At 65.0% G+C, this 57,671-nt stretch carries 51 protein-coding genes and 1 riboswitch (2 of these 52 only partly in view); of the genes, 15 read left to right on the top strand and 36 right to left on the bottom strand.

Annotated features, from left to right (window positions below):
* The 6 genes from hfq to MF6396_RS05825 form a co-directional block, all read right to left on the bottom strand.
* A protein-coding gene (hfq, locus tag MF6396_RS05850; RefSeq protein ID WP_043863535.1) for an RNA chaperone Hfq crosses the window boundary here: on the bottom strand, window positions 1–254 show its 5' portion. Its footprint begins 7 nt before the window's first position; 254 of the gene's 261 nt are visible here — the first part of the coding sequence; its start codon is at window positions 252–254; its stop codon lies off the left edge, out of view.
* Window positions 255–349: 95 nt separating this feature from the next.
* Window positions 350–1,324 (bottom strand): tRNA (adenosine(37)-N6)-dimethylallyltransferase MiaA, encoded by a 975-nt coding sequence (gene miaA, locus MF6396_RS05845; protein WP_043863536.1) that lies wholly within the window; start codon window positions 1,322–1,324, stop codon window positions 350–352.
* A 1-nt stretch (window position 1,325) separates the two neighbouring features.
* Window positions 1,326–3,233, bottom strand: a complete 1,908-nt coding sequence (gene mutL / locus MF6396_RS05840) for a DNA mismatch repair endonuclease MutL (protein WP_078479878.1) — start codon at window positions 3,231–3,233, stop codon at window positions 1,326–1,328.
* Window positions 3,230–4,654 (bottom strand): N-acetylmuramoyl-L-alanine amidase, encoded by a 1,425-nt coding sequence (locus tag MF6396_RS05835; protein WP_196932996.1) that lies wholly within the window; start codon window positions 4,652–4,654, stop codon window positions 3,230–3,232. The genes mutL and MF6396_RS05835 overlap by 4 nt, the downstream gene beginning before the upstream one ends.
* Before the next feature lie 3 nt (window positions 4,655–4,657).
* Window positions 4,658–5,128 carry a tRNA (adenosine(37)-N6)-threonylcarbamoyltransferase complex ATPase subunit type 1 TsaE gene (gene tsaE, locus MF6396_RS05830; protein WP_078479877.1) on the bottom strand — a complete coding sequence of 157 codons (471 nt, stop codon included), beginning with the start codon at window positions 5,126–5,128 and terminating at the stop codon, window positions 4,658–4,660.
* Complete coding sequence (locus MF6396_RS05825; RefSeq protein WP_078479876.1) at window positions 5,116–5,976, bottom strand: NAD(P)H-hydrate dehydratase; 861 nt, start codon at window positions 5,974–5,976, stop codon at window positions 5,116–5,118. Before MF6396_RS05825 ends, tsaE begins: the two co-directional genes overlap by 13 nt.
* A 64-nt stretch (window positions 5,977–6,040) precedes the next feature.
* Here MF6396_RS05825 and queG point away from each other — a divergent pair, with 64 nt between their 5' ends.
* Window positions 6,041–7,108 (top strand): tRNA epoxyqueuosine(34) reductase QueG, encoded by a 1,068-nt coding sequence (gene queG, locus MF6396_RS05820; RefSeq protein WP_043863541.1) that lies wholly within the window; start codon window positions 6,041–6,043, stop codon window positions 7,106–7,108.
* An 87-nt stretch (window positions 7,109–7,195) separates the two neighbouring features.
* On the opposite strand, the gene MF6396_RS05815 is transcribed toward queG, so the two are convergent.
* Window positions 7,196–7,810, bottom strand: coding sequence for a trimeric intracellular cation channel family protein (locus MF6396_RS05815; RefSeq protein WP_173925102.1), 615 nt, complete (start codon window positions 7,808–7,810; stop codon window positions 7,196–7,198).
* 90 nt (window positions 7,811–7,900) lie between these two features.
* A complete protein-coding gene (orn, locus tag MF6396_RS05810) occupies window positions 7,901–8,443 on the bottom strand; it encodes an oligoribonuclease (RefSeq protein ID WP_078479875.1) in 543 nt (180 codons plus the stop codon).
* A 100-nt stretch (window positions 8,444–8,543) separates the two neighbouring features.
* On the opposite strand from orn, the gene rsgA reads away from it, so the two are divergent.
* Complete coding sequence (gene rsgA / locus MF6396_RS05805) at window positions 8,544–9,575, top strand: small ribosomal subunit biogenesis GTPase RsgA (RefSeq protein WP_043863544.1); 1,032 nt, start codon at window positions 8,544–8,546, stop codon at window positions 9,573–9,575.
* Window positions 9,576–9,578: 3 nt separating this feature from the next.
* On the opposite strand, the gene MF6396_RS05800 is transcribed toward rsgA, so the two are convergent.
* Window positions 9,579–9,866 (bottom strand): DUF3077 domain-containing protein, encoded by a 288-nt coding sequence (locus MF6396_RS05800; protein ID WP_043863545.1) that lies wholly within the window; start codon window positions 9,864–9,866, stop codon window positions 9,579–9,581.
* A gap of 681 nt (window positions 9,867–10,547) precedes the next feature.
* Between MF6396_RS05800 and MF6396_RS05795 the strand changes: the two genes are divergently transcribed.
* Window positions 10,548–11,027 (top strand): toll/interleukin-1 receptor domain-containing protein, encoded by a 480-nt coding sequence (locus MF6396_RS05795; protein WP_078479874.1) that lies wholly within the window; start codon window positions 10,548–10,550, stop codon window positions 11,025–11,027.
* 67 nt (window positions 11,028–11,094) lie between these two features.
* Here MF6396_RS05795 and motB read toward each other — a convergent pair whose 3' ends face one another.
* On the bottom strand, window positions 11,095–12,111 hold the full coding sequence (gene motB / locus MF6396_RS05790) for a flagellar motor protein MotB (RefSeq protein WP_043863547.1): 1,017 nt from the start codon (window positions 12,109–12,111) through the stop codon (window positions 11,095–11,097).
* A gap of 3 nt (window positions 12,112–12,114) precedes the next feature.
* Window positions 12,115–12,966, bottom strand: a complete 852-nt coding sequence (gene motA / locus MF6396_RS05785; RefSeq protein ID WP_043863548.1) for a flagellar motor stator protein MotA — start codon at window positions 12,964–12,966, stop codon at window positions 12,115–12,117.
* A gap of 148 nt (window positions 12,967–13,114) precedes the next feature.
* Between motA and MF6396_RS05780 the strand changes: the two genes are divergently transcribed.
* Genes MF6396_RS05780 through asd form a run of 3 tightly spaced genes read left to right on the top strand, consistent with a single transcriptional unit; the run spans window position 13,115 to window position 16,364 of the window.
* Window positions 13,115–14,635 carry an HDOD domain-containing protein gene (locus MF6396_RS05780; RefSeq protein ID WP_078479873.1) on the top strand — a complete coding sequence of 507 codons (1,521 nt, stop codon included), beginning with the start codon at window positions 13,115–13,117 and terminating at the stop codon, window positions 14,633–14,635.
* A 46-nt stretch (window positions 14,636–14,681) separates the two neighbouring features.
* On the top strand, window positions 14,682–15,488 hold the full coding sequence (locus MF6396_RS28905) for a rhodanese-like domain-containing protein (RefSeq protein ID WP_043863550.1): 807 nt from the start codon (window positions 14,682–14,684) through the stop codon (window positions 15,486–15,488).
* Between the two features lie 9 nt (window positions 15,489–15,497).
* The gene (gene asd, locus MF6396_RS28900) at window positions 15,498–16,364 is read left to right on the top strand and encodes an archaetidylserine decarboxylase (protein WP_078479872.1); all 867 of its coding nucleotides are present in this window, start codon (window positions 15,498–15,500) and stop codon (window positions 16,362–16,364) included.
* A 153-nt stretch (window positions 16,365–16,517) separates the two neighbouring features.
* Here the strand turns inward: asd and serB are convergent, their stop codons facing one another.
* Window positions 16,518–17,732: a phosphoserine phosphatase SerB gene (gene serB / locus MF6396_RS05765; protein ID WP_043863552.1), complete on the bottom strand. Its 1,215-nt coding sequence runs from the start codon at window positions 17,730–17,732 to the stop codon at window positions 16,518–16,520.
* Between the two features lie 135 nt (window positions 17,733–17,867).
* On the opposite strand from serB, the gene MF6396_RS05760 reads away from it, so the two are divergent.
* The gene (locus tag MF6396_RS05760) at window positions 17,868–19,361 is read left to right on the top strand and encodes a HAMP domain-containing protein (RefSeq protein ID WP_058541603.1); all 1,494 of its coding nucleotides are present in this window, start codon (window positions 17,868–17,870) and stop codon (window positions 19,359–19,361) included.
* 17 nt (window positions 19,362–19,378) lie between these two features.
* Here the strand turns inward: MF6396_RS05760 and MF6396_RS05755 are convergent, their stop codons facing one another.
* The 9 genes from MF6396_RS05755 to MF6396_RS05715 form a co-directional block, all read right to left on the bottom strand.
* Entirely contained in the window at window positions 19,379–20,089 is a 711-nt protein-coding gene (locus MF6396_RS05755; RefSeq protein WP_043863554.1) for a PqiC family protein, read from the bottom strand.
* Window positions 20,090–20,261: 172 nt separating this feature from the next.
* Window positions 20,262–22,526, bottom strand: a complete 2,265-nt coding sequence (parC, locus tag MF6396_RS05750) for a DNA topoisomerase IV subunit A (RefSeq protein WP_054915737.1) — start codon at window positions 22,524–22,526, stop codon at window positions 20,262–20,264.
* A gap of 10 nt (window positions 22,527–22,536) precedes the next feature.
* Entirely contained in the window at window positions 22,537–23,055 is a 519-nt protein-coding gene (locus MF6396_RS05745) for a retropepsin-like aspartic protease family protein (RefSeq protein WP_078479871.1), read from the bottom strand.
* A complete protein-coding gene (locus tag MF6396_RS05740; RefSeq protein ID WP_078479870.1) occupies window positions 23,052–24,038 on the bottom strand; it encodes an esterase-like activity of phytase family protein in 987 nt (328 codons plus the stop codon). The genes MF6396_RS05745 and MF6396_RS05740 overlap by 4 nt, the downstream gene beginning before the upstream one ends.
* Entirely contained in the window at window positions 24,035–25,939 is a 1,905-nt protein-coding gene (gene parE, locus MF6396_RS05735; RefSeq protein ID WP_043863558.1) for a DNA topoisomerase IV subunit B, read from the bottom strand. Before parE ends, MF6396_RS05740 begins: the two co-directional genes overlap by 4 nt.
* Before the next feature lie 36 nt (window positions 25,940–25,975).
* Window positions 25,976–26,584 (bottom strand): YqiA/YcfP family alpha/beta fold hydrolase, encoded by a 609-nt coding sequence (locus tag MF6396_RS05730; RefSeq protein ID WP_078479869.1) that lies wholly within the window; start codon window positions 26,582–26,584, stop codon window positions 25,976–25,978.
* 147 nt (window positions 26,585–26,731) lie between these two features.
* Complete coding sequence (cpdA, locus tag MF6396_RS05725) at window positions 26,732–27,547, bottom strand: 3',5'-cyclic-AMP phosphodiesterase (RefSeq protein WP_054915740.1); 816 nt, start codon at window positions 27,545–27,547, stop codon at window positions 26,732–26,734.
* Window positions 27,548–27,632: 85 nt separating this feature from the next.
* On the bottom strand, window positions 27,633–28,085 hold the full coding sequence (locus MF6396_RS05720; protein WP_043863561.1) for a DUF1249 domain-containing protein: 453 nt from the start codon (window positions 28,083–28,085) through the stop codon (window positions 27,633–27,635).
* A complete protein-coding gene (locus MF6396_RS05715) occupies window positions 28,076–28,693 on the bottom strand; it encodes an NUDIX domain-containing protein (protein ID WP_078479868.1) in 618 nt (205 codons plus the stop codon). Before MF6396_RS05715 ends, MF6396_RS05720 begins: the two co-directional genes overlap by 10 nt.
* A gap of 182 nt (window positions 28,694–28,875) precedes the next feature.
* Here MF6396_RS05715 and MF6396_RS05710 point away from each other — a divergent pair, with 182 nt between their 5' ends.
* The gene (locus MF6396_RS05710; RefSeq protein WP_043863563.1) at window positions 28,876–29,622 is read left to right on the top strand and encodes an RsiV family protein; all 747 of its coding nucleotides are present in this window, start codon (window positions 28,876–28,878) and stop codon (window positions 29,620–29,622) included.
* Here the strand turns inward: MF6396_RS05710 and cytX are convergent.
* Window positions 29,591–30,874 carry a putative hydroxymethylpyrimidine transporter CytX gene (cytX, locus tag MF6396_RS05705; protein WP_078479867.1) on the bottom strand — a complete coding sequence of 428 codons (1,284 nt, stop codon included), beginning with the start codon at window positions 30,872–30,874 and terminating at the stop codon, window positions 29,591–29,593. The genes MF6396_RS05710 and cytX overlap by 32 nt on opposite strands.
* A 118-nt stretch (window positions 30,875–30,992) precedes the next feature.
* A complete protein-coding gene (gene thiC / locus MF6396_RS05700) occupies window positions 30,993–32,873 on the bottom strand; it encodes a phosphomethylpyrimidine synthase ThiC (RefSeq protein ID WP_078479866.1) in 1,881 nt (626 codons plus the stop codon).
* Window positions 32,874–33,019: 146 nt separating this feature from the next.
* Window positions 33,020–33,125: riboswitch (TPP riboswitch) on the bottom strand.
* Window positions 33,126–33,267: 142 nt separating this feature from the next.
* Here thiC and MF6396_RS05695 point away from each other — a divergent pair.
* Complete coding sequence (locus MF6396_RS05695; protein ID WP_043863566.1) at window positions 33,268–34,698, top strand: TolC family outer membrane protein; 1,431 nt, start codon at window positions 33,268–33,270, stop codon at window positions 34,696–34,698.
* 78 nt (window positions 34,699–34,776) lie between these two features.
* Here the strand turns inward: MF6396_RS05695 and waaA are convergent, their stop codons facing one another.
* On the bottom strand, window positions 34,777–36,051 hold the full coding sequence (gene waaA, locus MF6396_RS05690; RefSeq protein ID WP_078479865.1) for a lipid IV(A) 3-deoxy-D-manno-octulosonic acid transferase: 1,275 nt from the start codon (window positions 36,049–36,051) through the stop codon (window positions 34,777–34,779).
* A 14-nt stretch (window positions 36,052–36,065) separates the two neighbouring features.
* Window positions 36,066–36,956, bottom strand: a complete 891-nt coding sequence (locus tag MF6396_RS05685) for a LysR family transcriptional regulator (protein ID WP_078479864.1) — start codon at window positions 36,954–36,956, stop codon at window positions 36,066–36,068.
* Window positions 36,957–37,041: 85 nt separating this feature from the next.
* On the opposite strand from MF6396_RS05685, the gene MF6396_RS05680 reads away from it, so the two are divergent.
* From MF6396_RS05680 to MF6396_RS05665, 4 genes are all read left to right on the top strand, one after another.
* Window positions 37,042–37,374, top strand: a complete 333-nt coding sequence (locus MF6396_RS05680; protein WP_043863569.1) for a DMT family transporter — start codon at window positions 37,042–37,044, stop codon at window positions 37,372–37,374.
* A gap of 68 nt (window positions 37,375–37,442) precedes the next feature.
* On the top strand, window positions 37,443–38,618 hold the full coding sequence (locus tag MF6396_RS05675; protein WP_078479863.1) for an NAD(P)/FAD-dependent oxidoreductase: 1,176 nt from the start codon (window positions 37,443–37,445) through the stop codon (window positions 38,616–38,618).
* Window positions 38,615–39,427, top strand: a complete 813-nt coding sequence (locus MF6396_RS05670; protein WP_078479862.1) for an aldo/keto reductase — start codon at window positions 38,615–38,617, stop codon at window positions 39,425–39,427. The genes MF6396_RS05675 and MF6396_RS05670 overlap by 4 nt, the downstream gene beginning before the upstream one ends.
* A 40-nt stretch (window positions 39,428–39,467) precedes the next feature.
* Window positions 39,468–40,421: a hypothetical protein gene (locus MF6396_RS05665; RefSeq protein WP_043863572.1), complete on the top strand. Its 954-nt coding sequence runs from the start codon at window positions 39,468–39,470 to the stop codon at window positions 40,419–40,421.
* Window positions 40,422–40,457: 36 nt separating this feature from the next.
* On the opposite strand, the gene hldE is transcribed toward MF6396_RS05665, so the two are convergent.
* Together hldE and msbA are read right to left on the bottom strand one after the other, a co-directional pair.
* Entirely contained in the window at window positions 40,458–41,879 is a 1,422-nt protein-coding gene (gene hldE / locus MF6396_RS05660) for a bifunctional D-glycero-beta-D-manno-heptose-7-phosphate kinase/D-glycero-beta-D-manno-heptose 1-phosphate adenylyltransferase HldE (RefSeq protein ID WP_078479861.1), read from the bottom strand.
* Window positions 41,880–42,001: 122 nt separating this feature from the next.
* On the bottom strand, window positions 42,002–43,810 hold the full coding sequence (gene msbA, locus MF6396_RS05655; protein ID WP_058541611.1) for a lipid A export permease/ATP-binding protein MsbA: 1,809 nt from the start codon (window positions 43,808–43,810) through the stop codon (window positions 42,002–42,004).
* 152 nt (window positions 43,811–43,962) lie between these two features.
* Between msbA and MF6396_RS05650 the strand changes: the two genes are divergently transcribed.
* Window positions 43,963–44,568 carry a toluene tolerance protein gene (locus MF6396_RS05650; RefSeq protein WP_078479860.1) on the top strand — a complete coding sequence of 202 codons (606 nt, stop codon included), beginning with the start codon at window positions 43,963–43,965 and terminating at the stop codon, window positions 44,566–44,568.
* Here MF6396_RS05650 and MF6396_RS05645 read toward each other — a convergent pair.
* The 9 genes from MF6396_RS05645 to putP all read right to left on the bottom strand — a co-directional run bounded on the left by MF6396_RS05645 (window position 44,554) and on the right by putP (window position 55,400).
* Window positions 44,554–45,666: a glycosyltransferase gene (locus tag MF6396_RS05645; RefSeq protein ID WP_058541613.1), complete on the bottom strand. Its 1,113-nt coding sequence runs from the start codon at window positions 45,664–45,666 to the stop codon at window positions 44,554–44,556. The genes MF6396_RS05650 and MF6396_RS05645 overlap by 15 nt on opposite strands.
* 48 nt (window positions 45,667–45,714) lie before the next feature.
* Window positions 45,715–46,488 carry a glycosyltransferase family 2 protein gene (locus tag MF6396_RS05640; RefSeq protein ID WP_058541614.1) on the bottom strand — a complete coding sequence of 258 codons (774 nt, stop codon included), beginning with the start codon at window positions 46,486–46,488 and terminating at the stop codon, window positions 45,715–45,717.
* Between the two features lie 71 nt (window positions 46,489–46,559).
* A complete protein-coding gene (locus MF6396_RS05635; protein WP_058541615.1) occupies window positions 46,560–47,516 on the bottom strand; it encodes a glycosyltransferase family protein in 957 nt (318 codons plus the stop codon).
* A gap of 49 nt (window positions 47,517–47,565) precedes the next feature.
* A complete protein-coding gene (locus MF6396_RS05630; protein WP_078479859.1) occupies window positions 47,566–48,975 on the bottom strand; it encodes a PIG-L deacetylase family protein in 1,410 nt (469 codons plus the stop codon).
* On the bottom strand, window positions 48,972–49,868 hold the full coding sequence (locus MF6396_RS05625) for an antimicrobial resistance protein Mig-14 (protein ID WP_078479858.1): 897 nt from the start codon (window positions 49,866–49,868) through the stop codon (window positions 48,972–48,974). The genes MF6396_RS05630 and MF6396_RS05625 overlap by 4 nt, the downstream gene beginning before the upstream one ends.
* Window positions 49,868–50,998, bottom strand: a complete 1,131-nt coding sequence (locus MF6396_RS05620; protein ID WP_054915750.1) for a glycosyltransferase — start codon at window positions 50,996–50,998, stop codon at window positions 49,868–49,870. The genes MF6396_RS05625 and MF6396_RS05620 overlap by 1 nt, the downstream gene beginning before the upstream one ends.
* Window positions 50,982–52,739: a carbamoyltransferase family protein gene (locus MF6396_RS05615; RefSeq protein WP_043863582.1), complete on the bottom strand. Its 1,758-nt coding sequence runs from the start codon at window positions 52,737–52,739 to the stop codon at window positions 50,982–50,984. The genes MF6396_RS05620 and MF6396_RS05615 overlap by 17 nt, the downstream gene beginning before the upstream one ends.
* 211 nt (window positions 52,740–52,950) lie before the next feature.
* Window positions 52,951–53,787 (bottom strand): 23S rRNA (adenine(2030)-N(6))-methyltransferase RlmJ, encoded by an 837-nt coding sequence (locus MF6396_RS05610; protein WP_043863583.1) that lies wholly within the window; start codon window positions 53,785–53,787, stop codon window positions 52,951–52,953.
* A gap of 128 nt (window positions 53,788–53,915) precedes the next feature.
* A complete protein-coding gene (gene putP, locus MF6396_RS05605; protein ID WP_043863584.1) occupies window positions 53,916–55,400 on the bottom strand; it encodes a sodium/proline symporter PutP in 1,485 nt (494 codons plus the stop codon).
* Between the two features lie 351 nt (window positions 55,401–55,751).
* Between putP and putA the strand changes: the two genes are divergently transcribed.
* Window positions 55,752–57,671 carry the beginning of a trifunctional transcriptional regulator/proline dehydrogenase/L-glutamate gamma-semialdehyde dehydrogenase gene (gene putA, locus MF6396_RS05600; protein WP_078479857.1) on the top strand. 2,034 nt of this gene lie beyond the right edge of the window, so the window shows 1,920 of its 3,954 coding nt (coding positions 1–1,920); the start codon lies at window positions 55,752–55,754; its stop codon lies beyond the right edge, outside the window.

The raw sequence follows: 57,671 nt of genomic DNA, 5'->3' as shown, positions 1-57,671 counted from the left end.
TTACCTGGCTCAGCGTCGCCCTGTTCGGCGTCGGCTGCGCTTGGCAGACGAATCGGACGAACCGGCACCACTGTCGAGATCGCGTGCTTGTAGACCATCTGGCTGACGGTGTTCTTCAGCAGAATCACGAACTGGTCGAACGACTCGATCGTGCCCTGCAGCTTGATGCCGTTGACCAGATAGATCGAAACGCCGACCTTCTCTTTTCTCAAAGTATTCAAGTAAGGGTCTTGTAGCGAATGCCCTTTTGACATATGCCGCACTCCTGTAAGGATCAATAGTAAAAAATCAAAGAAATATGATGGCTCAGGCCGCCCCACCCCCAAGAGTAGACGGCAATTGCAGGGACTCAGCCCAATATGGAGACCGATCCCAGGTATTTCAAGGTGCGTGGCAGATTGTCGCAAGCCAGGCTGTCCAACCAGTGCAGATCGGCCCAACTGCGCAACCAGGTAAACTGCCGCTTCGCCAATTGGCGAGTGGCAATGATGCCGCGCTCCTGCATTTCAGCTGCACTCAACTTGCCATCAAGGTGATCCCAGACCTGGCGATAACCGACTGCCCGTATAGACGGCAGCCCTGCATGCAAGTCACTTCTGGCACGCAGTGATCGGACCTCGTCGACGAAGCCCTGTTCCAGCATTTGCCCAAATCGTAGCGCAATTCGCTCGTGCAGCACCTTTCGATCCTGCGGGGCGATTGCCAGGCTGGCGACAGTATAGGGCAATTGTTCCTGGCCCGAAGCGCCTGCGACGCTACTTTGCGCCGATTGACGCTCGCGATGTGACGTCATCGTCATGCCGCTGACCCGGTACACCTCCAGCGCCCGTACCAACCGCTGCGGATCGTTGGGGTGAATGCGCGCCGCCGATTCGGGGTCGACCGCCGCCAGCTGGGCGTGCAAGGCCTGCCAGCCCAGCTGTGCAGCCTCGGCTTCAAGCTCGGCACGCACCTGCGCATCGGCCGCAGGCATATCGGCCAGGCCTTCGAGCAGCGCCTTGAAATACAGCATGGTGCCGCCCACCAGCAGCGGGATATTGCCGCGCGCGGTGATCTCGGCCATGGCCTGCAGCGCATCGCGGCGAAAATCGGCTGCCGAATAGCTCTGGGCCGGGTCGAGGATGTCGATCAGCCGGTGCGGGTGCTCGGCCAGCAACGCCTTGGACGGCTTGGCGGTGCCGATGTCCATGCCGCGGTAGACCAGCGCCGAATCGACGCTGATCAGCTCGCACGGCAGCACCTTGGTCAGCTCGATGGCAAGGTCGGTCTTGCCGGCGGCGGTGGGGCCCATCAGGAAGATGGCCGGGGGATTGCGAACTGCCATATCAGCGACCGCGCAGGAACAGTTTGTCCAGATCGTCCAGGCCCATCTGGGTCCAGGTCGGTCGGCCATGGTTGCATTGACCGCTGCGCTCGGTGTTTTCCATGTCGCGCAGCAGGCCGTTCATTTCCGGCAGGGCCAGGCGCCGGTTGGCGCGAATCGCGCCATGACAGGCCATGGTGCCGAGCAGCTCGTTCAGGTGTGCCTGGATACGGTCACTGGTGCCGTATTCCATCAGGTCGGCCAGCACGTCCTGCACCAGGCGATTGGCCTCGGCCTGCTTGAGCAACGCAGGGATCTGCCGGATCGCCAGGCTTTCCGGGCCCAGGCGCTGCAGTTCGAAGCCCAGGCGCTGGAACCACGCCGCGTGTTCTTCTGCGCAATCGGCTTCGCGCTGGCTCAGGGCCACGGACTCGGGCACCAGCAGCGGCTGGCCGCTCAGGCCCTCGCTGGCCATGGCCACCTTGAGCCGCTCGTACATGATCCGCTCGTGGGCCGCATGCATGTCCACCAGCACCAGGCCCTGGGCGTTCTCGGCAAGAATATAGATGCCCTTGAGCTGCGCCAGCGCATAGCCCAGCGGCGGAATATCGCCCTGGCCCTGAGGCAGGTTGGCCGGCTCGCTGCCGGGCAGCGGGGCGAAGAATTCGCGATACACCCCCTGGGCCTCGGCCGCGGGCAATGCCTGGGCCGGACGCGGGGTGTACTGGTACTGGTAGCCGGCGCCCGAGCCACTGCCCGCGGCGCTACCTGCCGTGTTCAGCATCGGCTGCGCCGGGGGCTGTTCGAGCAGGTTGGCGGCCAGGCGCATCTCGCCCTGGGGGCCGAACTCGCCGGCCTGCAGGCCACTGGGGCGCTCCACCTCGGGGGCAGCGGCTGCGCCCGGCTGGTGATCCTGCGGGCGCACATCGGCCAGCGCCCGGTGCAGGGTGCCGTACAGGAAGTCGTGCACCATGCGCCCGTCACGAAAGCGCACCTCGTGCTTGGTGGGGTGCACGTTCACGTCCACGCCGGTGGGGTCGACCTCCAGAAACAGCACGAAGGTCGGGTGCCGGCCATTGAACAGCACGTCGCGGTAGGCCTGGCGCACCGCGTGGGCGACCAGCTTGTCGCGCACGGCACGGCCGTTGACGAAGAAGTATTGCAGGTCGGCCTGGCTGCGCGAGAAGGTCGGCAGGCCGACCCAGCCCCACAGATGCAGGCCATTGCGCTCCACCTCGATCGGCAGCGCCTGCTCCAGAAAGCCCGGGCCGCAGATCGAGGCCACGCGCCGTGCGCGGGCCGTGTCGTCATGGGCTTCATGCAGGCTGAGGACGCTCTTGCCGTTGTGGCGCAAATGGAAGGCCACGTCGAAGCGCGCCAGCGCCAGGCGCCGGATGACTTCCTGCAGATGGTCGAATTCGGTTTTTTCGGTCTTGAGGAACTTGCGCCGGGCCGGGGTATTGAAGAACAGGTCGCGCACCTCGACCGAGGTACCCACCGGATGCGCTGCCGGCTGCACCCGCGGGGACATGTCGCGGCCTTCGGTTTCAACCTGCCAGGCCTGGTCGGCGTCGCGGGTGCGCGAGGTCAGGGTCAGGCGCGCGACCGAGCTGATCGACGCCAGTGCCTCGCCGCGAAAGCCCAGGCTCATTACCCGCTCGAGGTCTTCCAGGTCGCGGATCTTGCTGGTGGCGTGCCGCGCCAGGGACAACGGCAGGTCGTCGGCAGCGATACCGCTGCCATCATCGCGCACCCGCAGCAGCTTGACCCCGCCCTGCTCCACCTCGACGTCGATGCGCCGGGCGCCGGAGTCGAGGCTGTTTTCCAGCAGCTCCTTGATCACCGAGGCCGGGCGTTCGACTACCTCGCCTGCGGCGATCTGGTTGGCAAGCCGCGGGCTGAGCAGCTCGATGCGAGCGCCGCTGCTCATGGCTGGCCAGCCAGCGTGGTGGCCGGTACGTCGAGGTTCTGGCCAACCTTCAGCTCATCGGTTTTCAGGCCGTTGGTGCTGCGCAGGCTGGCCACGCTGACCTGGTAGCGCACGGCGATCATGGCCAGGGTCTCGCCCGGACGCACGGTGTGCTCGCGCGGGCCCTGGGCGATCTTGCCGCTGTCACGCAGGAAGGCGATGTAGGTGCCCGGCGGCGGGTTCTGCTGGAAGAACTGGCGCACGCCACTGTGGATCGAGCGTGCCAGGGCCTGCTGATGGCTGGCAGTGGCCAGCTTGGAGGCCTCGTTGGCGTTGGAGATGAACCCGGTTTCCACCAGGATCGACGGGATGTCCGGCGACTTGAGCACCATGAACCCGGCCTGTTCCACGCGGCGCTTGTGCAGCGGCGTGACCCGGCCGATATTGCCCAGCACCTTCTGCCCCACGTTGAGGCTGGAGCTGAGCGAGGCGGTCATCGACAGGTCGAGCAGCACGCCCGCAAGCATGCGGTCCTTGTCGTCGAGGCTGACGTTGCCGGCACCACCGATCAGGTCGGAGCGGTTTTCGCTGTCGGCCAGCCAGCGCGCCGTCTCGGACGTGGCGCCACGGTCGGACAGGGCGAACACCGAGGCACCGAAGGCCGCCTTGGACGGTGCGGCGTCGGCGTGGATCGAGATGAACAGGTCGGCGCCCTTCTTGCGCGCAATCTCGGTACGCTTGCGCAGCGGGATGAAGTAGTCGCCGGTACGCGTCAGCTCGGCGCGAAAGCCCTTCTCGCTGTTGATCTGGCGCTGCAGTTCCTTGGCGATGGCCAGCACGATGTCTTTCTCATGCTGGCCGCGCGAGCCGGACGCACCCGGGTCTTCGCCGCCGTGACCGGCGTCGATGGCAATCACGATGTCACGCTTGCCGCTGGGCACCGGGGTCAGCTTGATCGCCGGCTGCGTCGGGGTCACCGGCACGGCCGGCGTGGTGGCCACCGACGGGGTCGGGGTGGGTGGCGTGGCGTCGGATTCCTGATCGAACAGGTCGACCACCAGACGGTTGCCGTACTGGGCGTTGGGCGCCAGGGTGAAGCTTTTGGGTGTCACCGACTTTTTCAGGTCGATGACCACGCGCAGGTCGGTAGGGGTGCGCTGCGCCGAGCGCACGCTGGTGATCGGGGTATTGGAGGTGGACACGTTCAAAGGCGCACCCAGGGTTGCGCCATTGATGTCGATCACCAGGCGATCCGGGGCCGTCAGGGTGAACACACTGTGCTGCACCGGGCCGGACAGGTCGAACACCAGGCGTGTGTTGTCCGGCGCACGCCATAAACGGACACTCTTGACTTGCGTGATCGCGAAGGCATCGACGGTTACTGCCGCCAGCAGCAGTCCTACAACGCCAAACAGTGCGCGAAAGCGCATACCTATCCCCATTTTCTAATTGATATCCAAGGCCAGAGCGGCACACCAGGCTTCACCGCGAGAGCCCTGCGGCAACAGGTTCAGCGAACGCCCGTCCGCCTGGGGGCTTATGGTAATGGTCAGGTCGGGCTTTGGCAAAATGCCCGCCCCCTTCTGGGGCCACTCGAACAGGCACAGGGCGTCGTCTTCGAAGTAGTCGCGAATGCCCATGAACTCCAGCTCCTCCGGATCGACCAGGCGATACAGGTCGAAATGGAAGGCACGAATGTCGCCAATCTCGTAGGGCTCAACCACGGTGAAGGTAGGACTTTTCACCGCGCCGATGTGTCCCAGACCACGGATGATGCCCCGTGACAGGGTGGTCTTGCCGGCCCCCAGGTCACCCTCGAGGAAAATCACGCCTTGACCCTTGGTCACCTGGGCGATACGGGCACCGAACTCACACATGGCCGCTTCGTCGGCCATAAACAGGGTTACACCTGACACGCTGAATGCTCCTCCAGAACTTGACGAATGACCGGTATCAGGTCGCTGGCCGCCAGCCCGCGACCTTGCACACCCAGGCGCTCGCCGGCACAGGCGTGCAGCCACACCCCCAGGCAGGCGGCGTCCCAGGCCGGCATGCCCTGGGCCAGCAGCGCACCCAGCACGCCGCTGAGCACATCGCCCAGGCCGGCACCGGCCATGGCCGGGTGACCGCGCTGGCACAGTGCCAATTGCCCGGCCGGGTCGGCCACCAGCGTGCCGGCGCCTTTAAGCACACACACCGCCGCGTACTTGCGCGCCAGCTTGAGCGCCGCCCAGGAGCGATCGGCCTGCACCGCTTCGGTGGAAATCCCCAGCAGGCGCGCCGCCTCCCCCGGATGCGGGGTAATGATGCTGCCCGCCGCCAGCGGCAAGGGTGCTTGCGCCAGCAGGTTCAGCGCATCGGCATCCCACACCTGGGCGTGCCTGGCCGGCACCACCGCCGGGAGCAGGCTGCGCCCCCAGGCGGCATGCCCCAGTCCGGGTCCGACCACCAGTACGGTGGCGCGTTCAATCGGCGCCATCAACTGGTTGGCCGAATGCACGCCCAGGCTCATCACCTCGGGCAGGCGGGCCAGCGCGGCGGGCAGCTGCTCGCTGCGGGTGGCCAGTGACACCAGGCCGGCGCCGCAGCGCAGCGCCGCCTCGGCACTGAGCAGCACCGCACCGCCCGTGCCACGGTCGCCACCAACCACCAGCACATGGCCGAAGTCGCCCTTGTGCGCGGCATTCGAGCGCGGCGCGAGGCTCGCCAGGGTGACGCTGGTGAGCACCAATGGCTGATTTGCAGGGTGTTTGGTCTGAGGCATGCGTCGTTCGGCTCCGATGTCTGGCAGAATTATACGCACCTGAGTCATCGTTGCCCTATTTCGCATGTCTGCTTCCCCCCTCGATCTACCCGCCCTCGCCCAATCGATCAAGGATTGGGGCCGTGAACTGGGCTTTGCGCACGTCGGCATTGCCGGTGTGGAGCTGGGCGAACACGAAAAACACCTGGAACGCTGGCTGGCCGAGGGCTATCACGGCGAGATGGAGTACATGGGCGCCCATGGCAGCAAACGCTCGCACCCCGACGAGCTGGTGCCGGGCACCTTGCGCGTGGTGTCGCTGCGCATGGACTACCTGCCGGGCGACACGCAGATGGCGCAGATGCTCGCCCAGCCCGAAAAGGCCTACATCTCGCGCTATGCACTGGGGCGCGACTACCACAAGCTGGTCCGCAAGCGCGTACAGCACCTGGCCGAGCGCATCCAGAAAGACATCGGGCCGTTCGGCTTCCGCGCCTTCGTCGACAGCGCGCCGGTGCTGGAAAAGGCCATCGCCGAACAGGCCGGGTTGGGCTGGATCGGCAAGAACACCTTGTTGCTCAACCGCAAGGCGGGCAGCTACTTCTTCCTCAGCGAACTGTTCGTCGACCTGCCGCTACCGGTGGACGAGGCGCAGGCCACCGAGCATTGCGGGCGGTGCAGTGCATGCCTGGACATCTGCCCCACCCAGGCCTTCGTGGGGCCGTATGTGCTGGATGCGCGGCGCTGCATTTCGTACCTGACCATCGAACTGAAGAGCGCGATCCCCGAAGAGCTGCGGCCGCTGATCGGCAACCGGGTGTTCGGGTGTGACGATTGCCAGATCGTGTGCCCGTGGAACCGCTTTGCCCGGCCCACCGGCGAAGCGGATTTCAAGCCGCGCCACGGGCTGGACAATGCCGGGCTGGCGGAGCTGTTCATGTGGGATGAAGAGACGTTTCTGGCCAGCACCGAAGGCTCGCCGCTGCGCCGGGCGGGGTATGAGCGCTGGTTGCGCAACCTGGCGGTGGGGCTAGGCAATGCGCCCTCGACCATACCGGTGCTGGAGGCGCTCCAGGCGCGGCGGGAGTATCCGTCGGAGCTGGTGAGGGAGCATGTGGAGTGGGCGCTGCGTCAGCATCAGGCACGCCTTTAGGCAGGCGGTGCGGCCTTCGCCGGCAAGGCCGGCTCCTACACAGGCTGGTACCGTCTGTAGGAGCCAGCCTTGCTGGCGAACAGGCCCTCAATGCTCGTCGTTGTACTGGAACTTGGGCATTTCCCAGCGAAACCGTATCGCCAGCAGCCTGAGCAACAACCCGCCAAACAGCGTCAGCAGAATCGCCTGCTCCCCCGGCACCTTGAAGTACACGCACCCCAGGTAGAACCACGCCGCCAGAAACGACACGCTGGCATACAGCTCACGCCGGAAGATCAGCGGAATGTCGTTGCAGAAGATATCCCGCAGGATGCCGCCAAACACGCCGGTGATCACCCCGCTGATCGACGCCACCAGCATGCCCTGGCCCATTTCCAGCGCGGTCATGCAGCCAATCAGGGTGAACGCCACCAGCCCCAGCGCATCGAGCACCAGAAACAGCGAACGCAGGTGGCGCATCAGCGGCGCGATGAAAATGGTGATCAAGGCCGCCACGCTGGTCAGCACCAGGTACTCCGGGTGCTTCACCCAGGTCAGCGGGTAGTGGCCCAGCAGCACGTCGCGCACCGAGCCTCCGCCCAGGGCCGTGACGCAGGCGATCAGCACCACGCCGAACCAGTCCATGCCGCGCCGCCCGGCCGACAGCGCCCCGGTCATGGCTTCGGCGGTAATGGCGATCAAATAGAGCATCAACAGCATGATGGCGCAGGTCCGTGCAAAGAGGCGCGCAGTCTACCCAGTTGCCCCAGGCACCAAAAGGGGGCGCGCCAACGATTGTTGGCGCAGTGCGGGTCAGAACCTGATGAAGTGCTCGCGGTAGTGGCGCAGCTCGGCGATGGATTCGCGAATATCGTCCAGCGCCAGGTGCGTGCCACCCTTCTTGAAGCTGTCGCGCACCTCGGGAGCCCAGCGTGCGGCCAGCTCCTTGAGGGTGGACACATCCAGGTTGCGGTAGTGGAAGAAATTCTCCAGCTCGCGCATGTGGCGGTACAGGAAGCGACGGTCCTGGCAGATGCTGTTGCCGCAGATCGGCGACTTGCCCTTGGGCACCCACTGCTCCAGGAAGCGGATCGTCTCGGCCTCGGCCTCGGCCATGCTCACCTTGCTCTCGCGCACGCGCTGGGTCAGGCCGGAGTTGCCGTGGGTACGGGTGTTCCACTCGTCCATGCGCGCCAGCACCTCGTCACTGTGGTGGATGGCGATCACCGGGCCTTCGGCCAGGGTGTTCAGGTCACTGTCGGTGACGATGGTGGCCATCTCGATGATGACGTCGCTGTCCGGATCCAGGCCGGTCATTTCCAGATCGATCCAGATCAGGTTCTGTGGGTTCTGCATGATTCTGCTCCTCGGTAGGCGCGCAGTTTAGCCTAGTGGAGCGTGCTAGACTCGACGCCGTTGCACCCTCACATGCTTTGCTTGACGAAACGAGACCTACATGGCCAAACGCCAGCTCAATCGCCGCCAGAACTGGCGCATCGAAAAAATCCAGGGTGAGCGCGCCGCCCGCGCTGCCAAACGCGAACAGCACACGCTGGACACCCTCGAAGGCGGCGACCTGGGGCCTGAACAACTGGGCCTGGTGATTGCACACTTCGGCGTGCAGGTAGAAGTCGAAGCACAGGACGGCGACGTGGCCGGCCAGGTGTTCCGTTGCCATCTGCGCGCCAACCTGCCGGCGCTGGTCACTGGTGACAAGGTGGTATGGCGCGCCGGCAACCAGGGTATCGGCGTGATCGTGGCGCAGATGCCGCGCAGCACCGAGCTGTGCCGCCCCGACAGCCGTGGCCAGCTCAAGCCGGTGGCGGCCAACGTCGACCTGATCGTGATCGTGTTCGCCCCGGCCCCCGAGCCGCATGCCAACCTGATCGACCGTTACCTGGTGGCCGCCGAGCATGCCGGTATCCGCCCGCTGCTGCTGCTGAACAAGGCCGACCTGATCGACGAGCAGAACGCCCCGGCGCTGAATGCGCTGCTGGCGGTGTACCGTCAGCTGGGCTACCCGCTGCTGGAAGTGTCGGCGCACCATGGCGACGGCATGCAGCAGCTGCAGACCTTGCTCGATGGGCACATCAGCGTGTTCGTCGGCCAGTCCGGTGTGGGCAAGTCGTCGCTGGTCAACAGCCTGCTGCCCGATGTCGACACCCGCGTGGGCGAGCTGTCGGAGTGGTCGGGCCAGGGCCAGCACACCACCACCACCGCGCGGCTGTATCACTTCCCGGGTGGCGGTGAGCTGATCGACTCGCCGGGCATTCGCGAGTTCGGCCTGGGGCACGTGAGCCGGGCGGACGTGGAGGCCGGCTTCATCGAGTTCAACGACCTGATCGGCACCTGCCGCTTCCGCGACTGCAAGCACGACCGCGAGCCGGGCTGTGCGCTGCTCAAGGCGCTGGAAGACGGGCGCGTGCAGCAGCAGCGCATGAACAGCTATCGCTCGATCATTGCCAGCCTGCCGCAGGACAGCTACTGACGGTCATGGCGCAGGCGTTTGTTCGATGAACATAGCGTGCGCCACATCCTCGACCAGGGCCTTGGACATGCCGCTCAGGTAATGTGCCGCCCAGACAAGCGTGCCATCCGGCTCGATGCCGGCTTGCAAGGTGAGCTTATAGGCGCAACTGAGCAGCAGGGCCGATTGCTCCAGCGCGAAGTCGGCGTTGTGCCCGGCTTGCACGCGAAACAGACGCTCGGCGGTGGGGCCACCCTCGCCTTCGCCGAAAGTGCCGACGCCTAGTGTCTTGAAGACTGAGCTGTTTTCCATCTGTTACCTCCCGACGACTTTCTTAATTGGCTCTACGGGCGTCTTCGCCGGCAAGGCCGGCTCCTACAGGTACTGCGAGCCTTTGTAGGAGCCGGCCTTGCCGGCGAACGAGCGCGCAGCGCTCGCGGTCAGTGCACGAGAGGATGTCTTCGAGGGGCAGATTGGTGTTTTGGGGTGGATCGGGGACGATTTTCAACATGACCAACTCCAGTATCAGTGGAGCTACCACGCTTTGCTGTCAAACAAATAGGTGGCAGCTGTACGCGGGTTGACAGACCGAGGATACCGGAACTCGGCGCACACGAAGTGCCCCACGCACAGCCGCCATAAAGCGATGCACATGTGGTCCGAAATCAGTAACGGCCTGTCAAAACCGGTCGTTGAACACCAACGACGCGACGAAGACTAGAGCGCTACCGTGACCACCGCAATGGCGGGAAAGCGGCAAAAGTATGATTGGGAAGGGGCCTACAGGGAATAGGGAAATTCCGAAGATTCGCCTTACGCGGACACCTGTAGGAGCCGGCCTTGCCGGCGAAGGCGTCAGTTGTTGCAACACATTTGTAGGCCTTTTCACCCAGGCATGTAGTCCACCTCCTGATTCAATCCCACGCCTTGCACCACGCGTCGTAATCATCAAAGGTATCCCGCACCAGATTTGCGCCCACCAGGGACCTCCGGATGCCAGTCTCACTCCTCTACTGCCGCAACGACCTGGCCGCCGCCATGGCCATCGGCGAGCACCTGCGCCTCGAGGGCCTCGCCACCTGCCTGGAGGCCATCGACCCCCAGGCCGACGATGCCTGCACCCTCACCACTCTCATCAGCCGCAGCCTGCACGGCTGCACCCACCTGATCGTGCTGGTGTCGGGCAACACCTGCGGCGCCTGGTGGGTGCCCTTCGCCCTGGGCGCCGCAGCGCTGGCCGACCGCCGGGTCGCCACGTTCCAGCTGGGCGAGCCGGCCAGCCCCACCTACCTGGGCGAACTGCCGACCATGGCGCAAGCCGCCGACCTGGACCTGTTCGTCAGCGCGTACCGCCTGGAACACACCCTTGGCCGCGCCCTCAACCTGCCCACGCAGGCCGCACCCGGCGACAATCGCTGCAATGCCCAGCACTTCCAGGCCGAGCTCAAGGCCAGCATCGGTCGCGGCTACTGAAATGCCGAACCCCACACAGCACAACGCCCGCACGGATCACTCCATGCGGGCGTTGTCGGCTGCCGGCTCACTGCGGCTTGTTGGGCTCGTCCATCTTCAACACGCCATCCTCGAAGATGTTCAGCTTCTCGCGCAGTTCACGCGGCTGCATCGGCTCGGGCTCGGGCGTCGGTGCCGCAGCGCCCGGCGCAGGTGCCGCGCCCGGCTGGGCTGCGTCCGGCGGCGTCGGCGAGGTCTGTTCGCCCTCGATGGTGCGCTGGGCCTTCTTGGTCAGCACGATGATGTCGATACGACGGTTCACCGGGTTGAGCGGGTTCTCGCGGTCGAACAGCGACGACGATGCATACCCCACCACCCGCGCCACCTGGGCATCCGGATAGCCACCGGCCACCAGCGCCCGACGCGCCGCGTTGGCACGGTTGGCCGACAGCTCCCAGTTGCCGTAATCACCGGTGCCGGCGTAGGGCTTGGCATCGGTGTGGCCGCTGATGCTGATCTTGTTCGGCACCGCCTTGATGGTGTCGGCCATCGCCAGCAGGATGTCCTCGAAGTACGGCTGCAGGCGCGCACTGCCCAGGTCGAACATCGGCCGGTTCTCGGCGTCCATGATCTGGATGCGCAGGCCGTCCTGGGTGATCTCGAACAGGATCTGGTCCTTGAACTTCTGCAGTTGCGGGTTCTCTTCGACCTTGTTCTGCAGCTCCTGCAGCACCAGGTTCAAGCGGTCTTTCTCGACCTGCTCGGCCATGCTCTCGACCGCGTCCTTGTCCAGCTGGATGCTGGTGTCAGGCGTCGGCTCGGACTGCACTTCAGGGTTGATGGTCTTTTCCGGGGCCAGCTCCGGCGAGCCGCCCAGGTCGATGATGTACGGGGTGCCACTCTCGGAGAACCCGATGGGGTCCTTGAAGTAGCCGGCAATCGCGATCTTCTGCTCGGGCGTGGCGGTGGACAGCAGCCACAGCACAAGGAAGAACGCCATCATCGCCGTGGCGAAGTCGGCGAACGCGATTTTCCAGGCGCCGCCGTGATGGCCGCCGCCGAAGCGCTTTACGCGCTTGATGATGATCGGCTGATTGTTTTCCATGGATCAGCGACCGCGAACTGCTTGTTCCAGCTCGGCAAAGCTTGGACGGTGCTTGGGGAACAGCACCTTGCGACCGAACTCCACCGCCAGCGATGGCGGCATGCCGGAGGCCGACGCCACCAGTGCGGCCTTGATCGCCTCGTACACGTTGACCTCTTCCTTGGCGTCGTGGGCCAGGGAGGTGGCCAGCGGGCCGAAGAAGCCGTAGGCCGCCAGAATACCGAAGAAGGTACCCACCAGCGCCGCACCCACGTGCAGGCCGATGGACTTCTGGTCGCCCTCGCCCAGCGAGGCCATGGTCACCACGATACCCAGTACCGCCGCCACGATACCGAAGCCGGGCATGCCGTCGGCGATGCCGGTCACGGCATGGGACGGGTGGTCGAGCTCTTCCTTCATGCTCAGCAGTTCCATGTCGAACAGGCCTTCGAGCTCGTGCGGGGCCATGTTGCCGGTGGACATGATGCGCAGGTAGTCGCAGATGTACGCGGTCATGCGCTCATCCTTGAGTACCGCCGGGTATTTGGCGAAGATCGGGCTGGCCGCGGCGTCTTCGATATCGCCCTCGATCGCCATCATGCCTTCGCGCCGGCTCTTGTTGAGGATCTCGTAGATCAGGCCCAGCACTTCTATATAGAAGGTGTGCGAGAAGCGCGAGCCGAACATGCTCAGCGACTTCTTGATCACGTGCATGGTCATGTAGCCGGGGTTGGCCTGCAGGAACGCACCAAAGGCGGCACCGCCGATGATCAGCACCTCGAAAGGCTGAATCAGGGCCGCGATCTTGCCGTGAGAAAGAACGTATCCGCCAAGCACGCTCGCGAATACGACAATGATGCCGATAATTTTAGCCATAGATTGGAAGCACTTACTGTCGTGGTCAGGGTCGGGGGCGGAAGTTCGTAAAACTCTTCTTCTACTTATCGGCAGTTCTGCGCCAGACTATAGCCAGTCAAGGCGAAAAGCCAGTTCGGCCACCTCCCAGCATGCCTAGTGAACTCACGTGCCAACTCAAATTCCAAAGACCCTAGACGCCTGGATCAAACTGCTCGACAGCGTGCAACTGCCGGTGCCGCTGGACAGTCACGAGCGGGTAAAAGCCGCCATCGGCGACAGCCGCCGCTCGCTGCGTGACATCGCCGATCTGATGCAGGACAGCCCCGCGCTGGTGCTCAGCGTGATGCGCGAAGCCAACCGGCATACCCACGCCAGCATGGCCGAGCCGGCCGAAAGCCTGGAAATCGCCCTCAACCGGCTTGGCCTCAAGCGCGCCGAAGAACTGCTGCTGCGCCTGCCCACCGCGCCGCCGGCGCAGATCCCCAAGGCCCTGCGCCACCTGCAGATGATCAGCCTGCATGCCAGCCAGCAGGCCAGCGGCCTGTTCGCCAGCCAACTGGCGCGGCTGTGGCAGGAGATCCACTGGGGCAGCCTGCTGTTCCTCTCGCCGTTGTGGACCCTGGCCCTGGCGCACCCCAAGCTGATCGAGGAATGGGAAGTGCGCGTGGTGCACCGCGGCGAGCCGGCCCTGCGCGTGGAGCGCGAACTGTTCGGTGTACCCCTGCTGGCGCTGTGCCGCGCCCTGGCCGACTACTGGCGCCTGCCCAACTGGGTCACCCAGGGCTACCACGTGCTCAGCGAAGAACGCCGCCTGCTGGTCAAGGTCATGCACATCGCCCGCCTGCACGACAACCCGCTGCGCCAGCAACAGCTGCTGGACGCCGACCCGGCCCTGCGCCGCTGGCTCAACCAGCCGGCCAACACCGTGCTGCGGGCCAACGGCCTGGCCCTGGCGGCGCAGCACGCCTGGGATTGCCCGCACAGCCAGCGCTGGCAACGCCTGACCAGCCTGTACCTGCAGGTGCCGCTGAGCGACGTGCAGCAACAGGTGCACCAGCAGGCTGCCAACAGTGCGCGCCTGCACGCCGACGACGACCTCTACCACCCCGCCGAATCGCTGATCTGGCCGACCGGCTCGCACTACGTGCACCGCCGCCTGCGGCCTGCCGACGTGCCCTCGACCGAATCGCTGGGGGCCTGGCGCAAGTACTGCGCCGACCTGCTGGTGGAGCCCAGTGCATTCACCAACGCCATGCACCTGACCACCTACGCCCGCGATGCCCTGGTGGCCTGCGGCATGCAGCGGGTGATGATGCTGATGGCCGACAAGGGCATGACCCACCTGCGCGTGCACCAGATCGCCGGGCTGCCCGCCGAGGCCGGCGGCCTGGTGGTGCCGCTCGCCCAGAGCAAGCTGCTGCAACGCCTGTTGACCCAGTCGGCACAACTGCGCCTGACCCCGGACAACTATGCCCAGTTCGGTGCCCTGCTGCCCGGCACCCTGCGCGTGCTGTTCCGTGGCCAGCACCTGCTGCTGCGCTCGCTGTCGAGCAACGGCAAGGTGGTGATGGTGGTGCTGGCCGACCAGGGCGGCGGCCCGTTCTCGGAGATCAGCGTGCAGGCGTTCGGCAAGACCGCCCAGTGCATCGAGCGCGCCCTCACCGCCTTCAGCAACCGCAGCACCTGACCCATGCGCTACAATCGCCCACTCTGTTCCGATCTGGAGACTCTGGATGACTGACTTTTCCGGCTTGCCCCTGGTGATTGAACCCGCCGACCTGCAAGCCCGCCTGGATGCGCCGGGGCTGATCCTGGTCGACCTGACCAGCACGAAACGCTATGGCAGCGGGCACATTCCCGGTGCGCGCTTCGTCGACCCCAAGCGCACCCAGCTGGGCCAGCCACCGGCGCCCGGGCTGCTGCCGAGCCAAGGCGACCTGGAAAAGCTGTTCGGCGAGCTGGGGCACAACCCGGACGCCGTGTATGTGGTGTATGACGACGAAGGCGGCGGCTGGGCCGGGCGCTTCATCTGGTTGCTGGATGTGATCGGCCATACCCGCTACCACTACCTCGACGGTGGCGCGCTGGGCTGGACCGGCGAGCTCTCGACCGATGTGCCCGCGCCCGCTGCCGGCAGCGTCAGCCTGACCCTGCACGAAGCCCCCACCGCCACCCGCGAATACCTGCAAAGCCGCCTGGGCGCTGCCGACCTGGCGGTCTGGGATGCGCGCAGCCCGCAGGAATACCGGGGTGAGAAAGTGCTGGCCGCCAAGGGCGGACACGTCCCGGGCGCGGTCAACTTCGAGTGGACAGCCGGCATGGACCAGAACGATCACCTGCGCATCCGCAAGGACATGCCCCAGATCCTCGAGCAGTTGGGCATCACCCGCGACAAGGAAGTGATCACCCACTGCCAGACCCACCACCGCTCCGGCTTCACCTATCTTGTGGCCAAACACCTGGGCTACCCACGGGTCAAGGCCTATGCCGGCTCATGGGGCGAATGGGGCAACCACCCCGACACGCCTGTAGAAGTTTAAGGAAATTCAATGAAATCCCGCTTGTTCATCATCAGCCAGTACCTGCTGCCCCACCACCTGCTATCGCGCCTGGCCGGCTGCGTGGCCGAATGCCGCGTGAAATGGTTCAAGAATGCCTTCACCGCCTGGTTCGCCAAGCGCTACCAGGTCGACATGTCCCAGGCCCAGGTCGAAGACCTGACCGCCTACGAGCACTTCAACGCATTCTTCACCCGCGCGCTCAAGCCGGATGCACGCCCGCTGGACCAGACCCCGGGGGCGATCCTGTGCCCGGCCGACGGCGCTGTCAGCCAGCTGGGCCCGATCGAGCATGGCCGCATCTTCCAGGCCAAGGGCCACAGCTTCAGCGCCCTTGAGCTGCTGGGCGGCGACCCGGCCAATGCTGCGCCGTTCATGGGCGGCGAATTCGCCACCATCTACCTGTCGCCCAAGGACTACCACCGCGTGCACATGCCGCTGGCCGGTACCCTGCGCGAGATGATCTACGTGCCGGGGCGGCTGTTCTCGGTCAACCAGACCACCGCCGAAAACGTGCCGGAGCTGTTTGCGCGCAACGAGCGCGTGGTGTGCCTGTTCGATACCGAGCGCGGGCCGATGGCCGTGGTGCTGGTGGGCGCGATGATCGTGGCGTCGGTCGAGACGGTATGGGCCGGGCTGGTCACGCCGCCCAAGCGCGAGCTGAAGACCTTCCGCTACGACGAGGCAGCGCGTGCACCGATCCACCTGGAAAAAGGCGCCGAGCTGGGCCGCTTCAAGCTGGGTTCGACGGCTGTGGTGCTGTTCGGGCCAGAGCAGGTGAAGTGGGCCGAATCGCTGGGTGCGGGGTCGGTGGTGAACATGGGCCAATGCCTGGGGTTGCCGGCGCAGCACGCCTGACCCAACAAAAAGCCCGCAGCGATGCGGGCTTTTTTGTGCCTGGCTGTCGGGCCTCATCGCGGGTCAAGCCCGCTCCCACAGGGGCTGCACGGCCTTCTGGAGCGATGGCAAACCTGTGGGAGCGGGCTTGACCCGCGCAGCGGCCGCGCTTTCTCAGTCGCGACCGTCGCGATCCCTGAAGCCCAGCAGATACAGCACCCCATCCAGCCCCAGCGTCGAGATCGCCTGCTTGGCCGACTGCTTGACCAGCGGCTTGGCCCGGAACGCCACGCCCAGGCCGGCAATCGCCAGCATCGGCAGGTCGTTCGCACCGTCGCCCACGGCAATCGTCTGCTCCATCTGCAAGCCTTCCTTGCGTGCAAGCTCGGTCAACAGGTCAGCCTTGCGCTGCGCGTCGACAATCGGCTCCACGGCCACGCCGGTCACCTTGCCGTCCACCACTTCCAGCTCGTTGGCGAACACATAGTCGATACCCAGCTTGGCCTGCAGCTGCTTGGCAAAGTAGGTGAAGCCACCCGACAGGATCGCGGTCTTGTAGCCCAGGCGCTTGAGCTCGGCGAACAGCACCTCGGCGCCCTCGGTCAGGCGCAGCGAAGCACCGATCTCGTCCAGCACGTTGACGTCCAGGCCCTTGAGCAGCGCCAGGCGCTCCTTGAAGCTGGCACGAAAATCCAGCTCGCCACGCATGGCACGCTCGGTGATTTCCGACACCTGCTCGCCCACGCCTGCCGCCTTGGCCAGCTCGTCGATGACCTCGGCCTCGATCAGGGTGGAGTCCATGTCGAACACCGCCAGGCGACGGTTGCGGCGGAACAGCGAGTCCTGCTGGAAGGCGATGTCGACGTTCAGCTCCTGCGCCACGCTGAGGAACTCGGCACGCAGGGCCTGCGGGTCGGCCGGCTCGCCACGCACGGAGAACTCGATGCAGCCCTTGCCCTGGTCGGCCGGGGTGTCCAACGCGATACGACCCGACAGACGGTCGATATGGTCGATGTTCAACCCGTACTGGGCGGTGATGGAGCTCACCCGCTGCAACTGCTCGGCAGTGACCTTGCGCGTCAGCAGGGTCACGATGTGGCGGGCCTTGCCCTGGCCGTCGACCCACTGCTGGTAGTCCTGCTCGGAAACCGGGGTGAAGCGCACCTGCTGGTCCAGCTTGTACCCGGTGAAGAGGATGTCCTTGAGCACGGCGCTGGCCTGCTCGGTGCTGGGGATTTCCACCAGGATGCCGAACGACAGCGTGTCGTGGATGACCGCCTGGCCGATGTCGAGGATGTTCACCCCGCCCTGGGCGAGCACGCCGGTAATGGCCGCGGTGAGACCCGGACGGTCCTCGCCGGTGATGTTAATCAGAACGATTTCGCGCAAAACGGGCTCCGACACAGTGACAAAACGCGCATTCTACCCACTTTCGCAGACCATCGGGCGCAGTCGATACTTTGCCGGCCCATGCCCTGTCGCTATACTGCGCAGCACCTTCTCCGACATAAAGAGCCGCGCTCTGTGAACCGGCCCACGCCAGTTAAAACCGACAATTTCTTCCTGCTGATCTTCCGTGCCCTGCGCCAGCGCCGTGTGCCGTTGGCCTTGCGGATCGCCTGCCACAACGTGTTTCTGGTAGCGCTGGCGCTGGTCATCTACGCCGGGGTCATGGGCCTGCAGTTCAAGCAGGCCATGCACGAGCAGGCCGACGCCCTGGGTCAGAGCCTGACCACGCAGACCGCCACGTCTGCCACCGAACTGCTGGTGTCCAACGACATCCTCAGCCTCAACGTGCTGCTCGGCAACCTGGTGAAGAACCCGCTGGTGGCCCATGCCGCCATCTACAGCGTCGACAACCGGATCCTCGCCGAAGCCGGCCAGCGCCCGAAAAACGGCCTGCTGGGCGAGGTCGAGGGCCTGTATCAGACCAAGATCACCTTCCAGGACGTGACGGCCGGGCAACTGCGCATCAGCCTGGACATGAGCCAGTTCCAGCAGCCGCTGACCATCAGCCTGCAGAGCATGGGCATTCTGGCGGCGATCCTGCTGGCCCTGGCCCTGGCCTTGAGCCTGCGCCTGGGGCGCTTCATTTCGACGCCGCTGCTGCAACTGCGGGTGTGGCTGCGCGACCTGGATGCCTACACCCCGGCCACCGACCGCCAGGACGAGATCGGCGACCTGGCGCGCCAGCTGCATTCGCGCTTTGCCCCGCCACCGCCGGAGCCTGAAGCAGAGCCCGAGGAAGAAGACGACTACGAGGAACACGAAGCGCAGCCGGCCTTCCAGGTGCGCAACCTGCGCGAGCCGGCGCTGGAGCCCAAGCCGGCGCTGCCCAGGCCAGTAGCGCATGATGAAGACGACGACGAGGCGTTTGCCGACCTGCGCGACGACAGCGATGCCGCGCCGCAGGCTGTAGTACCCACTGCGCCACGCGAGCCGCAGGCCAGTGCGGTGCTGGCGGTGCAACTGGGCTCCCAGGAGCAACTGCGCCGTCTGCCTCGGGCACGTCTGACCGAACTGCTGGACCGCTACCGCGACTGCCTCGACCAGGCCGCGTCGCTGTATGAAAGCGAAGTGCACACACTCAACGATGGCAGCACGCTGCTGCTGTTCCACAGCTCGGAAAGCGGCGAGGACTACCTGACCAACGCCATCTGCTGTGGCGAACTGCTGCGTGCCCTGGGGCATGCGTTGCAGGTGGAAGTGGCCGACAGCGGGATTACCCTGCAATTGCAGCTGGGCCTGGCGCTGGGTGAAGACCTGCACGGCCTGAGCCAGATCGACCTGCTGCTGACCGACAAGGCCCAGGATGCCCTGGCGTTGTCGCAACACAGCCGCAACCTGCTGCTGGTGGAGCGCAAGGTCAGTGATGATGCGCTGATTCGCCAGCGTGCCCGCATCCGCCCGATTGCCAGCCCTGAAGGGGCGTGCTGTGTGGAGCGCCTGATGGAGCCGTATCCGTCGATGCTGGAGCGCCAGCTGGCACGGATGCACGAGCGCCAGATCAAGACCTGAGGCCCCGTAGGAGCCGGTTAAAACCGGAACACTTCCATCTCGGTACGAATCGGTGTCGCCATCGGAATCTTTGGCTTCTCCGGCTCCTTGCGCACCTGCTGTACCGGCGTGGCCTTCTTCGGCTGTTCCTGCACGATCGGCGGCTGATTGGCCAACGGCTTCAACGCCACGCTCAGCTGCTCGGCCAGACGCTGCAGCAGTTGCCCCTGCGCCTGTACCTGCGCCGCCGAGCTGCCTTCATGGGGCTGCTCGAAATGCACGATGCGGTTGTCACGCACCTGGCCACGACGATCAAGCAAGCGCCACTGGGCATCGAGGATCGCCGGCTGGCCAACGCCCGAGTCCAGGCGCGTGATCGACAGCAGCACCTGCACATCCGGGTTGAACCCGGTGCTGGCCGGTGCCAGCACCACACGCTGGCTGTCCAGGCGCCAGGCCAGCTGGCGCACCAGCAACTGGTCGATGTCGGCCGACAGGCTGCCCGCCCAGCGACCATCGGTCGCCGCCGTCAGGCTGCCGTCACGCTGGCGTTGCAGCAGGGTTTCGCGTTGCAGGTAGTCGGCCACCGAGACCGGCCCCAGCACCACGGCCATGCCGTTGCTCTGGCCAGGTTGCCCCGGCTCGCCACTGTCGAGCTGATACAGCGCTACCGGCTGGTGCATGCTGCACCCGGCCAAGCCCAGCACGCCACTGAGCAGTAGAACAAATGGAAGGCGCAGAAAAGTCATCATCCCATCCAGGCGGCCGCCACACGGCTTGCCGCAGTGATACTCATGAATACGTCGGGCACACAGCTACGCTGGCACCACAAGGGGCCTATCATCCGCGAAAGTTCCGTGCGACTCCAGTGTTTAAGCCGCAAACGGTCACTAAAATACCCGTTTGCGGCCACCAGGTCGCTTATTCGACGTTTTCCACCAGCAGCGCATCGACCCGCTGGAAGCCGCGCGGCAGCTTGTTGCCACGCCGCCCACGCTCGCCCTTGTAGTGCTCCAGATCATCGCCCTTGAGCGACAGGGTACGCTTGCCGGCCTGCAATACAAGGGTCGAACCTTCGGGAATCACTGCCAGGTCGGTGACAAATTCTTCACGACTGGCCACGCGGTCGCCCGGAATGCCGATGATCTTGTTGCCCTTGCCCTTGCCCAGCTGTGGCAGGTCGCTGATCTTGAACACCAGCAAGCGCCCTTCGGTGGTCACCGCCGCCAGCCAGTCCTGCTCGCGGTTGCCCACCGGGCGCGGCAGGATCACCTTGGCGTTGTTCGGCAGGCTCAACAGGGCCTTGCCGGCCTTGTTCTTGGCCTGCAGGTCTTCGCCCTTGACCACGAAGCCGTAGCCGGCATCGGAGGCAATCACGTACAAGCCGTCATCCTCGGGCATCAGCACGCACTCGAACGAAGCACCCGGCGGCGGGGTCAGGCGACCGGTCAGCGGTTCACCCTGGCCCCGTGCCGACGGCAGCGTATGCGCCGGCACCGAGTAGCTGCGGCCGGTGGAGTCGATGAACACCGCGTACTGGTTCGAGCGCCCCGCGGCTGCGGTCTTGAAGCCGTCGCCGGCCTTGTACGAGAGCCCGGTGGCATCGATGTCGTGGCCCTTGGCCGAACGTACCCAGCCCTTCTCGGACAGCACCACCGTGACCTTTTCGTTGGGCAGCAGGTCGTGCTCGGTCATCGCACGGGCTTCGGCGCGCTCGACGATCGGCGAGCGACGGTCGTCACCATAGGTTTCGGCGTCCTGCAGCAGTTCGGTGCGCACCAGTTTCTTGAGCTTGGCTTCGCTGCCCAGCAGCGCCAGCAGCTTGGCCTGTTCCTTGAGCAGTTCGTCCTGCTCGTTGCGCAGCTTCATCTCTTCCAGACGGGCCAACTGGCGCAGGCGCGTGTCGAGAATGTAGTCGGCCTGGATCTCGCTCAATGCAAAGCGCTCGATCAACCTGGCCCGTGGGTGCTCCTCGGTACGGATGATGTGGATCACTTCATCCAGGTTGAGGTAGGCGATCAGCAAGCCGTCCAACAGGTGCAGGCGACGCTCCACCTTGTCCAGGCGGAACTGCAGGCGACGGCGCACGGTCTGCACACGGAACTGCAGCCACTCGACCAGCAGCGTGCGCAGGTTCTTCAACTGCGGCTTGCCGTCCAGGCCGATGATGTTGATGTTGACCCGGTAGCTGGACTCAAGGTCGGTACTGGCGAACAGGTGCTGCATCAGCGCTTCGTGGTCGACGCGGCTGTGCACCGGGATGATCACGATGCGGCACGGGTTCTCGTGGTCCGATTCGTCACGCAGGTCGGCCACCTGCGGCGCCTTGGACGGCTTGGCCTGCATCATCGCGGCGATCTGTTCCAGCACCTTGGCGCCCGACACCTGGTGCGGCAGCGCGGTGACCACGATGTCGCCGTCCTCGATGTGGTACACGGCGCGCATGCGCACCGAGCCACGGCCGGTTTCGTAGATTTTCAGCAGGTCGGCGCGCGGGGTGATGATCTCTGCTTCGGTCGGGTAGTCCGGGCCCTGGATGTGCTCGCACAGCTGTTCGACCGTGGCCTTGGGCTCGTCGAGCAGGCGCACGCAGGCGGTGGCCACTTCGCGCAGGTTGTGCGGCGGCACGTCGGTGGCCATGCCCACGGCGATACCGGTGGTGCCATTGAGCAGGATGTTCGGCAAACGTGCCGGCAACACCAGGGGCTCGTCGAGGGTACCGTCGAAGTTCGGGCCCCAGTCCGCAGTGCCCTGGCCCAGTTCGCTGAGCAGCACCTCGGAATAGCGCGACAGGCGCGCTTCGGTGTAGCGCATGGCCGCGAAGGATTTGGGATCGTCCGGCGCACCCCAGTTGCCCTGGCCGTCGACCAGGGTGTAGCGATAGCTGAAGGGCTGCGCCATCAGCACCATGGCTTCATAGCAGGCCGAATCGCCATGCGGGTGGAACTTGCCGAGCACGTCACCGACGGTACGCGCCGATTTCTTGTGCTTGGAATCGGCGTCCAGGCCCAGTTCGCTCATGGCGTAGACGATGCGTCGCTGCACCGGCTTCAAACCGTCGCCGATATGCGGCAGCGCACGGTCCATGATCACGTACATGGAATAGTTGAGGTAGGCCTGTTCGGTGAAGTCAGCCAGTGACCGGCGCTCTACGCCATCGAGGCTGAGATCAAGGGAGTCGCTCATGCGGGCCTCATCATTTCAAGGTCTGGCGCAGCAGCAAGGTGCCGCCGCGCTGGGTAAATTCGAGTTGTTTCAGGGCACTCATGCCCAGCAGTACCTGCTCGCCGTCCAGCCCCGGCACCACCAGGGCGCGTACGTCGCGCAGCAGAATATCGCCCAGTTGCAGGCTGTCGAGGCGAGTGCGATAGCCCTCGGTACGACCATTGGCGGTACTCAGGGTCACGGGCGCACCACGCTCCAGGCTGAACTGCCGGGCCAGGCTCTCGGGGATCGCCACGTCGGTGGCGCCAGTATCCAGCAGAAAATGCACGGCCTGGCCGTTGATCAGACCGTCGGCCACAAAATGCCCCTGGCCATTGCCCAGCAGCCGCACCTCGACATAGCCATCGCCGTGCTGCGAGCTGATCTGGCTGTTGGGGTTGGCCTGGCGCTGTTCCCAGTCGCCAAAAAAGCGCGTGGCCAGGAACAGGCCGGCCGCCCACGCCAGCACCAGCATCACCCGGCCGGCACGCTTGCCCGGTGCCTGGCTCACGGTTTGGCGCTCCAGCCGCCCTGGGGCGCTGCAAAGCGCCACACGATCGGGCGGTTTTCGCCATCGGCGCGGCGACCGCCGTTGTTGTTCAGGCCTATCCAGGCACCCTTGGCATCGATCACCAGGGCCTCGGCCAGGCCGAACGGCTGCGAATACTGCCGCGATTCGATCAGGGCATCGGCAGCGAACGACCAGCAGCGCTCCACGCTTCCAGTGTCGGCATCACGCCGGCAGATACGGTAGGCGTTGCGCTCCAGGGTGAACAGCTTGCCTTCGAACAGCGCCAGGTCGGCAAAATCCCGGGGCCGCTCGCGGGCGTTGGGCATCTGCGCAGGCTGCATCTCGGTGCCGGCCTCGCTGAGCAGCACGCAGCCATCACCGCAGTGCCAGGTGGTCTGCTGGCGATTGATCGAAATCAGCCCGCGGCGCTCGCGCTCGGCGGCCAGCCACAGGCGATCGCCGGCCGGGTTCACGGCGATGCCTTCGAACAATGCATTGAAGTGAAGCAGCATGCCGCTGGCGCGCGCCTGGCGGACCATGCTCGGGTCGATCTTCAGCCAGCTGGGGTCGCCTGCGACCGGTACCTTGAGCACCGCCACATGGGTTTCGCTGACCAGGTAGTGATTGCCTGCGGCATCGCAACTGATGCCTTCGAAATCCAGCTCGCCGCCGCGCACGTAGGACATTGCCCAGTTGCTCGAGCGCAGGCCCCAGGGCAGGCCGCTGTCCGGCACCGGCGGCACCTCCAGGCGAATACCTTCGGCCTGCCACACCGTCTGGGTGGTGTCCAGGCGGTACAGCAGGTCGTCGTCGCGATCCGAGACGGTCCAGAGCTCGCCGTTGCACAGGGCCAGCCCCGACAGGTTGCCGCCACGCATGCCCTCTACCGGATGCTCGCTCTGCATCGCCAGCTCCGGCCAGGTTTCGGCCAGCGCCGGCACGCCCAGCAGTGACAACAGCGCTGCCAGGCACCGAGCGATCAAGCCAGTACCTCGGCCAGGTTGCCTTTGGACTCCAGCCAGCTCTTGCGGTCGCCCGCACGTTTCTTGGCCAGCAGCATGTCCATGATCTCGCGGGTGCCTTCGAGGTCTTCCAGGGTCAACTGCACCAGGCGCCGGGTGTTCGGGTCCATGGTGGTTTCACGCAGCTGCGGCGGGTTCATCTCGCCCAGGCCCTTGAATCGGGTGACCTGCGGCTTGCCGCGCTTCTTCTCGGCCACCAGGCGGTCGAGGATGCCGTCGCGCTCGGCCTCGTCCAGGGCGTAGTAGATCTCCTTGCCCAGGTCGATGCGGTACAGCGGCGGCATCGCCACGTACACGTGGCCGGCCTCCACCAGCGGGCGGAAGTGCTGCACGAACAGGGCGCAGAGCAAGGTGGCGATGTGCAGGCCGTCGGAGTCGGCGTCGGCCAGGATGCAGATCTTGCCGTAGCGCAGCTGGCTCATGTCGGTGGCACCGGGGTCGACGCCGATGGCCACCGCGATGTTGTGCACTTCCTGACTGGCCAGCACTTCGCCGCCGTCGACTTCCCAGGTGTTGAGGATCTTGCCGCGCAGCGGCAGGATGGCCTGGAACTCCTTGTCGCGCGCCTGCTTGGCCGAACCACCGGCCGAGTCACCCTCGACCAGGAACAGCTCGGCGCGCATCGGGTCCTGCCCGGCGCAGTCGGCCAGCTTGCCCGGCAGTGCCGGGCCCTGGGTCACGCGCTTGCGCTCGACCTTCTTGCTGGCCTTGAGCCGGCGCCCGGCGTTGTTGATCGCCAGTTCCGCCAGTTGCATGCCCACTTCGGGGTGGGCGTTGAGCCACAGGCTGAAGGCATCCTTGACCACGCCGGAAACGAATGCGGCGGCCTCGCGGGACGACAGGCGCTCCTTGGTCTGGCCGGAGAACTGCGGCTCCTGCATCTTCATCGAGAGCACGAAGCTGATGCGCTCCCACACGTCCTCGGGGGCCAGCTTGACCCCGCGCGGCAGCAGGTTGCGGAACTCGCAGAACTCACGCATGGCATCGAGCAGGCCCTGGCGCAGGCCGTTGACGTGGGTGCCGCCCTGGGCGGTGGGGATCAGGTTGACGTAGCTTTCCTGCACGCTGTCGCCGCCTTCGGGCAGCCACAGCAAGGCCCAGTCCACGGCCTCCTTGTTGCCCGCCAGGCTGCCGCAGAACGGCGCGTCGGGCAGGCGCAGGAACTCGCTTACCGAGTCTTCGAGGTACGAGCGCAGGCCGTCCTCGTAATGCCACTCGACCTTCTCGCCGGTGCCTTTGTCCTCGAAGCTGACCAGCAGCCCCGGGCACAGTACAGCCTTGGCCTTGAGCACATGCTTGAGGCGGCTGATGGAAAACTTGGGCGAGTCGAAATACTTGGGATCGGGCGCGAAGTACACGCTGGTACCGGTGTTGCGCTTGCCGACGGTACCGATCACTTCGAGCTCGGTGGCCTTGAAGCCGTCGGCGAAGGTCATCTGGTACTCGTTGCCGTCGCGCTTGACCCGTACCCGTACCTGGTTGGACAGGGCGTTGACCACCGAGATGCCCACCCCGTGCAGGCCGCCGGAGAACTGGTAGTTCTTGTTGGAAAACTTGCCGCCGGCGTGCAGCTTGGTGAGGATCAGCTCGACGCCCGACACGCCCTCTTCGGGGTGGATGTCCACGGGCATGCCGCGACCGTCGTCGGACACTTCCAGCGAATGGTCTGCATGCAGGATGACCTGCACGGTGCGGGCGTGGCCGGCCAGCGCTTCGTCGACGCTGTTGTCGATGACTTCCTGGGCCAGGTGATTGGGCCGGCTGGTGTCGGTGTACATGCCCGGGCGCTTGCGCACCGGGTCAAGGCCGGAGAGGACTTCGATGGCGTCTGCGTTATAGGCGCTAGCGCTGGGATTGGCCATGGGTTCTCGTCGTCAGTCGTAGGTGAAAATAATCAGTCAAAGTACAGAAAAATCGAATGCCTGGTACACCTGCGGTGCAATGCCGGCAAAGCTCAGCATGGCCGGCAGGTGCTGCGCGAAGCCCTTGAAGCTGTGGTCGCCACCGGCCTCGATGCGTAGCGCACAGGCCCGATAGAAGGCCTGGGCACGGCGGTAGTCCAGGGTTTCATCGCCCGTCTGCAGCCATACCTGAAAGCGCTCGGGGTCGCTCGGTGCGGGCACTTCCAGCTCGGCCAGGGCCTGCACGTGGTCCAGTGTCAGCTCCCAGGTTTCCCCGGTGTAGAAATTCTGCTGCGGGCCCAGGTAGCCGTCGAACAGTTGGTGCGGATTGACGGCCGGGTTGATCAGCAAGGCCTTGAGCCCGTGGCGCTGGGCCAGGTGGGTGGCATAGTAGCCCCCGAGCGAGCTGCCGACCAGCAATGGCGAACCCAGCTCGGCGATGGCACGTTCAAGCTGCGCCACGGCCTGGCGCGGATGGTTGTCCAGCAGGGGCACGCGCAGCTGCCCGGCCAGCCCCAGCTGCTGCATCACACTGCTCAGCTGGCTGGCCTTGGTCGAACTGGGCGCACTGTTGAACCCGTGGATATAAAGAATCGAACCCGACATGATCGCCCCCGATGCCCATGCAACGCCCGTCGCAACGAGCACAAAAGACGCGCAGTTTAGCCTGTTCGAGAAGCCTTGAGCGGCAACTTTCAAACATCAGGTTACAACCGGGCGGTGATATTCGCGTTCACTTGCAGCTTGCAGCGCTCAGTACCCACTGCTGCCGTAATCGACGGTGAAGGCAAAGTCGGTCACGCGCGAGACCCCGGTCTCGAGCCTGCCGTCGTCATGCAGGCGCAGCCAGCGATACCCCGGGGCCTGGTCGCCCACCTTGAAGTCTTCACTGCCCGGCTCGAACTGAATGCAGGTGGACGGCGAGGCGAGCAGACGCACACCGTCACGCAGCTGGTCCCACTCCTGGTGGATATGCCCCCAGAGCAGCGCGCGCACCTGTGGATAACCCTTGAGCAGGTCGAACAGCGCATCGGCGTTGCGCAGCCCGATGGGCGCCATCCAGGCGCAATCGATGGAAACCGGCTGGTGATGGAAGCAGATCAGGCAATGGCGCTGCGGTGCGGCCTCCAGGGCCTGCCTGAGCAGTTGCAGCTGATCGTCTGCCAGCAGCCCCGGCACCGAGCCGCACACGGCCGAGTTGAGCATGATCACCCGCCAGGCGCCGGCATCCACCACCGGCTCGAGCAGCGCGCTGCCGCGTGCCACCTGGGCCATGGGGAACGGTTCGTCGTGATTGCCGGCCAGCCAGCGGGCTGGGGCCGGAATCCTGCCGCTGAGGGCCAGAAACTGCAGATAGGATTCGACGCTGCCATCCTGCGACAGGTCGCCGGTGGCCAGCACCAGGTCGACCACCGGCTGTTCGTCGAGTACACGCTCGACCACCCGGCGCAGGCTGTCGCGGGTGTTCATGCCCAGCAGCGTGCCTTCGGCTTCGGCGAACAGATGACTGTCGGAGAGCTGCACCAGCAGCACCGAGGCGTCACGGGAAGGGATGATCGAGTGCGGCAAGGCCGTCTCCTTGGGCGGATTCTGCACGATTATGGTGGGAATGCAGGCAACGGCAAACCCCGCGCCCACGACACCGGTCACATTTTCAGCGAACCGCTTCCAGTTCGTGGCCGCAGGCCAGGCAATGGCTCAGCCACTCGCCCAGGAACAGGTTGAGCTGGGCCTTTTCGTCCGGCTGGTGCATGGCCGCATTGGGGTATGGGTAGACACTGCGAAAGCGCCGCGCATGCTCGGCACTGACCACCTCGGCCATGCGCGCGTCGTGGTACACCTGCACCTCCAGCTGCGGCACCGGCAGCCACGGCAGGCTGTGCTCCTGGCGCACGCGCAGGGTGGTGGTGTAAGGGCAGGCCAGCACCACGTCGAGCACCAGCACGCCGAGCATCTGGTCACCCTGGGTCATGCCGATGCGGCGCGAGCTCTGGGTGGTGCGCATGTCGGGCAACAGGCGCATCAGGCGCGCATAGTTGGCCTCGCAGGCAGCCTGCAAGCCGACCAGATCGACCCGGTAGCGCTCGCGCAACAGATTCACGACCACAGACCCCTGACTTCATCACGGTTCAACGCCAGCCATTGCAGGGCGATGATGCTCGCGGCATTGGCAATGCGCCCATCGCGCACGGCCTGCAACGCATCCTCGAACGCCCAGGCCTTCACGCGAATGTCTTCGCCCTCTTCTTCCAGCCCGTGCAGGCCGCCCGCGCCGTCGCTGTGGCAACGCCCCAGGTACAGGTGCACGAATTCATCGCTGCCGCCGGGCGACGGAAAGTACTTGGTCATCTGCCACAGCGCACTGAATGTCAGCCCAGCTTCCTCCTGCGCCTCGCGGTGCGCAACCTCCTCGGGCTGTTCGTCCTTGTCGATCAGACCGGCGACCAGTTCCACCAGCCAGGGGTTGTCGACCTTGCCCATGGCGCCGACACGAAATTGCTCGATCAGCACCACTTCGTCACGCTGCGGATCATAGGGCAGCACGCACACTGCGTCGTGGCGCACGAACAGCTCACGGCTGATCTCGCGGCCCATGCCGCCGGCAAACAGCTCGTGGCGCAGGTGCAGCCGGTCGAGCCGGTAAAAGCCCTTGAAGCAGTTTTCGCGCCGCACGATCTGTACGTCGGTCGGAATGGCCTTTGGCTTGTCTGTCATGGATACCTCGTTACCCCATTACCACGTCGCGCCATCCTAACCTGCACACTGCGCGGTTTCACCCCTTTAAAACAATCGTGCGGGCTGCGAGGATAGGCGCAGCCTTTCTTGTCAGCTTAGTGGCGAACCGACGGCATTGCCGACGGTCCAAGCCCGATTACCGTTGCACTACAAGGATCATCATGTCACTTGCGAAATTAGCCTGCGTGACCGCCCTGGCCTTGACCCTGGGCGCCTGCCAGAGCCTGTTCCAGCCCAACATGCGCGTGCCGCTCGAGGTCAAGCGCGACAGGTGGGAGCACATCAAGCCGGGCTGCACCGCAGCCGACTGCCCGCTGGTGAACATCGACACGGTGCACTTCCCCACCAACCCCAAGCTCGATGCGATCGTCGAGCGCAGCCTGCTCAAGCTCACCAGCGATGGCGAGGGCGCACCGTTGCCGGCCTCGCTCAAGTCCTACGAGGACAGCTACCTGCAATCGGCCCAGAGCCGCAACAGCAGCTACCTGCAGGCCAAGGTACGCGAGCAGCATGACGGCTTGGTGATCATCGAGTTGTCCAGCTACCTGGACACCGGCGGCGCGCACGGCATGCCGGGGCGCGGCTTCATCAACTATTCGCGCCAGCAGGACAAGGTGCTGACCCTGCAGGACATGCTGGTGCCGGGCCAGGAGGCGACCTTCTGGAAGACCGTCGAAGAGGCCCACAAGGGCTGGCTGATCAGCACCGGCATGGACAAGGACGCCGAGTTCGTGAAGAACTGGCCGTTCCAGAAGTCACCGCACGTCGCCCTGACCTACGGCGCGGTGGTGGTGAAGTACGAGGTGTATGCCATCGCCCCGTACTCCATGGGCCACATCGAGCTCAAGATTCCCTACCCGCGCCTGAACGGCGTGATCAGGCCCGAGCTGTTTCCCGGCCGCGGTTGAAGCCCAGCAACAGATGCAGCGCCCCTGCCAGCAGCAAGGCTGGCAGGGTGGCGCCAACGTCTGCGGCGTAATGCGCCAGCACATGGTAAGTCGCCACGCCACAGGCCCACGCCACCAGCGCCCCGTAGTGCAGGCCGTCGACCACACCCGGCAGGCGACGCCGGCGCAGCACGTAGTGGTCGCTCAGCACCACACCGAACAGCGGCGCGAACACCGAGCCGATCAGCAGCAGGAAGTTCTCGTACTGGCCCAGCGGCGCGAAGCAGGCGATCAGGGTGCACACCACGCCGATCGCCAGCGCCAGGTGCTCGACCTTCACGCCTGACAGCAGGCTGCTGGACACCGCCGCCGAGTGGATGTCGGCAAAGGCCTTTTCCGACTCGTCGAGCAGCACCAGCAACAGCGGGATGCCAAAGCCTGCGCCGGCCAGCGCCAGCAGCAGGGTGCTGGCTTCGCCATCGGTGGCGAAGGCCAGGATGTAGGCCACGCCCAGGCTCATCATCCACAGGTTGCCGATGAAGTAGCCCAGTGCGGTGCCCACGAACACCTGCCCCGAATGCCTGCCGAAGCGCGAGTAGTCGGCAATCAGCGGCAGCCACGACAGCGGCATGGCGATGGCGATGTCAAAGCCCACCCCCAGCGACATCGAGCCGTCCCCGGCGCGCGCCCACAGGGCAGCCAGGTCGGCCTTGGCGAACAGGTTCCAGGTCAGCCACAGGCAGGCGCCCAGCAGCAGCCAGATGCCCCATTTGCGCAAAATGCGGCGCACGAAGGTCAGCGGGCCGGCCACCGCCAGCGCGGTGGCCAGGGCGCCGAAGCACAGTGCCCACAGCAGCGGGCTGACCCACAGGCTGTCGGCGCCGAAGGCCCGCGCACCGAGCAGGCTGGCGGCGTCGCGCATCACGATGATTTCGAACGCGCCCCAGCCAACCAGTTGCAGCAGGTTGAGAATGGCCGGCAGCGCCACGCCGTGGCGTCCCAGGCTCAGGCGCAGGGTGCCCATGGCCGACAGGCCGGTGTCGCTGCCGATGACGCCGGCGGCGGCCAGCAGCAGAACGCCGACCAGCGTGCCGAGGGTGATGGCCAGCAACGCGCCGGACAGGCCCAGGCCGGGGCCGAGCAAGGCGCCGGTCTGCAGCACCATCAGGCCGATGCCGAGGGAGAACCACAGGGAGAACAGGTCCCGCGCGCCGAAGACGCGCTGGCTGTCGGGAATGGGGGAATCGGGGGAGTAGTGGCTGGGTGTGCTCACGATCAGGGCTCGGCAGGAGAGTGGGGGTTGGATTGCAGGACGCTTTCGCCGGCAAGGCCGGCTCCTACAGGGATTCGTCTCGCCTGTAGGAGCCGGCCTTGCCGGCGAAGGGATCGCCTCAGACCTTCTGGTACAACTGGCTGCCTTCCTGGCGGAACCGCTCGGCCTGCTCGCGCATGCCCTCTTCTACCGCCACCTCGACCGGCTGGTTGGCGGCGTATTCACGCACTTCCTGGGTGATCTTCATCGAGCAGAACTTCGGCCCGCACATCGAGCAGAAGTGCGCGACCTTGGCCGAATCCTTGGGCAGGGTCTCGTCGTGGAACGAGCGTGCGGTGTCCGGGTCCAGGCCCAGGTTGAACTGGTCTTCCCAGCGGAACTCGAACCGCGCCTTGCTCAAGGCGTTGTCGCGGATCTGCGCGCCCGGGTGCCCCTTGGCCAGGTCCGCCGCGTGCGCGGCGATCTTGTAGGTGATGATGCCGGTCTTGACGTCGTCCTTGTTCGGCAGCCCCAGGTGCTCCTTGGGCGTCACGTAGCAGAGCATCGCGCAACCGAACCAGCCGATCATCGCCGCACCGATGCCCGAGGTGATGTGGTCGTACCCCGGCGCGATGTCGGTGGTCAGCGGGCCCAGGGTGTAGAACGGCGCCTCGTCGCAGCACTCGAGCTGCTTGTCCATGTTCTCCTTGATCAACTGCATCGGCACATGGCCGGGGCCTTCGATCATGCACTGCACGTCATGCTTCCAGGCGATCTTGGTCAGCTCGCCCAGGGTCTCCAGCTCGCCGAACTGCGCCGCATCGTTGGCGTCGGCGATCGAGCCCGGGCGCAGGCCGTCGCCCAGCGAGAAGCTGACGTCGTAGGCCTTCATGATTTCGCAGATTTCGTCGAAATGGGTGTAGAGGAAGTTTTCCTTGTGATGCGCCAGGCACCACTTGGCCATGATCGAGCCGCCGCGGCTGACGATGCCGGTCACGCGCTTGGCGGTCAGCGGCACGTAGCGCAGCAGCACGCCGGCATGGATGGTGAAGTAGTCCACGCCCTGCTCGGCCTGTTCGATCAGGGTGTCGCGAAACAGCTCCCAGGTCAGGTCCTCGGCCACGCCGTTGACCTTCTCCAGTGCCTGGTAGATCGGCACCGTACCGATCGGCACCGGCGAGTTGCGGATGATCCACTCGCGGGTTTCATGGATGTGCTTGCCGGTGGACAGGTCCATTACCGTGTCCGAGCCCCAGCGGATGCCCCAGGTCAGCTTGGCCACTTCTTCCTCGATGGAGGAGCCCAGCGCGCTGTTGCCGATGTTGCCGTTGACCTTCACCAGGAAATTGCGGCCGATGATCATCGGCTCCAGCTCCACATGGTTGATGTTGGCCGGAATGATCGCGCGGCCGCGAGCGACTTCCTCGCGTACGAATTCGGCGGTGATCTCCTTGGGGATGCTTGCGCCGAAGCTGTGCCCGGCGTGCTGCTGGTCGAGCAGGCCGGCGGCGCGGGCCTCCTGCAGCTTCATGTTCTCGCGGATGGCCACGTACTCCATCTCGGCGGTGATGATGCCCTGGCGCGCGTAGTGCATCTGGCTGACGTTGACGCCGGCCTTGGCCCGGCGCGGGTTGCGCACGTGGGCAAAGCGCAGCTTGGTCAGTTCCACGTCGTTCAGGCGCATCTGGCCGAAACTGGAGGACAGCCCGGCCAGGCGCTCGGTGTCGCCACGCGGGTCGATCCAGGCCGAGCGCACATCGCCCAGGCCCTTGCGCACGTCGATCTGCACGGTGGGGTCGGTGTAGGGGCCGGAGGTGTCGTACACCAGCACCGGCGCGTTGGCTTCGCCGCCGAAATCGGTGGGGGTGTCGTCCAGGCTGATTTCGCGCATCGGCACCTGGATATCGGGGCGCGAGCCCTGCACGTAGATCTTGCGCGAACGGGTGAACGGCTGCACGGACTGCTCGTCGACCTTGGCCGATTCACTCAGGTGCGCGGGGTATTTTTGTTTTTGGCTCATCACAGGCTCTCCAGACGGGTTGGCAGTCGGAGTGAACCTGAAAGGCACGGGCGCACCAGGGCTGGTGCTGTGCCGAAAACGGAAGATGCCACACCAGCCAAAAAGCTGAAATGACAATCCCGCAGCCGACACAAGAGGGCTCGCGGGAGACGAGCAATCTTGTTCCCTACGCAGGCGCTAACCTGATCAGGTTCAACGGGATCCGGAATTATCCGATCTCAGCCTCAACGCAAGGCACCCCGACAAGAACGCGCCCAGCATAGACCGGTGCGACGCGAAACGCCAACAGTCCAAGCACAAGCATGATAAAAGGCGCAAATAGCGGATTGTTGCAAAATGCCTGCGCAACTACACTCATCGGTTCAGAAATACTCAACCGTTCAAGGACTGCCCTATGCTGCGCAAACTTTCACTGGCCCTCGCCGTGTCGTGTGCTACCAACGGAATGGCCTGGGCAGCAGAACCGCCCCTGTCGGTACGCACCGATCTGGTCAGCGTGTATCAGGAAGCGGTGAACAACAACGCCGACCTGGCCGCTGCCCGCGCCGACTACGGCGCCCGCAAGGAAGTGGTGCCCCAGGCCCGTGCCGGCCTGCTGCCCAACCTCTCGGCCGGCGCCGAGATGATGAACAGCCGTACGAAGATCGACCACCCCTCGATCACCGCCAACCGCAGCGGCAACTCCTGGCAGGCCACCCTGGCCCAGCCGATCTTCCGCGCCGACCGCTGGTTCCAGTTGCAGGCAGCCGAAGCGGTGAACGAACAGGCGGCGCTGGAGCTGTCGGCCACCGAACAGAACCTGATTCTGCAAAGTGCCGAGAACTACTTCGCCGTGCTGCGCGCCCAGGACACCCTGGCCTCGACCAAGGCCGAAGAAGCCGCGTTCAAGCGCCAGCTCGACCAGAGCAACGAGCGCTTCGACGTGGGCCTGTCGGACAAGACCGACGTGCTGCAGTCCCAGGCCAGCTACGACACCGCACGGGCCAACCGCATCGTCGCGCAGCGCCAGGTGGACGACGCCTTCGAGGCCCTGGTGACCCTGACCAACCGCGACTACAACTCGGTGCAGGGCATCGTGCATACCCTGCCGGTGCAGGTACCCACGCCCAATGACGCCAAGGCCTGGGTAGAAACCGCCGCAAAGCAGAACCTGAACCTGCAGGCCACCAACTACGCGGTCAACGCGGCCGAGGAAACCCTGCGCCAGCGCAAGGCCGGGCACGCGCCGACGGTGGACGCGGTGGCGCGCTACCAGAAGGGTGACAACGACAGCCTGGGCTTCAGCAACCCCAACCTGACGGGCCAGAACTACCGCGGCGACGTGGAGCAGACCAGCATCGGCCTGCAGCTGAACATCCCGATCTACAGTGGCGGGCTGACCAGCTCGCAGGTGCGCGAGGCGTACCAGCGCCTGAGCCAGAGCGAACAGCAGCGCGAGAGCCTGCGTCGCCAGGTGGTGGAAAACACCCGCAACCTGCACCGCGCGGTGAACACCGACGTGGAGCAGGTGCAGGCGCGCAAGCAGTCGATCATTTCCAACCAGAGTGCGCTGGAAGCGACCGAAATCGGTTACCAGGTGGGTACGCGCAACATCGTCGACGTGCTGGATGCACAGCGCCAGCTGTACACCTCGGTGCGCGACTACAACAACACCCGGTATGACTACATCCTCGACAACCTGCGCCTGAAGCAGGCCGCCGGGACCTTGAGCCCGCAAGACCTGAATGACCTGGGTCGCTACCTCAAGCCCGACTACAACCCGGACAAGGACTTCCTGCCGCCGGACCTGGCCAAGGCGGCGCAAGCCAATTTCGAAAGGCCCTGAAACAGCTTCGCCGGCAAGGCCGGCTCCTACAGGTGTTGCGCACCCCGTGTAGGAGCCGACCTTGCCGGCGAACAGGCCTCACGCCTTGAGCAGATTCCCCAGCCCATCCAGCAGGCGCTTCAACGCCCCCTGATTGGCCCGCATCACCCCGACCCCCGCCTCGCCCATCTTCAGTGCATCGCTGGGCAGCTCGATCAGGCGCCGCACCTCGGCCGTCAGCCCCTGGGCATCATCCACTTCGCACAACGCCCCCGCCTCGCGCAGCATTGCCGCGATCTCGAGAAAGTTGAACAGATGCGGCCCACTCAGCACTGGCCTGGCCAGTGCAGCCGGCTCCAGCAGATTGTGCCCGCCGTTGGGCACCAGGCTGCCGCCGACGAACGCGATGTCCGCCAGCGCATACAGAAACAGCAGCTCGCCCATGGTATCGCCCAGCAATACCTGGCAATCCGCCGTCACCGGCGCCCCGCCAGAGCGGCGCACCGTGGAAAACTGCGCTGCGCACAACCCATGCACCGCGTTGAAGCGCTCCGGATGACGCGGTACCAGCATCAGCAGCGCGTCCGAATGGTGCGCCAGCAACTGCCGATGCGCTGCCAGGATCACCTCGTCCTCGCCCTCATGGGTGCTTGCGGCAATCCACACCGGCCGTTGCAGCGCCTGCCATTCTTCACGCAGCGCCCTGGCGCGCACCGGCAGCTGCGCATCGATGGTCAGGTCGAACTTGATCGAGCCGGTCACCTCCACGCACTCGGGCCGCGCACCGAGCTGGCGAAAACGCTCGGCCTCGGTTTCGGTCTGCACCGCGATCAGGCTCATCTCGGCCAGCATCGGCCGGGTCAACCCGGCAAAACGCGCATAGCCCCTGGCTGAACGCGCCGACAACCGCGCATTGGCCAGCGCCACCGGTATGCCACGTCGGGCGCACTGGTAGATATGGTTGGGCCACAGCTCGGTCTCCATGATCACCGCCAGTTGCGGGCGTGCACGCTCCAGAAACCGTGCCGCCGCCCACGGCAGGTCGTACGGCAGGTAGCAGTGCTGGATGCGTGGCTCGTTTGCGAACAGCGCCTGGATGCGCTCGGAGCCGGTGGGCGTCATGCAGGTGATGGTGATCGGCAACTGTGGATAACGTTGCAGCAGGGCACGCACCATCGGCGCGGCGGCGATGCTCTCGCCCACCGACACCGCATGCACCCAGATGCCCCCCGGCTGCAGGGGCGGCAGCTTCAGGCCGAAGCGCTCGGCGATGCGCCGGGCATAGGCCGGCGCCTTGCGCGAGCGCAGGTACAGGCGCAGCGCGACCAGCGGCAGGCCCAGGTGAAACAGCAGGGTATATAGGGTTCTGTTCATGGCGCCGAAGTGTACTAGCCAATGGCGCACAAATGCACTGCGAAGCGCTCGGCCAGCCAGCGCGCGGCCGGCCCCAGCGGCTCGTCGCGGCGCCACGCCAACTCCACCACCAGCGCCGGCGGGCGCCACTCGCTGGCAAGCTCCAGCATCTGCTGCTGGTAGGCCGGGTACTGCACCACATGGCGCGGCAGCCAGGCCCAGCCCAGCCCGCGCATGAGCATCTCGGCCATCACGTAGAAGCTATCGGCGCGCCAGATCTGCGGGCTGATCGGTTCGCCGCCAGGGTAGCCGCTCTGCTGGGGCGTGATCAGCAACTGACGGTGCTGCGCCAGCTGCTGGCGGTTGACGCTGGCCAGTTGCGCCAGCGGGTGATGCACCGCGCACACGGTGACCATCTCCACGCTGCCCAGCGCCTGGCGCTCCAGCGCTGCAGGCATGTGCTCGTGGTGGAACATCAGGCCCAGGTCGGCACGGCGCTCCAGCAGCTTGCGCGCCACATCGCCCTGGGCCCCGCTGGCCACCTGGATTTCCAGCAGCGGGTACTGCACGGCCAGCTCGTCGAGGCTGTCGAGCACCGGCTGGAAGGGCATGGCCTCGTCCTGCGCCAGGCGCAGTTGCGCCTCCTGCCCGCGCATCAGCGCCTGCGCCCGGCCGTCCAGGCGCTCGCACTGGCGCAGCAGCTCGCGTGCCTCCTCGAGCAACGCCTGGCCGGCATCGGTCAGGCGCGGCTGACGCCCGCTGCTACGCTCGAACAGCGTGACCCCAAGGTCGGCCTCGAACAACGCGATGGCGTTGCTGACCGCCGACTGGGCCTTGCGCTGCTCACGCGCCACCGCCGAGAACGAGCGCAGTTCGGCGACCCGCACGAAGGTGCGAAGCTGTTCGAGGTTCCATTGACCGTGCATGCCAGCCTATCTCCAGAATAGATAGGTAATGACTTTACCCCATTGTGCCATCCTCTAGAATGCGCGACCAGAACAGAGGACTACCATGAACGCCTATACCTACCTGGCCATCGCCATCTGCGCCGAAGTCATTGCCACCGCCTCGATGAAGGCGGTCAAGGGCCTGAGTACGCCGCTGCCCCTGCTTCTGATGGTGTGCGGCTACATCGTGGCGTTCTGGATGCTGACCCTGGTGGTGCGCAGCATTCCGGTAGGCATTGCCTACGCCATCTGGTCGGGCCTGGGCATCGTGCTGATCAGCATCGCGGCGCTGGTGATCTACGGGCAGAAACTGGATGTGCCGGCAATGCTCGGCATGGCCATGATCGTCGGCGGCGTGGTGGTGATCCAGGTGTTCTCCAAAACCACCGGGCATTGATGAGCGACAGGGTACGAAACCTCACAGGCTGTATACTGCGCTCCTGTCTTTGCTTGTGAGGTGCGTGCATGTCATCCGTTATTTCCACCGACGTGCTGATCGTCGGCGCAGGGGTCGCAGGCCTCTGGCTCAATGCCCGCCTGCGCCGCCTGGGCTACTCGACGGTGCTGGTGGAACGCGCCAGCCTCGGTGGCGAGCAGACCCTCAAGTCCCAGGGGATCATCCACGGTGGTGCCAAATACGCCCTGCACGGTGCGCTCACCGGCGCCTCCGAGGCCATTGCCGACATGCCGCGGCGCTGGCGCGAGGCCCTGGCCGGCAACGGCGAACTGGACCTGAGCGGCGTGCGCCTGCTGTCCGAGGCGCACTACCTTTGGTCGCCCGGCACCCTGGCCGGCAACCTCACCAGCTTCTTCGCCAGCAAGGCGGTACGCGGCCGGGTCGACCAGGTCAAGGGCGACCAGTTGCCCCCTGCCCTGCAGGACCGTGCCTTCAAGGGCAAGGTGTACCGCCTGGCCGAACTGGTGGTGGACGTGCCGAGCCTGCTCGCGCGCCTGGCAGAGCTGGCCGGCGACAGCCTGCTGGCCGGTGAACATATCGAACCGCTGCATGAAGGTGACGAACTGGTCGGCTTGCGTGTCGATGGCCGCGATATCCGCGCCCAGCGCGTGGTGCTCAGCGCCGGTGCCGGCAATGCCGCGCTGCTGCAAAGCCTGGGCCTGAGCCAGCCGGCCATGCAGCGCCGACCGCTGCACATGGTCATGGCCAAGGGCCCGAGCCTCAAGCCCCTGTACGCCCACTGCCTGGGCGGCGGGCCCAAGCCGCGCATCACCGTGACCACCCACCCGGCCGCCGACGGCCAGTGGGTGTGGTACCTGGGCGGCGACCTGGCCGAAGCCGAGGGCGTTGCCCGCGAACCCGAAGCGCAGATCGCTGCCGCCCGCAAGGAGGTCGCGGGGCTGCTGCCCTGGGTCGACCTCAGCCAGGTGCAGTGGGCCACCGTGCGTGTCGACCGCGCTGAACCTGCGCAATCGGGCCTGGTGCGCCCCGACAACGCCTTCCTCGCCGACCAGCAGCGCCTGCTGGTGGGCTGGCCGACCAAGCTGGCCCTGGCACCGGACTTCGCTGACCGCGTGCTGAACAGCCTGGAACGTGACGATATCAAGCCAGGCAATCTGCCTGCCCTGCCGCCCCTGCCAAAACCGCCCCTGGCACAACCGGTATGGGAGCAACTGCTGCCATGAGCCTGCCGACCCTGCACCCCTATCACCGCCCGCTGGGCAGCACCGGCCTGAGCGTTTCCCCGCTGGGGCTGGGCACGGTCAAGCTGGGCCGCGACCAGGGCGTCAAATACCCCAACGGCTTCACCATCCCCGACGACGACGAGGCCCGCCTGCTGCTGCGCCAGGCCCGTGAGCTGGGCATCAACCTGATCGACACCGCACCGGCCTATGGCCGCAGCGAAGAGCGGCTGGGCCCATTGCTGCGCGGCCAGCGCCACGACTGGGTGATCGTCAGCAAGGTCGGCGAAGAGTTCGACGACGGCCACTCGCACTTCGACTTCAGCGCCGCCCACACGCGCCGCTCGGTGGAACGCAGCCTCCAACGCCTTGAAACAGATTGTATCGATCTTGTACTGGTGCATTCCGACGGCAACGATCTGCGCATTCTGCAGCAGGAAGCGGTGTACGAAACCCTGGCCCGACTCAAGCAGGAAGGCAAGATTCGCGGCTTCGGGCTGTCCGGCAAAACCGTCGAAGGGGCGCTGCAGGCCCTGCAAACAGGCGATTGCGCGATGGTTACCTACAACCTCGACGAGCAGGGCGAACGCCCGGTGCTGGACTATGCTGCCGAACACGGCAAGGCGATTCTGGTGAAAAAGGCCTTGGCCAGCGGTCATGCCTGCCTGGCCCCGGGCGTCGACCCGGTGCGGGCCAGCTTCGAGCTGCTGTTTGCCCACCCCGGGGTGAGCAGTGCTATTGTCGGCACCATCAATCCCGTGCACCTGGCCCACAACGTGGGCGTGGTCGCCAAGATCCTGAGCCAGCGCTGAGCCGCCGTCGCGGCCGACCCCAACGCAAGAAGGAGCCGAGATGCCGCGCACGCTGATCCGCAAGAACCCCAGCAACTTCAAGACCCTGCCCCTGCATGTGGAAGCCGGCCCCGAGGGCCTGAGCTACCAGAGCATCGGCATGCCGCTGAACTTTGCCCAGACCCTGCAGCGGCGCAAGGCGATCCAGGTGGCCGACCCCGAGCGTTTCGCCGTGGAGCTGGCCAACCTGGGCGTTTCGGTGCGCCTCACCCTGCAGTGGCAGAACCGCGACTACTGGGTACTGGTGCGCCAGCGCCGCCAGGATCGCGGTGATGTGGTGCTCAAGCTGATCTCCGGTTACGTGCCCGCTCAGGAGCTGAACCTGCCCCTGCACACGGCCGTGCAGGAAGTGGCCGAGGAATGCCTGCTGGAGACCCCGGAAGGCTGGCTTGGGGGGCGTTTCAACGACACCTGGTTGCCGGCGCCGTACGCCGACGCGCTGCATTACCGTGAAGCGATGCCCTTCGTGCTGACCCCTCACTCGGGGGCCGCGCGACCGGTGCGCTGTGGCAACCAGCCGTTGATCGAGCGACCGCGAGCCTATGTCCACCTGCCCACGGCGTCACTGCAACTGATTTATGACCTGCGCCTTCAAGTGCCCAGGGAAGCCAAATCATTGAGCCTGTTCCATGTGGACGAGCGCCTTGAGGGCGACCAACTGGTGGCACGCCTCAACCGCAGCCGGCCAGACTTGTACCTGATGCCGCTGGAAGACGGTCAGCCGCAGGCCGAGCTGTACACCCTGAAGAAGGACCGATTGGTGCCGGCGAGTACACGTGGTATCTACCTGGCCGAAAGCTTTGCCCGCCAGGATGGCTGGCTGGTGCGTGAAGAGCGGATTCGCTGGAAGGACTGGCTGAGGCAGCAGGGGCTGGTGGCGCCCAGGCCGGACTCGAAACTTAAAAGGCTGACGGGCAAGGCCCGCCAGCTGTTGGGGCTGGCGTTACAGAAGTAGGACGTTTTTGCAGGCCCTAATTGCGGGTCAAACCACTCAGTTCTTGCGGATTTTCTCCACGATCGCCGTGGTCGAGCTGTTTTCCACCAGCCCCAACACCTTCACCGTACCGCCATAAGCCTTGACGATATCGGCGCCCACCACCTGATCGATGCCGTAGTCGCCACCCTTGACCAGCACGTCGGGCTTGACCTCGGCAAGCAGGTTTTCCGGGGTGCCTTCGGAGAAGCTGATGACCCAGTCCACTGCCCCCAGCCCCGCCAGCACCGCCATGCGCCGGTCGACACTGTTGATCGGCCGACCCGGCCCCTTCAGGCGACTGACCGAAGCATCGTCATTGACCGCCACGATCAACCGGTCGCCCTGCGCACGCGCCTGCTCCAGGTAGGTCACGTGCCCGGCATGCAGAATGTCGAAGCAGCCATTGGTGAACACGATCTTCTCGTTGTGCGCCCGCGCATCGTCGATGGCCAGCAGCAACTGCTCAAGGCTCAGCACCCCGCGCTCGGAGCCTTCTTCGCGCTGGATGGCGCGGCGCAGTTCCGGCGCGCTGATGGCCGCCGTACCCAGCTTGCCGACCACGATGCCGGCAGCCAGGTTGGCCAGACCGACCGCATGGGGCAGCTCCTCACCGGCGGCGCTCGCCGCCGCCAGGGTGGAGATCACGGTATCGCCGGCACCGGTCACATCGAACACTTCACGCGCCCGTGCCGGCAGGTGCATGGCCGGATGGCCCGGGCGCAGCAAGGTCATGCCGTGCTCGCCTCGGGTCACCAGCAAGGCGCCCAGTTCCAGTTCGCGCATCAGCTCGCCGCCCTTGCTGACCAGTTCGGTCTCGTCGGCGCAATGCCCGACGATGGCCTCGAACTCGCCCAGATTCGGCGTGATGACGCTGGCGCCGCGGTAGATCGAGAAATCCTTGCCCTTGGGGTCGGCCAGCACCGGAATGCCCTTGGCTCGCGCGGCCTGGATCAGGCTCTGGTGGTTCTTCAATGCGCCTTTGCCGTAGTCGGACAGCACCAGCACCTTCACCCCTTCGAGCAGGGCGTCGACTTCGGCGCCCAGCGACAGCGGGTCGGTGGCAAAGGGTTCTTCGAAATCGATGCGCAGCAATTGCTGGTGACGGCTCATGACCCGCAGCTTGACGATGGTCGGCTGATGGGCGATGCGCTGGAAGATCGAACGCACCCCCGCTGCCTGCAGGCTGTTGGCCAGGCTGTCGGCGGCCTCGTCCTGGCCGGTGACGCCCACCAGCGAGGCCGGCGCACCCAGCGCGGCAATGTTCAGCGCAACGTTGGCCGCACCACCCGGACGGTCCTCGATCTGCTCGACCTTGACCACCGGTACCGGGGCTTCAGGTGAAATGCGAGAGGTACCGCCATGCCAGTAGCGGTCGAGCATGACATCCCCGACCACCAGTACCGGAGCTTGATCGAAACGCGGCATGGACAACTTCATGGGCAACCCATATAGACAAAATGAACAGGGGCGGGATATTAGCACAGCCCTGGCACCGGCCTGTTCGGCGCCGGTAACCTGCTGTGACAACCAGGGCGCAGAACGCGCCCTGGCAGGGTGACTCAGGTGATGTCGGCCTTGGCCGGCTCATCCAGGCCCATGGCGTGCAGGCGCGCGTAATAGCCGTTTTCAGCCAGCAACTGGCCGTGCGTGCCACGCTCGACGATGCGCCCCTGATCCATCACCAGGATCAGGTCGGCCTTCTCGATGGTCGACAGGCGGTGCGCGATCACCAGGGTGGTACGGCCTTTCATCACCTGGTCCAGGGCGGCCTGGATGTGCCGCTCCGACTCGGTGTCGAGGGCCGAGGTGGCCTCGTCCAGAATCAGCAGCGGTGCATTCTTGAGCAGGGCCCTGGCGATCGCCAGACGCTGGCGCTGGCCGCCGGACAGCAGTACGCCGTTCTCGCCGACCTCGGTGTCCAGCCCTTGGGGCAACTGATCGATGAACTCCTTGGCATACGCGTCGGCTGCCGCAGCCTCGATCTGCTCGCGCGGCGCACCGGCCAGGTCACCGTAGGCGATGTTGTTGGCCACGGTGTCGTTGAACAGGGTCACATGCTGGGTCACCTGGGCAATGTGCCGACGCAGGTTACGCAGGCGGTACTGCTCCACCTCCACGCCATCGAGCAGGATCTCTCCCTCGGCATGCGGGTAGAAACGCGGTATCAGGCTGGCCAGGGTCGACTTGCCGCTGCCCGAACGCCCAACCAGCGCCACCATCTGACCCGGCTCGGCGGTGAAGCTGATGTCATCGAGCACGCGGCGCTCGCTACCCGGGTAGGTGAAGCTCAGGTGGCGTACATCCAGGCGCCCGGTAACCCGGTCGCGCTCGACGGTGCCGTGGTCGACTTCCGGCTCCACATCCAGCTGCTCGAAGATGCTCTCGGCCCCCGACACACCCTTCTGGATGGTCGAGCTGACTTCCGACAGCTGGCGGATCGGCTTGGGCAGCAGACCGGCCGCGGTAATGTAGGCCACCAGGTCGCCGGCGGTGGAGTCGCCGCGCAGGTACAGCACCAGGAACATCAGCACGGCCATGGCCGAGTAGATCACCAGTTGCAGCATCGGTGTGTATACCGCGCTGGTCTTGGTCATGCGCAGCTGCTTCTCGGTGTTGCTCTGGCTGGCATCGGCGAAGCGCTGCTGCTCGTAATTCTCGCCCCCGAAACTGCGCACCACGCGATAGCCCTGGATGGTCTCGGACGCGACATGCGTCACATCGCCCATGGCCACCTGGATCTTCTTGCTCTGCTTGCGGAATTTCTTGCTCGAACTGCTGACCATCAGCGCGATCAGCGGCAGGATCGCCAGCATCACGATAGTCAGCTTCCAGTTCATCCACAGCAGATAGCCGAACAGGAACACCACGGTCAGGCCTTCGCGGATCACAACCTTGATTGCATCGGTGGCGGCGCCGGTGACCATGGTCACGTTGAAGGTGATACGCGAAATCAGGTGTCCGGAGTTGTGGCTGTCGAAATAGCGGTTGGGCAGTACCAGCAACTTGTTGAACAACTCCACCCGCAGGTCGTGTACCAGGCCCAGGGAAACCTTGGCCAGAAAGAAGTTGCCCAGAAACGAGCCCAGGCCCTGCCAGGCGGCGATCAGCACGATCAGCAGCGGCACGGCCTGCAACAGTTGGAGGTCACGTAGGTAAGGCACGTTGGGGAACAACACCGCTTCGGGATTGCTCAGCCCATCGACGAAATACTTGAGGATGCCCGCCAGCATGGGCTGGGTCGAGGCGAATATCACGAAGCCGAGGATACTCAGCAGGAAAATGCCAATGTAGGGCTTTACGTAGGTCAACAGTCGGAAATAGATCTTCAGACTGGAGCTCTGCTGCGCCGTGCGCGGTGTTTCAGCCATCTTCGAGCTCACTGTTCAGGTTGAACGATCGATTTTATCACAGCCTGCCGATTGGGCACGCGCCCGGTCCGGCATGCTGGCGTGGTGCATTGGTGAAGTTTTCGGCATTATGCCCTGTCTTTCCTGCTCGCTACTTCGACAAGGCCATCTACATGCAATGCTCCCGGCTCCCTCAGGCCGACCTCAACCAACTGATCGTCGGTGCCCAGATACTGGAAGCTGACAGCTACGGTGCGAAAGTCTACCTGCTAGAGAACGGCAATATCCTTAAACTTTTCCGGCGCAAGCGCCTGCTGTCGTCGGCGTTGCTGCGGCCCTACTCCCGCCGCTTCATCGACAACGCCGCCAGGCTGGAGCAGTTGGGCATTCCGACTCTGCGTGTATTGGCGCATTACCGCCTGGAAAAGCCCGGCATGACGGCGGTGCTGTACCACCCCCTGCCCGGCCAGACGCTGAGCCAGCTCAGCCGCAAGGAAGGTTTCAGCTGGCAGCAGGCACTGCCGGACATGGTCCGCCTGGTACGGACCCTGCATCGATCGGGGGTGTATTTTCGCTCGCTGCACCTGGGCAACATCGTGGTGACGCCCGACCAGCAGTGGGGGCTGATCGATGTGGCGGACATGCGTTTTCTGCGCGGGCCGCTGAGCCGGCGCATGATCAAGCGCAACATACAGCACTTCGGCCGCTACCTGTCACGTGAAAAACTCAACGGGAGCTTCCCCCTCGCCGAGCTGGAGCAGGCTCTACTGGCTCCCTGAGTCAGGCTTGACCGCCCACATTTCCCGCAGGGTTCGACTGAAGCACTCCCAGGCTTGCTCCGGGGCCAGCGAGCGGTGCTGCGCCTGGGCAACGGCGGTTGCCGGCAGGCTGGCGCAACGCTCGATGGCAGCGGCCCACTCCTGCACGTCACCGACCCGTGCGTAAAGACCGCTATCACCCAACTGTTCATGGAACACCGGCAGGTCACTGCACAGTACCGGCACGCCGGCAATGACTGCCTCCTGCAGTACCAGGCCCAGGCCCTCGGCCCGGGAAGGCACGAGCAACCAGTCGAACGCCTGGTACAGGCGGCCCAGAATGTCACAATGCCCTGTCAGCGATACCTTGCCCTGCAGACCCAGCGCCTGGATCTTTTGCTGCAGCAATGGCCGCTCGGGGCCTTCGCCGAGAATGACCAGGCGCAGATCGGGTTGCGTCCGGCTAGCGGCGGCAAATGCATCGATCAGGTAGTCGAACCCCTTGTCCATGACCAGGCGACCGACAGCCCCCATGATCCGCACACCGGGCTCCCTCAACCCCATGACCTCGCGCGCTTGCTGTGCTGTCAGTTGCTCGTCGCAAAAACGGGTAGGTTCCAACGCGGTACGCAAGGCCGTCACCTTCAGGCCCAGCTCGGCCTGCAATGACGCCGCCAGCGTGGCCGACACCGCCACCAGTGACAGCTGCGCCGGCTTGAACCCGCACAACAGCGCCACATCCCTGGGGTGCAAACGGGTCTTGCCGTGAAACACCACAGTAGCCTTCACCTCAGGCAACCCCCTGAGAACAGGCAGTATCAGGCGCGATACCCCCAGCCCATCGAGCAGCAATGCGTCGGCTTGGGCTTCGATCAACGCCTTGCGTAGACGAGCGCGTAACCAAGGCTGCAGCAGCCCCCATACATGACGGCCCTTTATCAGGCGTTGCGGCAAGTTCCATTCTCGAGACGGCCCAGGAACACACGCCGCCCCCTGACCTTGCAACAGCCAGCTGTTCACGGAAATCTCAGGAGGCACCAATGAAAGGATCTGCTGATGGACCTTGTGCACCGAGACGAACGGCGAGCCACCAGCCCACATGATATTGATGACGTTCACTGGCCAGCCCACCTTGATTCACATATTACTGAAAAGACAGAAAACAACTCACAAAAAAAGAAGAGCAAGGCCCACTCCCACCACCAACCCCACTATTACCGCCAACGTCAACCGCACACGCTCGCGCTGCTTGCGACGTACCTTGCGCAGCCGCTCCTCAGGCACCGTGACATGATTGCCGAATCCGGTGTGCAGCACCGCATCGCCTTCAAGGGTCACAGCGGTCAGCTCAAGTTCGGCATACCGCTTTGAAAGCGACTTCTCGCCGCTATGCGCAGCGAAAGGTGCACATAGATGATAGTCACTCAGGCGTCGCAGCCCAGGGTTCAGCGAGAAAGACTGCCACTCGGGCTTGTCCGAGAGCAGCGGGTAGCAAGGGACCCCAGCGATGATCTCGCGCTCGCCCAGGTGAATGTAGGGGCTGTTGACATTGAGGTCGTAGACGAAATTGCGCAGCCATACCTGCAGCAGTTTCGGCCGCGCCTCGAGAATCACCTGCGAATCTTCGACGAAGGCCGGGCGATAGAACCGCCAGTCATCTTCGCAATGAAAGATGTACGGGGTTTTGACATGACCGTAAGCCAGATCGATCGACGCCAGCTGCCCAAGCTTGGGCTTGTTCACGAACACCGTGCAGTAAGGCTTCCAGTGCTCCGGAATGGCGTCGTGCACGGCCTCGTCACCGCTGTCTTCGGTGATGAAAACCTCACGGATAGGCGCTGTGTTGAACTGATCGAAACTGTCCAGCGTCAGCTTGAGCAGATCGAACCGCCCACAGCTGGTCACTACCAGCGTCACATCACTCTTTTCACTAAATTGCACAGCAACCCCCGGTAAATGCGTCCATGCAGTTGCAACCTCTCCAGTCCGTTCAGGCTGCACGCCCAGTGGAGTCAGACCCCCAGTTTCAGACGCAGACGCTGCCAAGCGCTCAGTGGTGGGTGAGGACGGAGTACCGGCTGCAACTGCTCGACAATACTGCGCCCGACCTGGGCGAAACTGAAACGTGAAACCGCCAGATCACGGCCGTTGGTGGCGATACGCTGCACCAGGGCCTCGTCGGCACGCAGGACCTTCAACTTGGCCTGCAACTGGGCAATGCTGCCATACAGTACGACGTTGTGCATGTCCTGCAAACCCAGCGCACGATTCTCCGCCTCGCCCTGGTCGAACGCCAGCAGCACGCAACCGCAGGCCATGGCCTCGAAGTTCTTGATCATGTACTCACCCATGCCGACGTCGGCGCTGACGAAGAAACGAATGCGGTTGAGCGTGTCGCAATACTCGGCACCCGAATTGGTACGGGTCACCACCAGGTTCTCGACTTGCCCCAGCTCGTCGAGCAACGCCTTGCGGCCGCTGTAGGCCACACTGTTGGTGCTGCCGACGAAGGCAAGTTCCATGTCCCGCTCGCGCCCCTGGTCGGCCAGCAACTGCTGGTCGTAGCCCTTGGGCACGAACACCGCGTCGAAGCCTTCCTGGCGCAGACGCTCGCTGACCATGTAACCCGAGCTGATCACCCGGGCCCAGGGCAGCTTGCGGTAATGCGCGCTGAACTTGCCGGTGTACTTGCACGGAATGTAGTTCTGGTAGGCATCGTGCTCCAGAATGACCAGATTGGGCACGGTACGGATGAAACCGACCTGACGGATCTCCTGCTTGAAGCGCAGGAAGAAGATGATGCGGTCGTACCGGGTGACGTCCACCTCGCGGCGAAAATACCCGCGCAGGTCGCGCTGTTCGGCACTGCTCAACCAGCGCAGGTCGCATTCGCAATGGGCCGCAACCCCTTCGTACAGCCGGTCAAGAATGGCCCGCTGTTCCTTCTGCACCAGAAATAGAACTTTCATTGTCTTCCTTGCGGCGCTCGGGCCACAGCTATGCATTCATGCACCGGGTTCAGAGGTCCCGGCGCCAGAACAATTCGTGTCGACGTACCGCCTTGCGGAAGAACTCGTTCTCACCGTAAGGCGAAGGCTGACGCCCGGCCAGCCAACGTTGCAGCAGGCGACGCAGGCGACGCTTGAAGGGTGCACGCGGCTGCAGGTCATGCATCATGCCCAGGGCCATGGCCTTGTCGCGCTGGGTGTCCAGCGTCAGGCTCAGGCTGTAGGGCGCCCAGGCCTGGCCAGGCTCGACCTGCGGCGGCAAGGCAATGCCGGAACCGCTGTCACCCATCGGCCAGCGATCGTTGTCATGCAGGTGGTTGGCGTAGTACAGCACGCTCTCGGGCTGCCATTGCAGGCCGTGCAACGCTTCGAGCACGGCGGCCTGGGCACACAGGTGGTCCGGATGCGGGTCCAGGGTCGGGTGCGGCATCACCAGCACCTGTGGGCGCGCCTGCATGATCAGTGCACGCAGGTCGGCCAGCAGGTTGTTCCAGGTGGGCGCGCCGTCCTGGTCGCCCGGCAGCGACAGGGCGTTGAGCTGGCGGAACAGCCGCGTATCGCTCAGGTCGGCTTCGCGTGAGGCGACGGGCTGATCCGGTGCGGCCTGCATGGCGGGCAACTGCAGGCAGAAATAGCCCAGTTGCACGCACTGCGCTTCTGGCACACCGGCCCAGCGCGGTACGGCGATACTGTCCCACGCGCGCAAGCGGCCCTTCAGGCGTGCGGCCTGCGCAGGCTCCAGGCCCATCTGCTGGTAATGCTCGGCCTCGATCTCGCCGGCCGTAAGCGTCACGACCCACGCCTCTTCGGCCTGGCTGTACAGCCCGTAGGCGGCCAGTTCCGCATCGTCGGCGTGGGGCGCAATCACCATCACCCGGCGCTGGCGCAGGTCGCTGGCGCGCACCACGATCAGCGACGCAGCCTCGACCACCCGGCAGCAACGCCCGCGGATGCGCAGAGTGCCGGCCAGCAGCGCCGGCGCCTGCCCGGTCAGATTGAGGTAGCGCAGTCCGTCGACCCCGCGCTCCAAGCCCTGCAGGTCCGCCTCCCCCTCGCCCGACACCTCGACGCCAGGGTCGCGAAAACGCCCCAGCAGCGAGCTTTTGACACGCACCTGCAGCACCAGCGTCTCATCGCCCGACAGGCTCAATGATGCCGGCGCACGCAGCACCAGGCCATCCAGCGACACCGGCACGCGCTCGCAGGGTTCAGGGAACTCGTACAGATAATCATCACCTGGCGAATAGAACAGGTGATCGGCAAACCATGCCTCGTGAGCCACCCACAACAGCGGCAACAGCATCAGCGCCAGCCACCATTTCACCAGCACGCCCAGGGCGATCAGCACCACCAGAGCGACCAGCAGGCCCACGCGCTTGTTGCGCCGATGGCGCCTGAGCAACTGCTGCTTGCGGCTCACACCTGAAACACCGGCACGGGGTTGCACCATCGGTCCTTGTACTCGCGATCGGCGCGGCCGAAGGAGAACCGCAGCGGCTTGTTCAGCGCACGCGCGGCTTCCCAGGCGCTCTGGGTGTTGAGAAAGCTCAGCACGCTGCCCGGGCTGAACGCACGCGTCTCGGGGTCGACGCCGCCGTTGACGTACTCGACGCTGACCCACTCGGGAGCCTCGACGCGGTACACCAGCTGGATCGCGATCGGCTTGTCTTCCAGAAACAGCACCGAGCCGATCAGCAACGCGCGCAGGCGTTCGACCATCTCGGCCATGCGCTCGGCACCGGTGGCCGCAAAGCCCCAGCGGCGCTGGAACAGGTCGCAATACATCGACGCGATCTCGGTACTGGTGAACTCGGTGATGGCCCGCACCTGCCCGCCCGCCTCTTCCAGCAAGCGCAGTTCGCGGCGCTGGTTGTAGCGAAACTTCTTCGACAGTTCTTCGGGCTGGCGTGCCATGGCCAGGGCTTCGGGCTGCGCCTTGAGGCCGCTGAAACGGCCCTGGTTGAGCTCGGACAGGTAGCGCCCGGCATGGCGCAGCGGCGCCTGTGCATCGGCAGCGGCCGGCAGAATCAGCTCGGCATTGCCCAGGTCGAACAGGCCCTTCTTGCCCCGGCGCTTGAGCACGTCCTTGGACAGTGCCAGGTAGCGGTCCCAGGTGGGTATGGCCGCCTTCAGTTCGTCACCCTGGTACCAGCCCAGGTAACGCACCGGAATATCGGCCATCTCGGCCAGTTGCGCGAGCACCAGCGGGTGGGTCGCCACACTGCCGCCAAAGCGCTGCCAGGCGTCGGCGTAGGCCGGCGCATCGATCACGCGCCAGCCGCGCTCACGCCAGCCTTGTACATAATTGAGCATCAGGCCTGCCCCGTCAGTTCGACAACCTGGGGAAGGTGCCAGAAAGTCTCGCGCACGGCCGTGTCGGAGAAGCGTTCGCGCAGGCGCTCGAGCATGCGCTCGGCACAGGCCTGGCGTTGCGCCTGGTCCAGCTCGGCCAGGTGTTGCAGGCCTTGCGCCAGACGCTCGGCATCCCCGAGCGGGAACAGGATGCCGACACCTTCGACCACTTCCTTGGCGCCACCGCAGGCGGTGGCCAGCAACGGCACGCCGGCCACCATCGCTTCGAGCAGCACCATGCCGAAAGGCTCGTGGTCCGAGCTCAGGGCAAACACGTCGAAGGCACTGAAATAGCGCCGTGCATCCGGTACCTGGCCGAGAAAGTCCACCTGTGCGGCAATACCCAGCGCCTCGGCCTGCGCCTTGAGCGCGTGCTCCAGGCGGCCGGTGCCCAGCACCGCCAGGCGGGCGCCTGCCGGCAGTGCCGGCAGCGCCTGGGCAAACCCGCGCAGCAAGGTGGCCTGGTCCTTGTCCGGGTGCAGCCGGCCGACGTTGCCGACGATCCATGCCTTCGCATCCAGGCCCAGGGCCTGGCGCGCCTGCGCGGCGGGCACCAGGCTGGCCTGCAGGGCGTCGATGTCGATGCGGTTGTACAGCGTCTGGATACGCTCGGCCGGCCACTTGGGCAGGCACTGGCGCATGTCGTCGCGCACCGCGTCCGACACCCCGAGCAGGCTCAGGCGTTTGCTGAACAGGTTGGCGAACAGCTGGCGGGTACGCCGCTGGTAGTCGCCAAAGGCGTGGTGCACGCCGATCACCGGCAGGCGGGTGGCCAGCAGGGCGATGTAGATCGGCTTGAAGCGGTGGGCGATGCAGAAGCTGAATCGGCGCGACGCGGCAATGCGGCGCAGTTCGCGAATCGCGCCCAGCTTCAAGCCACGAATGGCCTTGGAGCTGAACTCGAGAAACAGCACTTCATCGCTCGCACAGCCCGCCGCCACCTGCGGATCGGCGGCGCCGGTGAGAAACACCGTGGTGACGCGGTAGCCCTTGCCCGCGAACAGGCTGGCGTACTGACGGGCGCAGTCGAGAAACGGCCCGTCATAGCCATGGCAAAACTGCAGGACGTGCCGTTCAGCCAACGCTGTCATAAGCTTTCGCGCCGTCCTTGACCACCAGGATGTCTTCCATGATCAGGTACTGCAGGTCCGAGCCGAAGAACATGTTCAGGGCATCGGTCGGCGAGCAGATCATCGGTTCGCCACGACGGTTGAGCGAGGTATTGAGCGACACGCCGTTGCCGGTCAGGGTCTCCAGCGCCTTCATCATGTCGTAGTAGCGCGGGTTGTACTCACGCTTGAGCACCTGGGCCCGCGAGGTGCCATCTTCGTGGACCACTTCCGGCACGCGGGTCTTCCACTCTTCAGCCACTTCGAAGGTGAAGGTCATGAACGGGGCCGGGTGATCGATCTTGATCATCTGCGGCGCCACGGTGTCGAGCATCGACGGGCAGAAAGGCCTCCAGCGCTCGCGGAACTTGATCTGGTGGTTGATGCGGTCGGCCACGCCCGGCACGCTCGGGCAGCCGATGATCGAACGTCCGCCCAAGGCCCGCGGGCCGAACTCCATGCGGCCCTGGAACCAGGCCACCGGGTTGCCGTCGACCATGATCCGGGCGATCTGCTCGGGCATGTTGTCCAGCTTGCGCCAGGTCGGCTTGTGCTCGTGACGGGCGCAGGCGGCGATCACGTCCTCGTTGCTGTACGCCGGGCCGAGGTAGACGTGTTCCATCTTCTCGACCGGTACGCCACGGGCGTGGGACACATAGGCGGCAGCACCGACTGCGGTGCCGGCGTCGCCCGAGGCGGGCTGCACGAACAGCTCCTTCACGTCGGGACGGGCGATGATCTTCTGGTTCAGCTTGACGTTCAGCGCGCAGCCGCCGGCAAAGGCCAGCTTGCCGGTTTCCTTGAGCACGTCACCCAGGTAGTAGTCGATCATCTGCAGCGCGAGCTTCTCGAACAGCGCCTGCATGCTGGCCGCATAGTGGATGTACGGCTCGTCGGCGATGTCGCCTTCGCGCTTGGGGCCCAGCCACTCGATCAGCTTGGGCGAGAAGTAGAAACCCTTGCCCTTCTCTTTATAGCGGCGCAGGCCGATGACGTTGGCGTAGTCGGTGTTGATCTCCAGCTCGCCGTTTTCGAAGCTGGCCAGGCGCGAGAAGTCATACTTGCTGGCGTCGCCGTACGGCGCCATGCCCATGACCTTGAACTCGCCGTCGAGCATTTCGAAGCCCAGGAACTCGGTGATCGCGCCATACAGGCCGCCGAGGGAGTCCGGGTCGAAGAATTCCTTGATCTTGTGGATCTTGCCGTTTTCGCCGTAGCCGAAGAACGTGGTGGCGTACTCACCCTTGCCGTCGATGCCCAGGATCGCGGTCTTTTCCTTGAAACCCGAGCAGTGGTAGGCGCTGGAGGCGTGGGCCAGGTGGTGCTCGACCGGTTCGATCTTGATCTTTTTCGGATCGAAGCCCAGTTGCTCCAGGCACCAGACGATCTTGTTGCGGTAGCGCTTGTAGCGACGGTTGCCCATCAGCAGCGCGTCGAGGGCGCGATCCGGGGCGTACCAGTAACGCTTGGCGTAGTGCCAGCGGGCCTTGCCGAACAGGCTGATGGGGGCGAACGGAATCGCTACCACATCGACATCGGACGGCTTGATGCCGGCCTGTTCGAGGCAGAACTTCGCCGATTCGTAGGGCATGCGGTTCTTTGCATGTTTGTCGCGCACGAAGCGCTCTTCTTCAGCGGCGGCAATCAGCTTGCCGTCGATGTACAGGGCCGCGGAAGGATCATGGCTAAGGGCGCCGGACAGGCCAAGAATCGTCAATGCCAAGGGTCTAGCCTCTTCAAATCTGTAGATGTGCGCCCCGGCCTCATGGGCGGGTGGCAGCGAAAGGGCGGGATTATAGCGTAAAGCGTGGGGGTGCATGTAGGAGGCGCAGCGTTGTGTTGGCAGTTGCGCCCTCTTCGCCGGCAAGGCCGGCTCCTACGGGGTCGCGCGCACCTGTAGGAGCCGGCCTTGCCGGCGAAGAGGCCCGGGCACCCTACTCGGCAATCAGCCAGTCCATGCGCCAGCTGCCCTGGGTCTGCCCCAGCACCTGGGCCAGCCACGGCAGCAGTGCGCGCAGCTCTTCTTCCAGGCCCCACGGCGGGTTGGCGATCGCCAGGCCAGAGCCGTTCAAGCCCTGCGGGCTGTCCTGCGGGTGCACGTACAGCTCCACCCGCAGCAGCTTCGGCGCACCGGTGCTGGTCAGGTCCTGATAGAAACGCACCAGCTGGCGCTGGTCCTTGATCGGGTACCAGATGGCCGCGACCGTCTGGCGCATGCGGCCAATCGTCTCCTTCATCGCCACCGTGCATCGCTTGAGCTCGTCGGCCTGCTCGAAGGGCGGGTCGATCAGCATCACCGCACGCTTCTCCTGCACCGGCAGCAAAGCCCTCGGCACGTGCCAGCCCTCGCCCAGGTGCACCGCCACGCGTGGGTCCTTCTTCATGTTTTCCTTGAGCAGGCGCCCGTCTTCGGGGTGCTTCTCGTTGAGCAGCACGCGGTCCTGCTGGCGTGCCAGGCGCCGTGCCAGCTCGGGCGACCCCGGGTAGTAGCGCAGCTCGCCGTCGGGGTTCATCTTGCGCAGGATGCGCAGGTAATCGGCCGTCACCTCGGGCAGGTCGTCGCGCCCCCAGAGCCGGCCGATGCCTTCCAGCCACTCGCCGGTGCGGGTCGCCTGGTCGCCCTGCAGGTCATACAGGCCAAGGCCGGCGTGGGTGTCGAGGTAGGCGAACGGCTGCTCCTTGCGCGACATCAGCGCAATCAGCCGGGTCAATACGAGGTGTTTGAACACGTCGGCGTGGTTGCCGGCGTGAAAGGCGTGACGATAGTTCATGGCAACTCCTGCAAGGCCCGGAAGTTTACCCTGTCAGGCCCGCGCCGTCAGGTGACAGCCGCCAGAATGACAACGGCCCGACCTCCAGAAGAGGCCGGGCCGTTGCCGGGCAGCATGATGCAGCCGTGTTATTTGTCGGCGTGGAACGCCGCTTCAGCGGTTTCGAAACGCTTGACCATCGCAGCCGACGGGCTGCCCGCCTTGCTCACGAAGTAGATCGCCAGCGATGCGAACAGGAAGCCCGGGATGATTTCGTACAGGCCCATGGTGTCGAACTGCTTCCACAGGATCACGGTCACCGCGCCCACCACGATACCGGCCAGTGCGCCGTTGCGGGTCATGCCCTTCCACAGTACCGAAATCAGCACCACCGGGCCGAAGGCGGCACCGAAGCCGGCCCAGGCGTAGGCCACCAGGCCCAGCACGCGGTTGTCCGGGTTGGCGGCCAGCGCGATGGCGATCAGCGCAACCGCCAGCACCATCAGGCGACCGACCCATACCAGCTCGACCTGCGAGGCGTTCTTGCGCAGGAAGGTCTTGTAGAAGTCTTCGGTCAGGGCGCTGGAGCACACCAGCAGCTGGCAGCTCAGGGTACTCATCACTGCTGCCAGGATGGCCGACAGCAGCACACCGGCAATCCACGGGTTGAACAGGATCTTGGCCAGTTCGATGAACACGCGCTCGTGGTTCTCGGTGACCGGGCCGGCCACTTCAGGGTGCGCCGAGAAGTAGGCGATGCCGAAGAAGCCCACGGCCACGGTACCGGCCAGGCACAGGATCATCCAGGTCATGGAGATGCGACGGGCATTGGCGATCGATTTCACCGAGTCTGCCGCCATGAAGCGCGCCAGGATGTGCGGCTGGCCGAAGTAGCCCAGGCCCCAGCCCATCAGCGAGATGATGCCGATGAAGGTCGCGCCCTTGAACATGTCGAAGTTGCCCGCGCCCTGGGCTTCGATGGCCAGGAAGGTGGTGTCGAAGCCGCCGGTGGCGATCAGCACGATCACCGGGGTCAGGATCAGCGCGAAGATCATCAGCGTGGCCTGCACGGTGTCGGTCCAGCTCACCGCCAGGAAGCCACCGACGAAGGTGTAGGCGATGGTGGCAGCAGCACCGGCCCACAGCGCCGTCTCATACGACATGCCGAAGGTGCTTTCGAACAGGCGGGCGCCGGCCACGATGCCGGAGGCGCAATAGATGGTGAAGAACACCAGGATCACGATTGCCGAAATGATGCGCAGCAGGCCGCTGTGGTCTTCGAAACGGCTGGCGAAATAGTCCGGCAGGGTCAGCGCGTCGCCGTTGTGCTCGGTCTGCACGCGCAGGCGGCCGGCCACGAACAGCCAGTTCAGGTAGGCACCGACAGTCAGGCCGATGGCGATCCAGGCTTCGGAAAGGCCCGACATGTAGATGGCGCCCGGCAGGCCCATCAGCAACCAGCCGCTCATGTCCGAGGCACCGGCCGAGAGCGCGGTCACCACGCTGCCGAGGCTGCGGCCACCGAGGATGTAATCGGAAAGGTTGTTGGTGGAGCGATAGGCCATGAAGCCGATCAGCACCATTGCCGCGATATAGATCACGAACGTGATCGTGATTGGATTGCTAAAACTCATTGTTGCGCCCTGGCGTTTGTTTTTATGTAGTGACAGCCGCTAACGGTTGCACCCAGGCGGCGAATCCTATGCAACAACGCAAACAAGGTGCAACCAGTTTCTTCAGTCAAGTTGCACCTGGTCGGATATTTCGCATAACAACGTGTTTTTGCTCCATTTGGGAGCAAAAACCGCCGTTTACATAAGCAAATGCACCTTGAACAGCCATTTATGCTGTGGGGTTTTAGCCACCGGACGAGTTGCACTCCTCAACGCGATTATTTGGGTTGCACTAGGTTGCACCCACAAAGGCGCCCGGCTAATCTTGGCGCCAGCTTAGCCACGGCCCAGTGGCAATAATGAGGATAAGAAATGGCGACGACCACCCTTGGGGTCAAACTCGACGACCCTACCCGCGAGCGACTGAAAACGGCTGCGCAGTCCATCGACCGCACCCCGCACTGGTTGATCAAGCAGGCGATCTTCAACTACCTGGAGAAGCTCGAGGGTGGCGCCACCCTGACCGAACTCAGCGGTCAGCCCGGCAATCAGGGCGACGACGCCGGCGATGTGCAGGCCGACCACTCGCACCAGTGCTTCCTCGAGTTCGCCGAAAGCATCCTGCCGCAGTCGGTGCTGCGCGCCTCGATCACCGCCGCCTACCGTCGTCCGGAACCGGAAGTGGTGCCGATGCTGCTGGAGCAGGCACGCCTGCCCGCGCCCATGGCCGAGGCCACCCACAAGCTGGCCGCCGGCATTGCCGAAAAGCTGCGCAACCAGAAGAGCGCCAGCGGCCGCGCCGGCATCGTCCAGGGCCTGCTGCAGGAGTTCTCGCTGTCGTCCCAGGAAGGCGTGGCGCTGATGTGCCTGGCCGAAGCCCTGCTGCGCATCCCCGACAAGGGCACCCGCGATGCGCTGATCCGCGACAAGATCAGCACCGGCAACTGGCAGCCGCACCTGGGCAACAGCCCGTCGCTGTTCGTCAACGCCGCCACCTGGGGCCTGCTGCTGACCGGCAAACTGGTGTCCACGCACAACGAATCCGGCCTCACCTCCTCGCTCAGCCGCATCATCGGCAAGAGCGGCGAGCCGATGATCCGCAAGGGCGTCGACATGGCCATGCGCCTGATGGGCGAGCAGTTCGTCACCGGCGAGACCATTGCCGAAGCCCTGGCCAATGCCAGCAAGTTCGAAGCCAAGGGTTTCCGCTACTCCTACGACATGCTCGGTGAAGCCGCGCTCACCGAGCACGACGCGCAGAAATACCTGGCCTCCTACGAGCAGGCCATCCACGCCATCGGCCAGGCCTCCCATGGCCGCGGCATCTATGAAGGCCCTGGCATCTCGATCAAGCTCTCGGCCCTGCACCCGCGCTACAGCCGCGCCCAGTACGAGCGCGTGATGGACGAGCTGTACCCGCGCCTGCTGTCGCTGACCCTGCTGGCCAAGCAGTACGACATCGGCCTGAACATCGACGCCGAAGAGGCCGACCGCCTGGAGCTGTCGCTGGACCTGCTCGAACGCCTGTGCTTCGAGCCGCAGTTGAGCGGCTGGAACGGCATCGGCTTCGTGATCCAGGCCTACCAGAAGCGCTGCCCTTACGTGATCGACTACGTCATCGACCTGGCACGCCGCAGCCGTCACCGCCTGATGATCCGCCTGGTAAAGGGCGCGTACTGGGACAGCGAGATCAAGCGCGCCCAGGTCGAAGGCCTGGAAGGCTACCCGGTGTACACCCGCAAGGTGTACACCGACGTCTCCTACATCGCCTGCGCCCGCAAGCTGCTGTCGGTGCCCGAAGCCATCTACCCGCAGTTCGCCACCCACAACGCCCACACCCTGTCGGCCATCTACCATATCGCCGGGCAGAACTACTACCCAGGCCAGTACGAGTTCCAGTGCCTGCACGGCATGGGCGAGCCGCTGTACGAACAGGTGGTGGGCAAGGTGGCCGACGGCAAGCTGAACCGTCCGTGCCGCGTGTACGCCCCGGTCGGCACCCACGAAACGCTGCTGGCCTACCTGGTGCGTCGCCTGCTGGAAAACGGCGCCAACACCTCGTTCGTCAACCGCATCGCCGACCAGTCGATCTCGATCCAGGAACTGGTGGCCGACCCGGTCGCGACCATCGAGCGCATGGCCACCCAGGAAGGCGGCTTCGGCCTGCCGCACCCGCGCATCCCGTTGCCGCGTGACCTGTACGGTGCCGAGCGCGCCAACTCCAGCGGCATCGACATGGCCAACGAACACCGTCTGGCCTCGCTGTCGTGCGCCCTGCTGGCCACCGCGCAC

The organism is Pseudomonas sp. MF6396 (assembly GCF_002018915.1).
In the GTDB taxonomy this organism is placed as follows: domain Bacteria; phylum Pseudomonadota; class Gammaproteobacteria; order Pseudomonadales; family Pseudomonadaceae; genus Aquipseudomonas; species Aquipseudomonas palmensis.
The sequence above is the reverse complement of the archived record's forward strand: the minus strand, read 5'-3'. Positions and strand labels throughout refer to the sequence as shown.

Bases quoted from the DNA above. Each gene is read 5' to 3' on its own strand.
- putP (WP_043863584.1), bottom strand. From the start codon at position 55,400: ATGAGTTTTAGCAATCCAATCACGATCACGTTCGTGATCTATATCGCG.
- MF6396_RS05685 (WP_078479864.1), bottom strand. From the start codon at position 36,956: ATGCACGGTCAATGGAACCTCGAACAGCTTCGCACCTTCGTGCGGGTC.
- miaA (WP_043863536.1), bottom strand. From the start codon at position 1,324: ATGGCAGTTCGCAATCCCCCGGCCATCTTCCTGATGGGCCCCACCGCC.
- MF6396_RS05680 (WP_043863569.1), top strand. From the start codon at position 37,042: ATGAACGCCTATACCTACCTGGCCATCGCCATCTGCGCCGAAGTCATT.
- MF6396_RS05795 (WP_078479874.1), top strand. From the start codon at position 10,548: ATGCCAGTCTCACTCCTCTACTGCCGCAACGACCTGGCCGCCGCCATG.
- MF6396_RS05620 (WP_054915750.1), bottom strand. From the start codon at position 50,998: ATGACAGCGTTGGCTGAACGGCACGTCCTGCAGTTTTGCCATGGCTAT.
- parC (WP_054915737.1), bottom strand. From the start codon at position 22,526: ATGAGCGACTCCCTTGATCTCAGCCTCGATGGCGTAGAGCGCCGGTCA.
- rsgA (WP_043863544.1), top strand. From the start codon at position 8,544: ATGGCCAAACGCCAGCTCAATCGCCGCCAGAACTGGCGCATCGAAAAA.
- MF6396_RS05625 (WP_078479858.1), bottom strand. From the start codon at position 49,868: ATGCTCAATTATGTACAAGGCTGGCGTGAGCGCGGCTGGCGCGTGATC.
- orn (WP_078479875.1), bottom strand. From the start codon at position 8,443: ATGCAGAACCCACAGAACCTGATCTGGATCGATCTGGAAATGACCGGC.
- MF6396_RS05710 (WP_043863563.1), top strand. From the start codon at position 28,876: ATGTCACTTGCGAAATTAGCCTGCGTGACCGCCCTGGCCTTGACCCTG.
- MF6396_RS05665 (WP_043863572.1), top strand. From the start codon at position 39,468: ATGCCGCGCACGCTGATCCGCAAGAACCCCAGCAACTTCAAGACCCTG.
- parE (WP_043863558.1), bottom strand. From the start codon at position 25,939: ATGGCCAATCCCAGCGCTAGCGCCTATAACGCAGACGCCATCGAAGTC.
- MF6396_RS05635 (WP_058541615.1), bottom strand. From the start codon at position 47,516: ATGAAAGTTCTATTTCTGGTGCAGAAGGAACAGCGGGCCATTCTTGAC.
- motB (WP_043863547.1), bottom strand. From the start codon at position 12,111: ATGGAAAACAATCAGCCGATCATCATCAAGCGCGTAAAGCGCTTCGGC.
- MF6396_RS05800 (WP_043863545.1), bottom strand. From the start codon at position 9,866: ATGGAAAACAGCTCAGTCTTCAAGACACTAGGCGTCGGCACTTTCGGC.
- MF6396_RS05755 (WP_043863554.1), bottom strand. From the start codon at position 20,089: ATGACTTTTCTGCGCCTTCCATTTGTTCTACTGCTCAGTGGCGTGCTG.
- mutL (WP_078479878.1), bottom strand. From the start codon at position 3,233: ATGAGCAGCGGCGCTCGCATCGAGCTGCTCAGCCCGCGGCTTGCCAAC.
- msbA (WP_058541611.1), bottom strand. From the start codon at position 43,810: ATGGCTGAAACACCGCGCACGGCGCAGCAGAGCTCCAGTCTGAAGATC.
- MF6396_RS05650 (WP_078479860.1), top strand. From the start codon at position 43,963: ATGCAATGCTCCCGGCTCCCTCAGGCCGACCTCAACCAACTGATCGTC.
- MF6396_RS05835 (WP_196932996.1), bottom strand. From the start codon at position 4,654: ATGGGGATAGGTATGCGCTTTCGCGCACTGTTTGGCGTTGTAGGACTG.
- motA (WP_043863548.1), bottom strand. From the start codon at position 12,966: ATGGCTAAAATTATCGGCATCATTGTCGTATTCGCGAGCGTGCTTGGC.
- hldE (WP_078479861.1), bottom strand. From the start codon at position 41,879: ATGAAGTTGTCCATGCCGCGTTTCGATCAAGCTCCGGTACTGGTGGTC.
- asd (WP_078479872.1), top strand. From the start codon at position 15,498: ATGAAATCCCGCTTGTTCATCATCAGCCAGTACCTGCTGCCCCACCAC.
- MF6396_RS05695 (WP_043863566.1), top strand. From the start codon at position 33,268: ATGCTGCGCAAACTTTCACTGGCCCTCGCCGTGTCGTGTGCTACCAAC.
- MF6396_RS05825 (WP_078479876.1), bottom strand. From the start codon at position 5,976: ATGCCTCAGACCAAACACCCTGCAAATCAGCCATTGGTGCTCACCAGC.
- thiC (WP_078479866.1), bottom strand. From the start codon at position 32,873: ATGAGCCAAAAACAAAAATACCCCGCGCACCTGAGTGAATCGGCCAAG.
- MF6396_RS05715 (WP_078479868.1), bottom strand. From the start codon at position 28,693: ATGACAGACAAGCCAAAGGCCATTCCGACCGACGTACAGATCGTGCGG.
- MF6396_RS05730 (WP_078479869.1), bottom strand. From the start codon at position 26,584: ATGTCGGGTTCGATTCTTTATATCCACGGGTTCAACAGTGCGCCCAGT.
- MF6396_RS05610 (WP_043863583.1), bottom strand. From the start codon at position 53,787: ATGAACTATCGTCACGCCTTTCACGCCGGCAACCACGCCGACGTGTTC.
- MF6396_RS05675 (WP_078479863.1), top strand. From the start codon at position 37,443: ATGTCATCCGTTATTTCCACCGACGTGCTGATCGTCGGCGCAGGGGTC.
- MF6396_RS05670 (WP_078479862.1), top strand. From the start codon at position 38,615: ATGAGCCTGCCGACCCTGCACCCCTATCACCGCCCGCTGGGCAGCACC.
- waaA (WP_078479865.1), bottom strand. From the start codon at position 36,051: ATGAACAGAACCCTATATACCCTGCTGTTTCACCTGGGCCTGCCGCTG.
- queG (WP_043863541.1), top strand. From the start codon at position 6,041: ATGTCTGCTTCCCCCCTCGATCTACCCGCCCTCGCCCAATCGATCAAG.
- MF6396_RS28905 (WP_043863550.1), top strand. From the start codon at position 14,682: ATGACTGACTTTTCCGGCTTGCCCCTGGTGATTGAACCCGCCGACCTG.